53 protein-coding genes and 5 tRNA genes (2 of these 58 running past the window's edge) are annotated in these 57671 nt (G+C 42.7%); 21 read left to right on the top strand and 37 right to left on the bottom strand.

What is annotated here, in order from left to right:
* The 4 genes from AC3IRT_RS15180 to AC3IRT_RS15165 form a co-directional block, all read right to left on the bottom strand.
* Positions 1–84, bottom strand: the 5' end (the start) of a protein-coding gene (locus AC3IRT_RS15180) for a hypothetical protein (protein WP_489394051.1). The gene continues 138 nt to the left of window position 1, outside the view; 84 of the gene's 222 nt are visible here — the first part of the coding sequence; the start codon lies at positions 82–84; its stop codon lies beyond the left edge, outside the window.
* Positions 78–557, bottom strand: a complete 480-nt coding sequence (locus AC3IRT_RS15175; protein WP_489394050.1) for an acyl-CoA dehydrogenase — start codon at positions 555–557, stop codon at positions 78–80. The genes AC3IRT_RS15180 and AC3IRT_RS15175 overlap by 7 nt, the downstream gene beginning before the upstream one ends.
* Positions 558–587: 30 nt before the next feature.
* A complete protein-coding gene (locus AC3IRT_RS15170; RefSeq protein WP_489394049.1) occupies positions 588–890 on the bottom strand; it encodes a hypothetical protein in 303 nt (100 codons plus the stop codon).
* Between the two features lie 270 nt (positions 891–1160).
* Complete coding sequence (locus tag AC3IRT_RS15165) at positions 1161–2261, bottom strand: NtaA/DmoA family FMN-dependent monooxygenase (protein ID WP_489394048.1); 1101 nt, start codon at positions 2259–2261, stop codon at positions 1161–1163.
* 534 nt (positions 2262–2795) lie between these two features.
* Between AC3IRT_RS15165 and AC3IRT_RS15160 the strand changes: the two genes are divergently transcribed.
* Entirely contained in the window at positions 2796–3179 is a 384-nt protein-coding gene (locus AC3IRT_RS15160) for a hypothetical protein (protein ID WP_489394047.1), read from the top strand.
* A gap of 79 nt (positions 3180–3258) precedes the next feature.
* Here AC3IRT_RS15160 and AC3IRT_RS15155 read toward each other — a convergent pair whose 3' ends face one another.
* Entirely contained in the window at positions 3259–4416 is a 1158-nt protein-coding gene (locus AC3IRT_RS15155) for a BamA/TamA family outer membrane protein (protein ID WP_489394046.1), read from the bottom strand.
* 288 nt (positions 4417–4704) lie between these two features.
* Here AC3IRT_RS15155 and AC3IRT_RS15150 point away from each other — a divergent pair.
* The 8 genes from AC3IRT_RS15150 (at position 4705) to nusG (ending at position 7516) form a co-directional block, all read left to right on the top strand.
* Positions 4705–4777 (top strand) — tRNA-Thr (locus AC3IRT_RS15150).
* Positions 4778–4803: 26 nt separating this feature from the next.
* A tRNA-Tyr gene (locus AC3IRT_RS15145) sits at positions 4804–4887 on the top strand.
* A gap of 48 nt (positions 4888–4935) precedes the next feature.
* Positions 4936–5011: transfer RNA gene (locus AC3IRT_RS15140), tRNA-Gly, on the top strand.
* A 94-nt stretch (positions 5012–5105) separates the two neighbouring features.
* Positions 5106–5177 (top strand) — tRNA-Thr (locus AC3IRT_RS15135).
* A gap of 75 nt (positions 5178–5252) precedes the next feature.
* Entirely contained in the window at positions 5253–6440 is a 1188-nt protein-coding gene (tuf, locus tag AC3IRT_RS15130; protein ID WP_489394045.1) for an elongation factor Tu, read from the top strand.
* Positions 6441–6652: 212 nt separating this feature from the next.
* Positions 6653–6723 (top strand) — tRNA-Trp (locus AC3IRT_RS15125).
* A 32-nt stretch (positions 6724–6755) separates the two neighbouring features.
* A complete protein-coding gene (secE, locus tag AC3IRT_RS15120; RefSeq protein ID WP_489394044.1) occupies positions 6756–6950 on the top strand; it encodes a preprotein translocase subunit SecE in 195 nt (64 codons plus the stop codon).
* A gap of 20 nt (positions 6951–6970) precedes the next feature.
* Positions 6971–7516, top strand: coding sequence for a transcription termination/antitermination protein NusG (nusG, locus tag AC3IRT_RS15115; protein ID WP_489394043.1), 546 nt, complete (start codon positions 6971–6973; stop codon positions 7514–7516).
* A gap of 283 nt (positions 7517–7799) precedes the next feature.
* Here nusG and AC3IRT_RS15110 read toward each other — a convergent pair whose 3' ends face one another.
* The 5 genes from AC3IRT_RS15110 to AC3IRT_RS15090 all read right to left on the bottom strand — a co-directional run bounded on the left by AC3IRT_RS15110 (position 7800) and on the right by AC3IRT_RS15090 (position 12805).
* Positions 7800–8063 (bottom strand): hypothetical protein, encoded by a 264-nt coding sequence (locus tag AC3IRT_RS15110; RefSeq protein ID WP_489394042.1) that lies wholly within the window; start codon positions 8061–8063, stop codon positions 7800–7802.
* 400 nt (positions 8064–8463) lie between these two features.
* Positions 8464–9933, bottom strand: a complete 1470-nt coding sequence (locus tag AC3IRT_RS15105; RefSeq protein ID WP_489394041.1) for a glycine--tRNA ligase — start codon at positions 9931–9933, stop codon at positions 8464–8466.
* Positions 9934–9996: 63 nt separating this feature from the next.
* Entirely contained in the window at positions 9997–10458 is a 462-nt protein-coding gene (bcp, locus tag AC3IRT_RS15100; RefSeq protein WP_489394040.1) for a thioredoxin-dependent thiol peroxidase, read from the bottom strand.
* Positions 10459–10468: 10 nt separating this feature from the next.
* Positions 10469–12190, bottom strand: coding sequence for a M23 family metallopeptidase (locus AC3IRT_RS15095; RefSeq protein WP_489394039.1), 1722 nt, complete (start codon positions 12188–12190; stop codon positions 10469–10471).
* Between the two features lie 3 nt (positions 12191–12193).
* Entirely contained in the window at positions 12194–12805 is a 612-nt protein-coding gene (locus AC3IRT_RS15090) for a fumarylacetoacetate hydrolase family protein (RefSeq protein WP_489394038.1), read from the bottom strand.
* A 392-nt stretch (positions 12806–13197) separates the two neighbouring features.
* Here AC3IRT_RS15090 and AC3IRT_RS15085 point away from each other — a divergent pair, with 392 nt between their 5' ends.
* The 9 genes from AC3IRT_RS15085 to AC3IRT_RS15045 all read left to right on the top strand — a co-directional run bounded on the left by AC3IRT_RS15085 (position 13198) and on the right by AC3IRT_RS15045 (position 23776).
* Entirely contained in the window at positions 13198–13647 is a 450-nt protein-coding gene (locus tag AC3IRT_RS15085) for a hypothetical protein (RefSeq protein ID WP_489394037.1), read from the top strand.
* A gap of 45 nt (positions 13648–13692) precedes the next feature.
* Positions 13693–14304, top strand: coding sequence for a M57 family metalloprotease (locus AC3IRT_RS15080; protein ID WP_489394036.1), 612 nt, complete (start codon positions 13693–13695; stop codon positions 14302–14304).
* A gap of 203 nt (positions 14305–14507) precedes the next feature.
* Positions 14508–14705, top strand: coding sequence for a SusD/RagB family nutrient-binding outer membrane lipoprotein (locus AC3IRT_RS15075; RefSeq protein ID WP_489394035.1), 198 nt, complete (start codon positions 14508–14510; stop codon positions 14703–14705).
* Positions 14706–14872: 167 nt separating this feature from the next.
* Positions 14873–15352: a gluconate 2-dehydrogenase subunit 3 family protein gene (locus AC3IRT_RS15070; protein ID WP_489394034.1), complete on the top strand. Its 480-nt coding sequence runs from the start codon at positions 14873–14875 to the stop codon at positions 15350–15352.
* Positions 15353–15359: 7 nt separating this feature from the next.
* The gene (locus AC3IRT_RS15065; protein WP_489394033.1) at positions 15360–17075 is read left to right on the top strand and encodes a GMC oxidoreductase; all 1716 of its coding nucleotides are present in this window, start codon (positions 15360–15362) and stop codon (positions 17073–17075) included.
* Between the two features lie 207 nt (positions 17076–17282).
* Positions 17283–20411, top strand: a complete 3129-nt coding sequence (locus AC3IRT_RS15060) for a SusC/RagA family TonB-linked outer membrane protein (protein ID WP_489394032.1) — start codon at positions 17283–17285, stop codon at positions 20409–20411.
* 24 nt (positions 20412–20435) lie between these two features.
* Positions 20436–22010: a RagB/SusD family nutrient uptake outer membrane protein gene (locus AC3IRT_RS15055; protein WP_489394031.1), complete on the top strand. Its 1575-nt coding sequence runs from the start codon at positions 20436–20438 to the stop codon at positions 22008–22010.
* A gap of 192 nt (positions 22011–22202) precedes the next feature.
* The gene (locus AC3IRT_RS15050) at positions 22203–23378 is read left to right on the top strand and encodes a YbfB/YjiJ family MFS transporter (RefSeq protein WP_489394030.1); all 1176 of its coding nucleotides are present in this window, start codon (positions 22203–22205) and stop codon (positions 23376–23378) included.
* Positions 23375–23776, top strand: a complete 402-nt coding sequence (locus AC3IRT_RS15045; RefSeq protein WP_489394029.1) for an OsmC family protein — start codon at positions 23375–23377, stop codon at positions 23774–23776. The genes AC3IRT_RS15050 and AC3IRT_RS15045 overlap by 4 nt, the downstream gene beginning before the upstream one ends.
* A gap of 118 nt (positions 23777–23894) precedes the next feature.
* On the opposite strand, the gene nrdF is transcribed toward AC3IRT_RS15045, so the two are convergent.
* The 23 genes from nrdF to AC3IRT_RS14930 all read right to left on the bottom strand — a co-directional run bounded on the left by nrdF (position 23895) and on the right by AC3IRT_RS14930 (position 52488).
* Positions 23895–24881 (bottom strand): class 1b ribonucleoside-diphosphate reductase subunit beta, encoded by a 987-nt coding sequence (gene nrdF / locus AC3IRT_RS15040; RefSeq protein ID WP_489394028.1) that lies wholly within the window; start codon positions 24879–24881, stop codon positions 23895–23897.
* A 94-nt stretch (positions 24882–24975) separates the two neighbouring features.
* Positions 24976–27081, bottom strand: a complete 2106-nt coding sequence (nrdE, locus tag AC3IRT_RS15035; RefSeq protein ID WP_489394027.1) for a class 1b ribonucleoside-diphosphate reductase subunit alpha — start codon at positions 27079–27081, stop codon at positions 24976–24978.
* Entirely contained in the window at positions 27041–27448 is a 408-nt protein-coding gene (nrdI, locus tag AC3IRT_RS15030) for a class Ib ribonucleoside-diphosphate reductase assembly flavoprotein NrdI (protein ID WP_489394026.1), read from the bottom strand. The genes nrdE and nrdI overlap by 41 nt, the downstream gene beginning before the upstream one ends.
* Positions 27449–27478: 30 nt before the next feature.
* Complete coding sequence (locus tag AC3IRT_RS15025) at positions 27479–27712, bottom strand: glutaredoxin family protein (protein WP_066756813.1); 234 nt, start codon at positions 27710–27712, stop codon at positions 27479–27481.
* Positions 27713–28190: 478 nt separating this feature from the next.
* A complete protein-coding gene (locus AC3IRT_RS15020) occupies positions 28191–29690 on the bottom strand; it encodes a RagB/SusD family nutrient uptake outer membrane protein (RefSeq protein ID WP_489394025.1) in 1500 nt (499 codons plus the stop codon).
* Between the two features lie 11 nt (positions 29691–29701).
* Positions 29702–32710 carry a SusC/RagA family TonB-linked outer membrane protein gene (locus AC3IRT_RS15015; RefSeq protein WP_489394024.1) on the bottom strand — a complete coding sequence of 1003 codons (3009 nt, stop codon included), beginning with the start codon at positions 32708–32710 and terminating at the stop codon, positions 29702–29704.
* Between the two features lie 372 nt (positions 32711–33082).
* Positions 33083–34900, bottom strand: a complete 1818-nt coding sequence (locus AC3IRT_RS15010; RefSeq protein ID WP_489394023.1) for a serine hydrolase — start codon at positions 34898–34900, stop codon at positions 33083–33085.
* A 138-nt stretch (positions 34901–35038) separates the two neighbouring features.
* A complete protein-coding gene (ilvA, locus tag AC3IRT_RS15005) occupies positions 35039–36286 on the bottom strand; it encodes a threonine ammonia-lyase IlvA (protein ID WP_489394022.1) in 1248 nt (415 codons plus the stop codon).
* A 33-nt stretch (positions 36287–36319) separates the two neighbouring features.
* Complete coding sequence (locus tag AC3IRT_RS15000) at positions 36320–37474, bottom strand: 2-isopropylmalate synthase (protein WP_489394021.1); 1155 nt, start codon at positions 37472–37474, stop codon at positions 36320–36322.
* Between the two features lie 46 nt (positions 37475–37520).
* On the bottom strand, positions 37521–38594 hold the full coding sequence (leuB, locus tag AC3IRT_RS14995; protein ID WP_489394020.1) for a 3-isopropylmalate dehydrogenase: 1074 nt from the start codon (positions 38592–38594) through the stop codon (positions 37521–37523).
* Positions 38595–38618: 24 nt separating this feature from the next.
* Positions 38619–40085, bottom strand: a complete 1467-nt coding sequence (locus AC3IRT_RS14990) for an ATP-binding cassette domain-containing protein (protein WP_489394019.1) — start codon at positions 40083–40085, stop codon at positions 38619–38621.
* The gene (gene leuD, locus AC3IRT_RS14985) at positions 40078–40677 is read right to left on the bottom strand and encodes a 3-isopropylmalate dehydratase small subunit (protein ID WP_489394018.1); all 600 of its coding nucleotides are present in this window, start codon (positions 40675–40677) and stop codon (positions 40078–40080) included. Before leuD ends, AC3IRT_RS14990 begins: the two co-directional genes overlap by 8 nt.
* Positions 40678–40699: 22 nt before the next feature.
* The gene (leuC, locus tag AC3IRT_RS14980) at positions 40700–42115 is read right to left on the bottom strand and encodes a 3-isopropylmalate dehydratase large subunit (protein WP_489394017.1); all 1416 of its coding nucleotides are present in this window, start codon (positions 42113–42115) and stop codon (positions 40700–40702) included.
* A gap of 119 nt (positions 42116–42234) precedes the next feature.
* Entirely contained in the window at positions 42235–43716 is a 1482-nt protein-coding gene (gene ilvC, locus AC3IRT_RS14975; protein WP_489394016.1) for a ketol-acid reductoisomerase, read from the bottom strand.
* 36 nt (positions 43717–43752) lie between these two features.
* Positions 43753–44217 (bottom strand): DinB family protein, encoded by a 465-nt coding sequence (locus tag AC3IRT_RS14970; RefSeq protein ID WP_489394015.1) that lies wholly within the window; start codon positions 44215–44217, stop codon positions 43753–43755.
* A 13-nt stretch (positions 44218–44230) separates the two neighbouring features.
* A complete protein-coding gene (gene ilvN, locus AC3IRT_RS14965) occupies positions 44231–44821 on the bottom strand; it encodes an acetolactate synthase small subunit (protein ID WP_116774076.1) in 591 nt (196 codons plus the stop codon).
* Positions 44822–44863: 42 nt separating this feature from the next.
* Positions 44864–46600, bottom strand: a complete 1737-nt coding sequence (gene ilvB / locus AC3IRT_RS14960; RefSeq protein ID WP_489394014.1) for a biosynthetic-type acetolactate synthase large subunit — start codon at positions 46598–46600, stop codon at positions 44864–44866.
* A 33-nt stretch (positions 46601–46633) separates the two neighbouring features.
* Positions 46634–48334: a dihydroxy-acid dehydratase gene (gene ilvD, locus AC3IRT_RS14955; RefSeq protein ID WP_489394013.1), complete on the bottom strand. Its 1701-nt coding sequence runs from the start codon at positions 48332–48334 to the stop codon at positions 46634–46636.
* The gene (locus AC3IRT_RS14950) at positions 48318–49208 is read right to left on the bottom strand and encodes a branched-chain amino acid transaminase (RefSeq protein ID WP_489394012.1); all 891 of its coding nucleotides are present in this window, start codon (positions 49206–49208) and stop codon (positions 48318–48320) included. Before AC3IRT_RS14950 ends, ilvD begins: the two co-directional genes overlap by 17 nt.
* Before the next feature lie 373 nt (positions 49209–49581).
* Positions 49582–49824 (bottom strand): ATP synthase F1 subunit epsilon, encoded by a 243-nt coding sequence (gene atpC, locus AC3IRT_RS14945; protein ID WP_489394011.1) that lies wholly within the window; start codon positions 49822–49824, stop codon positions 49582–49584.
* Between the two features lies 1 nt (position 49825).
* Complete coding sequence (atpD, locus tag AC3IRT_RS14940) at positions 49826–51328, bottom strand: F0F1 ATP synthase subunit beta (RefSeq protein ID WP_489394010.1); 1503 nt, start codon at positions 51326–51328, stop codon at positions 49826–49828.
* A gap of 165 nt (positions 51329–51493) precedes the next feature.
* On the bottom strand, positions 51494–51865 hold the full coding sequence (gene crcB, locus AC3IRT_RS14935) for a fluoride efflux transporter CrcB (protein ID WP_489394009.1): 372 nt from the start codon (positions 51863–51865) through the stop codon (positions 51494–51496).
* 29 nt (positions 51866–51894) lie between these two features.
* Positions 51895–52488: a hypothetical protein gene (locus AC3IRT_RS14930; RefSeq protein WP_489394008.1), complete on the bottom strand. Its 594-nt coding sequence runs from the start codon at positions 52486–52488 to the stop codon at positions 51895–51897.
* A 142-nt stretch (positions 52489–52630) separates the two neighbouring features.
* Here AC3IRT_RS14930 and AC3IRT_RS14925 point away from each other — a divergent pair, with 142 nt between their 5' ends.
* Genes AC3IRT_RS14925 through AC3IRT_RS14915 form a run of 3 tightly spaced genes read left to right on the top strand, consistent with a single transcriptional unit; the run spans position 52631 to position 55173 of the window.
* Positions 52631–53347, top strand: coding sequence for a CoA transferase subunit A (locus AC3IRT_RS14925; RefSeq protein ID WP_489394007.1), 717 nt, complete (start codon positions 52631–52633; stop codon positions 53345–53347).
* 4 nt (positions 53348–53351) lie between these two features.
* A complete protein-coding gene (locus AC3IRT_RS14920) occupies positions 53352–54554 on the top strand; it encodes a thiolase family protein (protein WP_489394006.1) in 1203 nt (400 codons plus the stop codon).
* Positions 54544–55173, top strand: coding sequence for a 3-oxoacid CoA-transferase subunit B (locus tag AC3IRT_RS14915; protein ID WP_489394005.1), 630 nt, complete (start codon positions 54544–54546; stop codon positions 55171–55173). Before AC3IRT_RS14920 ends, AC3IRT_RS14915 begins: the two co-directional genes overlap by 11 nt.
* Positions 55174–55257: 84 nt before the next feature.
* On the opposite strand, the gene AC3IRT_RS14910 is transcribed toward AC3IRT_RS14915, so the two are convergent.
* From AC3IRT_RS14910 to zwf, 4 genes are all read right to left on the bottom strand, one after another.
* Positions 55258–55815, bottom strand: a complete 558-nt coding sequence (locus tag AC3IRT_RS14910) for a DUF4256 domain-containing protein (RefSeq protein ID WP_489394004.1) — start codon at positions 55813–55815, stop codon at positions 55258–55260.
* Between the two features lie 225 nt (positions 55816–56040).
* Positions 56041–56619, bottom strand: a complete 579-nt coding sequence (locus AC3IRT_RS14905) for a DUF4136 domain-containing protein (protein ID WP_489394003.1) — start codon at positions 56617–56619, stop codon at positions 56041–56043.
* 225 nt (positions 56620–56844) lie between these two features.
* Positions 56845–57582 (bottom strand): 6-phosphogluconolactonase, encoded by a 738-nt coding sequence (pgl, locus tag AC3IRT_RS14900; protein WP_489394002.1) that lies wholly within the window; start codon positions 57580–57582, stop codon positions 56845–56847.
* Positions 57575–57671: the 3' end of a glucose-6-phosphate dehydrogenase gene (gene zwf / locus AC3IRT_RS14895; protein WP_489394001.1), read on the bottom strand. 1439 nt of this gene lie beyond the right edge of the window; only the last 97 of its 1536 coding nucleotides appear in the window; its start codon lies beyond the right edge, outside the window; the stop codon is at positions 57575–57577. The genes pgl and zwf overlap by 8 nt, the downstream gene beginning before the upstream one ends.

Genomic DNA, 57671 nt, shown 5'->3' with positions numbered 1-57671 from the left:
ATTTAATTCGGATAATGTTGATCGTGTTCCAGCGAGTTCAAACAACTTATTGGAAGAAAGAAGGGCGATTTCCGTCGTCAACACCTTTGCTTCAGCAACCAATAATGTGGCTTCTGATACGGATTTCTCCGGGTGTTTTTGATAGTCACATCTATTTTGTCTCCAGCTAAATCCAATACGGCCTCGACGGCACGCAACTTGATTTTTAATTCGCCAATGTTTGAAATCGTATACGGATCATCGGTCGCTTTTTCTAGACCAGAGTCGATCCAAGGTCGAGCGTATTGGCACACATAGTCAATCGTTTCGTCGATAGCACCACGGGCAATGCCAGCATCTACCGCTGCTTGGATAAACTGCGAAATGGCACCCGCAGCGGTTGGCTTTTCAAATTCTTTGTAAATAGGTATGAGGTTTTTGGGATCTACTTTTACATGTTCTAAAAATACTGTTCCGCTGACTATTGTTCTTTGTCCGAAACTTGACCAATCATTCACGAGGCTAACACCTTCCGTATGGCGCGGCACAATAGCTCTGTAGGGTATTACCTTCCTCATCCACAACAGCAACGACAGGAATCCAATGAGCTAACAGTGCTCCGGTTGCGAAGAATTTTGCCCATTCACTTCATCTCCATTTTTGGATTTGGTGATTTTTGTCTTTAAGTCTGCTACTGTTTTACTTCCCTTTTCTGAAAAAGCATTTCCAAGTCGCTCACCTCTTAATACGTTGCCGAAGAAAAACTTCTTTTGCTCTTCAGATCCATCTAGACGAATATGTTCAAGAAATACCCAATAGTTTTGAGCAATTTGCCCCAGAGAAGGATCTACGCTTGATATTATTTTTACGACCTCTCCCAGCGTTCGGTATTTTAACCTCTGCACCGCCATAATTTTTAGGAATATTGATTCCCCATAGACCACTTTGAGAATAGAGATTGATTTCTTCTAACGGCAATCTGCGTTCGATATCTCTTTGAGAGGCTTCTTTTGCCAATTGGGCTGCTAATTGTTGGACGATTGCAATGGCTTCATCATCTGTCTGAATAATATGGGCATCTTAAACGATTTCAAAGAAATCATTTGAAATATCGCTGTTCGACACGGAGTCTTTATGATTTATTTGGCTCATATGAAATTTCTTTTGGTAAATTATAGTGTTTAGGGAGTGATCGCTGGAATTTGATCTCTTACGATATGGCGATACTGCGCTCCTCGATGGTTGCCTGAGAGCCGTGCGCCTTGGCTAAATAGCTTTTCACGTAATGTCCCTGTTTGATGTTGCGTTTGGTATACGCCACGTTTTTGCAACTCGGGCACAATGAATTGTACGATATCTTCGAAGGTTTGATGTGCTAAAATATAATCTAGATTAAAGCCGTCGACATCGGTTTCTTCGAACCAACTCTGCAACTCATCCGAGACCGTTTGTGCCGAACCGACAAGTACGGGGCCATTTCCACCTACGCTCGTCCATTTGGCAATTTCTTCAATCGTCCAAACTCGGTTAGGGTCAGCATTCACATACGAATCAAGCATGGATTGTATGGCATTCGTTTTAATATATTCTACCTGATCTTTGGCTTGATATTGAGAAAAATCCACGCCAGACCAACCGGATACTAATGTTAACCCGCCATCATAACTACCATATGATTGGTATTCTTTGAATTTTTTATGTGCTTTGGCATCTGTTTCATCGGTTACAATAGATAATAGATTGTAAATCTTGACGTAGTAGGGGTCTCTTCCTACTTCACGTAATTTTTGCCGAATACTGAATACGATTTTTTTAATGGCAATTTTGGACGGCGCTGAGATGAAGATGCATTCCGCATTTTCGCTGGCGAATTTTTGTTCTCTAGCAGAGACTCCAGCTTGATATAAAACAGGTGTACGTTGTGGTGACGGCTCAGAAAGATGAATTCCGGGCGCCGTAAAATATTTGCCTTCATGTAAGATCGGGTGAACTTTCTGATGATCTGCGAAAATTCCCTTTTCTTTATCCCTTAGAATAGCATCATCTTCCCACGAGCCTTCCCATAGTTTATAGAGGACTTCGAGGTATTCACATGCAATATCATAACGTTCATCGTGATTTAATTGCGTTTTTAGGCCAATATTTTTAGAACCACTTTCCAGATACGATGTCACGATGTTCCAACCTATACGGCCTTTAGTCAAATGATCTACTGTGCTCATGTGGCGCGCAAAAAAGGTAGGGATGTTCGAAAGATATTTAGGTAGTAATGCCGAAACCAAGATGTTTTGTGACGGCAGCCATCACAGGTACAATTTGTAAAGGGTCATTCACAGGGACCTGCACTGCGCCGTTTAATGCATGTATTATATTTTGATGATAAACATCATAAACGCCTAATACATCAGCAATGAAAATCCCATCAAAAAAGCCATTTTCTAGAATTTTAGTGAGATCAGTCCAATACTCGATGTCTTTATATTCGGTTGATCGATCCTTGGGATGTCGCCATAAGCCTTAGTCAATGTGGATAGTATAATTTATTTCAAACAACGTGTTTTACGGAGTTAAGGAATAAAATTTCTCTGATATTAATAATATTGGATTTTTGTTACGGTGGATTGTCAACCAGACAATAGGTGTTTTTTGCGTGGCTTTTTGGCTACAAGCACCGTATTATCTTGATCAAGCATTGTTCATTATCTTGTATCTTTACATCAATGATTACCGTCTTCGAACATATAAACCATTTTTTTAGGTCGAACAGCCGCCATGGCACACATTCGCCCTTCGTGTATGATTTAGCTGATCACGCTTTGTATAAATCTACTGTGCCTGGTAATCACGAAGTGCAAGGTTTAGAAGCTATACCTGAGCATTATCGACAAGTGCTGTCGCGCATACTTCACTATTGGAATAAAGAAAAGGTGTACAATTTGCATAAAGAGCGAGGCGATGTATTGCTAATTCAAGCTGAGGAATTATCTAAACATATCATTTGCCAGCATCTCCATGATCAAGCTTTGCTTGTGGTAGATGGTATTTACAAAAGCAAGCGTGCGCGGTATGCTTGGCAACGTGCCAATCAAGAAGATCACGTTACTGTAAGTATTGATCTCTTCCATTTTGGGATATTGATTACGCGCCGCGGTCAAGTCAAGGAGGATTTTGTGCTGCGCTATCCTTTTTGGATAAAGTAAGCTTTCCTATCTTATTGTAAGCGAGTCGTTGACTCGAAAAGTTGGATTTTCGAGTGCGACAAGTAACCAGTAGGCGCTATTAAAAAGCTTCGGACAAACTTAAATAGAATCCCTTTTGGCGTTGCTCGCCCGGTCGTTTTTCGCCGATGGCATAATCGAAGCGAATCGTTGTGCGATGTTCCAGATTGAAGAAATACCGAAGTCCAGCGCCATAACTAGGAATCATCCGAATGTTTTGCTGATTTGAAAAGGTGCTTCCTGAGCCGGCAAAAGCGGTAATGCCCAAGCGCGGATGAAAGCGGTAGCGCGCTTCGACTTGTGCAGCTACAAAGTTTTTGTCGCGGTATCTGCCCAGATAATAGCCGCGCATCATATTGTCGCCACCCAGTTCATTGAAGACATAAAAAGGTACATCTGATCCATAAGTGCCTCGATAGTCTAATTGAGTCGCAATAGCGAGTTTATCATTGACCGGCTGATAATACCTGAAGTCTGTCTCTAATTGATGGCCATGGAAGTTTTCATCCCCAAAAAAGTTGGGAGCATAGCCGTACTTAATACGTCCGTACCAACCTTTTGTCGTATAAGTCGTGTAATCGCGATTATCGTAAAGAATAGAAGTACCTAAGATGAGGTGTTTCCCACCAGATTTTCCGGTGAATGTACCGCCTTGGTAAATACCATCGGGATCAAAGCTTTCGAAATTGAAGTTTTCGAAATTGGCATTTAGTCCGGCGTAGAGTGCAGGGTAAATTTTGCGTTCTACGTCTACCCGTGCTCGAAATAGGCGCTGTCCAATCAATTCTTCGTTGATATGCTGTGTCGTGTTGCCGATTCCGTAAAAATTAAACGGCCAATCGCGGTAACGTATTTCTGATAAGATATGATAGTCATTATTACGTGTCCAGATGTCGGTATTGAGTTTTATATTCTTCTGTTTTTCTGTAGTAGCAGTTCCCATCAGCGTGATGGTTGAAGTACGACTATTGCGATCCGCGCGATCCATGTAAAAGTTGTACGAACTGGCGATTCCAAATTCCAGTCCAGTTTCTTGTGAATAACCTAAAGCAGGTAATACAAAAAAGCTCGAACCGCGAGTCGTATCGGTCAGTTGAGGCGCGAAGAATTTGTTGAAGGTGCGTTTGATAAGACCTACATCTTCCACCTGAGCTTGACTCAAAAAAGGGGAGATAAAAAATAGTGCTAGCCAAAAAGCTTGGCGAAGATTAGATTTCATACTTCATTAAATGTGCCCAAATATAGGGAAAGATTCAAGTAAACGATTAGGGCTAGATTTGGTGTTAAAATTATGTTGTTGCGAATCAGGCAAATGCATGTTTATGCGGGAGAAAAGACAAAATATTTTTTGATATATGGCTCGAGTCGCTATCTTTGCACCATTGAAAAACACAAGTAATTGTCGCTTCAAAAGTTCTTTAAAAAGAAAAGTGAAATAAAATTTGCAGAAGTCAATTTAAAGTAAGATTTTTGCACACGCTATCTGAAAAGTTAGCTGTCTAAATAAGCCTCCTTAGCTCAGCTGGTAGAGCAACTGACTTGTAATCAGTAGGTCATTGGTTCGATTCCGATAGGAGGCTCAAATGCGACAATACGTTGCAGGTATGGAGGGATTCCAGAGTGGTTAAATGGGACGGACTGTAAATCCGTTGCTTCGGCTTCGAAGGTTCGAATCCTTCTCCCTCCACCATAATTGGGTTTGTGTGAAGCAATTTAATAGCTTCATGCCAACTTTCAAGCGGAAGTAGCTCAGTTGGTAGAGCGATAGCCTTCCAAGCTATAGGTCGCGAGTTCGAACCTCGTCTTCCGCTCCATTTATAGAACAATGTAATGTCTCTGTCTTTGTTTAGTGTAATGATCTAAAAGGGGTAGGGGCATATATCTGTAAATAAGCTTTTGGAATTGAAAGCCGAAGTAGCTCAGGGGTAGAGCACTTCCTTGGTAAGGAAGAGGTCGTGGGTTCAAATCCCATCTTTGGCTCATTTAAATAAGTTTGTTATTTTTGTAAATACAATTTAATTAAGGAATAAATTATAATTATTAATTCGCATAAACATGGCAAAAGAAAAATTTGACCGTAGCAAACCACACTTAAACATTGGTACAATCGGTCACGTTGACCACGGTAAAACTACTACAACTGCAGCTATCACGAAAGTATTAGCTGATAAGGGGTTATCAGAAGCTCGTTCATTTGATTCAATTGACTCTGCTCCTGAAGAAAAAGAACGTGGTATTACAATTAATACAGCGCACGTTGAGTATTCAACTGCTAACCGTCACTATGCTCACGTTGACTGTCCAGGTCACGCGGATTACGTGAAAAACATGGTTACAGGTGCAGCTCAAATGGATGGAGCTATCATCGTAGTTGCTGCGACTGATGGTCCAATGCCTCAGACTCGCGAGCACATCCTTTTGGCTCGTCAGGTAGGTGTTCCTGCATTAGTAGTTTTTATGAACAAGGTTGACTTAGTTGACGACAGCGAGTTGTTAGACTTAGTTGAAATGGAAATTCGTGAATTATTATCATTCTATGAATTCCCTGGAGATGATCTTCCTGTAATCAAAGGTTCTGCATTAGGTGCATTGAACGGTGAAGAGAAATGGGTTGACTCTATCATGGAGCTTATGGATGCTGTGGATAACCACATTCCAATTCCTCCACGTTTGACAGAACTTCCTTTCTTGATGCCTGTAGAGGACGTATTCTCGATCACTGGTCGTGGTACTGTTGCTACTGGTCGTATCGAAAGAGGTGTAATTAACTCTGGAGATCCAGTTGAGATCTTAGGTATGGGTGCTGAAGATTTAAAATCTACAGTAACTGGTGTTGAGATGTTCCGTAAAATCTTAGATTACGGTGAAGCAGGTGATAACGTAGGTTTATTGTTACGTGGTATTGAGAAAACTGATATCCGTCGTGGTATGGTTATCGTGAAACCAGGTTCAGTAACTCCTCACTCTGAATTCAAAGCAGAGGTTTACGTATTGTCTAAAGCTGAAGGTGGCCGTCACACGCCTTTCTTCAACAAATACCGTCCTCAATTCTATTTCCGTACAACAGACGTAACTGGTGAGATCTCTCTAGAAGAAGGAACTGAAATGGTTATGCCTGGTGATAACGTTACTATCAATGTAAAATTGATTAGCCCTATCGCGATGGAAAAAGGTCTACGTTTCGCTATCCGTGAAGGTGGTAGAACAGTAGGTGCTGGTCAGGTAACTGAAATCGTTAAGTAATCTATTCGATTATCGTATAGTATAATAGATAAGCTAACCAGTTCTGCTGGTTAGCTTATTTTTTCAATAGTACTTGCGATATAAGCTTTAGGTCACTTATTAATGCGATAATTATCATTGCTGATATAGGCAGCTCACAAGGCAAAAAAAGTAAATAAGATTTGTTGTAATGGTTGTTAAAGCCTATATTTGCAGCATTCAAAAACAATTCTACGGGCATAGTTCAATGGTAGAATAGAGGTCTCCAAAACCTTTGATCTGGGTTCGAATCCTAGTGCCCGTGCTAAGTAACTCTTAATACAAGTAAACTAACAAATGGCAAAAGTACTTGATTTTTTTAAAGACTCTTATGTCGAGGTTACCGAAAAGGTAACTTGGCCTACATGGGCACAATTGCAAAATCATGCGGTCATTGTGCTTGTTGCTTCTGTCATTATTGCTCTGGTGATTTTCGCCATGGACAAATTGTCGAGTAACGTACTAGAGCTTTTATACGGGATTAACTCTTAATTTTACAGGAATTATAAAGTATGGCGGATCAAAGTCTGAAGTGGTACGTAGTTCGTGCTGTAAGTGGTAAAGAGAAAAAGGTGAAGCAATATGTGGAAGCGGAGATTAATAGACTCGGCATTCAACATTTGGTAACTCAGGTACTCATTCCCATGGAAAAGTATTATCAAATGCGCGACGGTAAGAAAGTAGCCAAAGAGCGTAACTACTACCCTGGATATGTATTGATCGAAGCTGCACTTGATGGAGAGATCGAGCACGCGATCAAAAATGTAAATAGTGTTATTGGTTTCTTAGGTGATAAGGCTGGTAATGCCATTCCTCTTCGCCCTGCAGAAGTTAATCGTATCTTAGGTAAGGTAGATGAAATGGCCGAGCAAGGCGAAAGCATCAATGTTCCTTATTATGTAGGTGAAACAGTGAAAGTAAATGATGGCCCATTCAACGGATTCACTGGTGAGATTGAAGAGGTACATGAGGATAAAAAGAAACTCATTGTCATGGTGAAAGTTTTCGGCCGTAAAACGCCTTTGGAACTGAATTACATGCAAGTGGAAAAAGAATAACGAATAACCACAAGACATATAAAAGCCCTTTTGCGAATAGCAGAAGGGCTTTTGTGCAGTAGAAGAATTGGAAACTATCTTTTTACCCAGATATAGATCTGCTTCCAGCAGACTAACTTGCATTAAAGTATACCCGTGCGTATCAATACTAACTTGGTACATACTATCTACTACGACCGTCCAAGTTTATTGCTGAGATATCTACAGACGGTACTTAAGGCGTAAAGAAGTTGGTAAACATCTCTTATAGCGACCGCTATAAATGTGAAAGATAAGTTAGGAATTAATCGTTGTCCCCGGCGCAAGCAAATGCGTCTTGATTTCTAACGTAGACGGTGCCCGTAATGGTGCCTCCTAGATTATTGACCGTCATTTGTGCACAACTTAGGCCTTGAATATATAACTCCATCCCATTTTCCAAGGTCACAACATATGCAGTTACATAATCATCTTGATCCGAAAGAGTCGAAGAAACAGAACTGGTCGAAGCACAAATGGAAATCATTCCTGCAGCGATTAAAGCAGGTAACATTTTTAGTTTTAACATAATAATTAATTTTAGATGAACAATAAGCCTTCCGCAAATTGAGATTACGGAATCGTTAGTAATATTCTTGATTATTACCAAATGTACAAAATATACGTCTGATAGAGGAAGTTGGGTAATATACTTTGATAAGGTAGAACGATTACATGATATTTGCTCGCGTAAAGGCTAATAGAATTTGTATATCTAGGTGGCTACTTCAAACAACGTAATAGGATGGAACAATGCAATTAATGAGTTCTCTTTGTGTTTTAGAACGAAAATATAGAAGAGTAGCCAGCATGTGGATGACACGAAAAGATGTCTTTTATGTAAAAGAAAAGCCACTCGTTAAAACGAATGGCTTTCTAATGGGGATAATTAAGATTTTTTGACTCTGAAAATTTAGAGCCGGATGATTTTACATCAACTGCTTCAATAAGTTAGTCCAACCTACATTATTCTGGATGATTTGCTGCAGCTGATCCACGCTTACACGTTCTTGCTCCATACTATCACGATGACGAATAGTTACCGTATTATCTTCCAAAGTTTGGTAATCAACGGTGATACAATACGGGGTACCGATAGCATCTTGACGGCGGTAGCGCTTTCCGATAGCATCTTTTTCGTCATACTGCGTATTGAAATCTAGTTTCAACGCAGCAAGTATTTCTTTCGCCTTATCTGGCAGCCCATCTTTCTTCGTTAATGGAAGTACGGCGGCTTTTACCGGAGCGATTGCCGGGTGGAATTTTAGTACTACGCGAGAATCTTGCTTCTCCTCCGTCGAAAGGTCTTCATGTACCAAAGAATTTGCAAAAACGGTTAGAAACAAACGATCCAAACCAATCGATGTTTCGATCACGTAAGGCACATAGTTTTGATTGACTTCTGGATCGAAGTATTGCATTTTCTTGCCAGAAAACTTCTGGTGTTGACTCAAATCGAAATCTGTGCGAGAGTGAATACCTTCTACCTCTTTAAAGCCAAAAGGGAAATCGTACTCAATATCTACTGCGGCATTAGCATAATGTGCCAATTTCGCGTGATCGTGGTAGCGGTATTTCGCCGCATCTGGCCCTAATGCTAAGTGCCATTTTAAGCGAAGCGCTTTCCATTTGTCATACCATTCCATTTCCGTACCTGGGCGTACAAAGAATTGCATCTCCATTTGCTCAAATTCGCGCATGCGGATAATGAATTGACGCGCAATAACTTCATTACGGAAGGCTTTTCCGATTTGTGCAATTCCGAAAGGAATCTTCATGCGGCCTGTCTTTTGCACATTCAGGAAGTTAACAAAGATACCCTGAGCCGTTTCCGGACGAAGGTATACTTGCTCTGCGCCATCTGCCATAGCGCCCATTTGCGTTGCAAACATTAGGTTGAACTGACGAACATCGGTCCAGTTTTTGGTGCCCGACATCGGACAAACGATATTATGTTCTTCGATCAAGGCCTTTAGCTGCGCTAAATCATCCGCATTCAAGGCAGCATCCAAAGCAGTCTGCAACTCGGCCGCTTTGTCACTTTTTCCGTCTTTTTCGTGCCGATCGATTTTGTCTTCGATCAATTGATCGGCTCTATATCTTTTTTTAGAATCTTTATTATCTATCATCGGATCGCTAAAGCCATCAACGTGGCCAGAGGCTTTCCAAGTGGTCGGGTGCATGAAGATAGCCGCGTCGATCCCGACGATATTGTCATTCAATTGCACCATAGATTTCCACCAATAGGTTTTCAAGTTGTTTTTCAACTCCGAACCTAGTTGGCCATAGTCATAGACGGCGCTTAGACCATCATAGATTTCGCTTGATGGGAATACGAAACCATACTCCTTGGCGTGCGAAATGATATTTTTAAAAAAATCGTCTATCTGTTTGCTCATAAGTGGCAAATATAATTATTTAGCGCGTGCAAAACTGCATGCATTTTGCTTTGTTAAGCAGGTTTACTTATACAACGCTCTGATTTGTTCAGAAGCATTTTTATTGTCGACTTTTTTGATGATGTGCGCGATCTTGCCCTCCTCATCGATAACGAATGTGGTGCGTGCGGTGCCCATGTACTTCTTGCCGTACATATTCTTCTCTACCCATACGCCATAATCATTCACTATCTTCTGATCTTCATCAGCTAATAAATTAAATGGCAGCTCGTGCTTCGCAATGAATTTTTGGTGCGATTGCTCGCTATCAATACTTACGCCCAATACTTCGAATCCGTCTTTCAGCAAGCTCTGGTAATTATCTCTAAAGTTGCAGGCTTCCGTCGTACAACCTGGTGTATTATCCTTCGGATAAAAATACAAGATGACGCGTTTGCCTTTAAAATCCGATAGTTGAATGGTATTTCCCTCCTGATTTTTGGCGGTGATAGCCGGAGCCTGATTGCCAATTTCTAATGTGCTCATAAAGTCTTATTTATCGTGTAAATTCTGCTTGGTATATACGTTCATTGTTCTTCCAATCTTTGACTACTAGTCGGAACTGATGTTTTCCTTTACTCAAAGTAGATTGGAACGTGTGCCAAAGATGCCTATTTTTTGGGTCGTACTCCATTAAAACCCATTCTCCATCAATGTAACCGTCAAATGATTGAATGCCTGAAAAATTGTCGGAAATCGTAAAGTCGATTTTTGATTGTTGCGCCACATTCTTTCCTTGGCTGAGATTGCGCGGCGTGATGCTAGGCGCAACGGTATCGACCGCTACATAAAACGAGCCCAAATTGCGTGTGTTCACAACTACCCAACCATCTTCATATTTACCACCTTCTGAGCCAGACTGTGTTGATGCAATCAAGGCTTTATCGCGTAATCTTTCCGGCAAGTTTGTCGGCTTGATTTTTAATTGATAAGTGCTGAAGAGCGGCGTCAGTGGATTGTGTACATGGTGGATTTCCGAAAAACCACCTGCTGGCCTCGCGCTGCTGCTATATTGGAAGTCCAAATCCGTATATAGCACACCTTTCGGAATGTCTAATTGAATGTTGTCCTTCGCAAATTGGTTGTTCTTATTGTAAGACATTAATTGTCCTTTTACGGTGTTGGCCTTCGGCTGATAATTAGCAGAATTCTGAATTTGAAAGTTCAGCTCTGAACAATTGCCTTTTACATCTTTCACCACGTATTTCACGTCGTGAACCTGATCATCCTTTAACTCCAGAACACCGTCGTTCGGAAGGTGATGGAAGATCTCAATCGGGTTTCCGGGATCTTTAAAGCTTTTTTGGTATTTCGCTTTCGAACGTTTCCATTGTGCGTAATCGATATAAGAATGAATACCGCGTGAAGTATTGAAATCCAATTCCTCAAATAGGACGGTAGACATCGGCTTGCCATCGATAAACAGTTCGATCGAATACACCCCATTTTGAAATCCACCGGCACGATGTCGATCAATGGCATTGATACCTAGCCCAAACTTTCCATTTACTTTAATAATTGCGTTATTACTCAGTCTGTAATCTGTACCGCTCACCGCACGCGCTGCTAAAGGTCGGCGGAAGGTGTGTTCGTTGAAGATGCTTTCGCCCATATCATACACCATTAATCCTTGAATTGTTGGTGCAAAACGATCGGCAAATTGCAAACCAAATAGCTGTGTGTTTAACGGATGCTGACTTTTGGTATCTCTGATCTCGAAATGCAAATGCGGGCCGCCAGAAGCACCCGTATTTCCCGAATTGGCAATGACATCACCTTTTTGGAAGCTGAGCACACCTTTGTCTACCATGACATCAACATCAAATCGTTTCTGCTTGTATTGTTCTGCACGGATAATGTTGGTGAGTGCATCATTGAAGTTATTTAAATGTAGATATACCGAGGTGTATCCATTCGGATGATCGATGTAGACCGAATTTCCTCCGCCACCGATCTGCACGCGAACGCGTGAAACTTGCCCATCCGCAACAGCATAAACGGGCAAGCCGGTACGCTGCTGCGTCCGGTAATCATCGCCAGCATGGAAATGCGTCGAGCGTAGTTCGCCAAACGTGCCTGATGCATCGGGTGTAATATTCAGCGGAGAACGGAAGTAATCGACCGGATAATCGCGGGTCGTGATAATATTGTTTTGTTGAGCCTGTACAGCCAATCCTCCAAAAAGGCAGGCTAGTAGACTGGAGAATAATTTTTGCATGCTTTATTTAATTTGGCAACTAAACATTTTTTGCTCTCCCAAATAACCTTCTAGCAGATCGCCAATCTGTACTGGCCCCACACCTTCTGGCGTGCCCGTGTAGATCAAATCGCCTTTTCTAAGCGTGATTCGGGCTGAAATGTAGGCAATCAACTGATCGAAATGAAATATCACATCCTTCGTATTACCTGATTGTACGGTTTCACCATTTTTCTGTAACGAGAAAGACAAGTTGGATAAGTCACCTAGCTCTTCTTTTGGGATCAGCGGACTGATCACAGCGGATTGATCAAAGGCTTTGGCCAGTTCCCAAGGCAAACCTTTCTCTTTATGTTTTTGCTGAATATCTCGTGCGGTGAAGTCAATCCCTAATCCGATCGCATCATAGTACTTGTGCGCAAACTTCTCAGCCACGTGTTTGCCTTCATTACAAATGCGTAATACTACTTCTACTTCGTAATGGATATCTTTCGAGAATTCAGGATAATAAAAGTCTTTGTCGTCTCGCAATACGGCCGTATCAGGCTTCAGAAATATGACCGGCTCCTCCGGCACAGGGTTGTTTAACTCTTTTGCGTGGTTGATATAATTGCGTCCTATGGCGACTATCTTCATGGATTTTTTAGTTTAATGTAATGCGTGTTTATGGGCTATTCAGCACTTCACCATCGCAGCATAACAAATATAAGCAAATCACAGGCCGAGACAAGGATGGGGAGGAGTTGGCGTACATTTTGTGTGGTAAATACTCAAATATTTTAATTATTCTTCTAGGTGAGTAAATATGTATAACTTTAGTAAACAGCTAGAACCATTTCTGTTCTAGGATTACATTTTTGAAAGTGACCCATGTTAATATTGCTTGATGGAAAAGGAGTGAGTAGAGTAACAATTGGCATCGCTGGGTTCAATAGACTTGTTTATAATGAGGTATTTACATGTTGTAAACACGGGTCACTGACGTTAATGATGATTAACTGACGAATTATTTATTTAAACTTTATAATATGAATAGCTACCGAAAAATTACACAGTTATTATTTGGAGCCGCATTGGTATTTAGTTACTCCTCTTGTCAAAAGGATACTACACTACAGAATGACATTGAAGAAATTTCTCCGCAATTGCAAAGTATTCTCAATCTTGGATTTTCTAAAGATAAAATTGAAGACTACCAAAACTACTATTTGGTAGAAGGCTGTTATGTTTTCATCAAAGAGGATTCGAAAGTGCCGAATCATGTAATTGATAGCGACAGCAGTACCGATAGCAAAAAGTCACAGATCTTTAGAAATTTTGGTACAAAGGTAACTTTAGCTAATGCTAATGTCAAAATTTTTGTTACAAATTCTATTCCAACATCGGGTGTTGATGATTGGCGTTCAGCACTTTATAGCGCAGTTGTTCACTATAATGCCATTCAAAATTTGTACTTGAATCTGGAAGTCGTGTCATAAGCAAGTTTAGCTGATATTATTGTACAAGACGATCAGATCCTAAATTTGAGAGATGACGTGTATGCAGCAGCAGATTATCCATTGGGAAATGGTAAACCGGGAAGAAATCTGTACATTAATCTTGACTGGAACAGTAATCAAACTATTAGTGAAGCTGCAAAAACACATATCTTAGTTCATGAATTGGGTCATAATTTAGGATTAGGGCATACTGATATGGCATTAGCTAGCCCTTTTCAACAGATTCCCGGAACTCCACCACCTTCGACGGGAGACCCTTATTCTGTAATGAATTCAAGTTATAATGTTCTTTTTGGCTGGTTAGGTTTTTCAAACTACGATATTATAGCTCTGCAATATGTGTATGGAAAAAAAATCAATGTCTTTATTGATGGTCCACGAAAAGCAAGTAATTCTGGTTCTTATACATGGACTGCAAGCGCTAGTGGCGGAACAGCACCCTATGCTTACGAATGGTATAGCCAGTATGGGTCAAATACTTGGCATGGTCCCATTAGTACTCAAGTTACTTTCAGTGGCTCTATGCCTATTGATCAAGATTTAGAGCTAATGCTTAAAGCAACTGATGCGACAGGTATTACTAATAGTACCACTATACGGGTATTAAATGGGCCTGACAGACCAATTCTACAATGAGTATAGAATTTCGTATAGGTGTTTTAAAAACAATAAGTTAGGTAGAAATAGGCTTTAAAAAGATAAATCATTAAATCTATAGACAGGCTACTTGGATCTGCAAATGTAAATTTTCAATAGATCGAAATATTTGGATATCACAACAGAAGAGGCAGTGACTGAGTGCCAAAAATTGCCATATCTGTCTACTTTGAAAACCTTTTTTGACGGATTGGCGACGTACTGGTTTCCCTCGTTTAAATCCGGGTTCGTCGCCGCAGAATACCAATGGCGGTCTTCCTAGAAGACAAGCCTATACCATCGAAGAGGCCGGTCGAAATACACAAAGTTACAGAGATGCTATTTCACGACAGGGAGCTGATGCATTAACCACACGAGTTTGGTGGGATGTAGAAGATTAGATAATTTTATTACAAGAATTAAATGCGGAAAGGATTACGAGAGTAATCCTTTCCGCATTTTTATCCACATTGTAACAGATATGATGTGTCAAATATTCGATTTAGCATCATCCAACATTCAATATTATTTGTAAATTGGCCGGATCAATTATCTACAAACACACAACATGAAGAGAAGAGAGGTCATCAAACAAATGTTTGTGATGGCGGGTGGTCTATTGATAGCAAGTTCCTGCGATTTCAGTGGGAAGAAAGCATCTATCGCCCTCCGAAATATCGATTTTTCAGCAGATGATGAAGAACTTTTGGGCCGTCTAGTGAATGTTATCATTCCGGAGGACGATTCACCGGGCGGTAAGAGCCTAAACTTGCATTTATTCGTTATGAAAATGCTGGACGATTGCGCATCGCCAGAACAACAAGAAGCTTTCCTAGTTGGACTCAAAAAATGCCATAAGGAAACGGATTCCGATGATGCTAAGCTATTGTCTTATCTAAATGGTTTACCAGAAGATGATCAGTTTGCTACCACCTTAAAAGCCCGTGCGTTGCAAGGCTACCTCAACTCGGAGTACGTGATGACCAATAAATTAATCTATGAATTGGTACCAGGAAGATATGATGGTGCTGTTAAGATAAACGCGTAAACTAGTTATGACAAATTTAAATATTGACTCCGTCAAAGATAGAACCTATGATGCGATTGTGATCGGATCTGGAATCAGTGGCGGATGGTCGGCAAAGGAATTGTGTGAGAAAGGGTTAAAAACGCTTGTATTAGAGCGCGGTCGCGATGTAAAGCACATTAAAGATTATCCGACGACAAATATGAACCCTTGGGAGTTTGAACATCGCAACGAAATGCCTTTTGCGGACAAGCAAGAAAATCCGATTGTAAGCCGTTGCTATGCCTTTCACGAAGATGCAGCGCATTTCTTCGTGAAAGATAAAGAACATCCTTACGTACAAGATAAACCATTTGACTGGATTCGCGGATATCAAGTGGGCGGTAAGTCATTACTTTGGGCGCGCCAAACGCAGCGTTGGTCGGACTTCGACTTTGAAGGTCCGCAGCGCGACGGCTTTGCGGTCGATTGGCCAATTCGTTATCAGGATCTCAAACCTTGGTACGATTACGTAGAGCGCTTTGCCGGCATCGCAGGTGATAAAGATGGCTTGCCCGAATTGCCCGATGGCGAATTCTTGCCGGGATATCCACTCAACGTTGTCGAAAAATACTTCAAGCAAAGCGTAGAAAAGAAATATCCAGAGAGAAAGGTTATATCAGCACGTTGTGCGCATATTTCTAAACCACAGCCTATACATATCGAGCAAGGCCGTACGCAGTGTCAAAATCGCACCTTGTGTCAGCGTGGTTGTCCTTTTGGCGGCTACTTTAGCTCCAATGCTTCTACATTACCATGGGCAGCGAAGACGGGTAATATGACCTTGCGTCCCGATGCCGTCGTGCATTCGATCTTATATGATAAAGAAAAAGGTAAAGCAGTTGGTGTACGGGTGATTGATCGGGATACCAAAGAAGAGATCGATTTCTATGCGAAGGTGATCTTTGTAAATGCTGCTGCGATCAATACCAATCTTATACTATTGAACTCTAAATCCGAACGTTTTCCAAACGGCTTGGGTAATGATAGTGGCACCTTGGGTAAATATGTTGCTTTCCATAATTATAGTGCCCGAATTTACGCGGAATACGAAGGTTTATTAGATTATGCGACCGCAGGCCGCAATCCCGCTGGCGGTGGTTACATGCCGCGATTCCGGAATTTACATAAACAGGAAACAGATTATCTTCGCGGATATGCAGCCGGATTCGGAGCCTGGCGTTCCAAAAACTCAGATCGTAGCGGTTGGGGAGAAGAGCTGAAAAACTCATTGCTCAACCCAGAGTGGGGAAATTGGGGCGTAGGTTCGCACATGATGGGCGAGACCATTCCGAAAGAAGCCAGCTATGTCGCGCTAGATAAATCGCAGCAAGATGATTGGGGCATTCCTTTGCTACACATCTCGGTAGATTATGATGATAATGATGCTAAGATGAAGAAAGATTATCTGGATACGATGGAGGAGATGTTTACTGAGGCTGGTTTTACCAACATTCGTAGAGACGAGAATTCTCAAGCTCCAGGTTTAGACATTCACGAAATGGGCGGTGCCCGAATGGGACATGATCCTAAGACTTCTGTACTCAACAAATGGAATCAAATGCACGATGTACCTAATGTATTTGTTACAGATGGTGCAGCGATGACATCTACTTCCACACAAAATCCTTCCCTTACCTATATGGCGTTTTCGGCAAGATCAGTTGATTTCGCTGTGAATGAACTCAAAAAAGGCAATCTGTAACGATTCCAATACATATACATTACATCATTGACGGAATGCCGAAAATATTTGTGAAAAATATTTCGGCATTCCGTTAAAGTTTTGTTAATTGCTGCCGAAGAACACAACAATTATAAACATCGGGGTCAATGCTTATTCTTTATTTGTAAGCGTTTTTTTATTGACCATCGATAAAACGATTTAGCACAATTTTAAATTTTATGATGTATGAAAAACATGTACAATCCTGATGGGCGTCTATGGACTGCGCTATTAGCTGTTGCTGCGCTCAGCTTCAACAGCCTGCAAGCGGTTCCCAATTCTCCCCGCACTAGTGATCGGACACAGATTACACAGCGCCAAGAAAAGGTGATGGGTCGAGTGAACGACGCTAGCACCAATGAACCAATTAGCGGTGTAACCATCACTGTGCGCGGTACCAATGTAAGTACACAGACAGACGAAAACGGACAATTCACGATTGATGCCAGTAATGGGCAAACGCTTGTTGCTTCCTTTCTAGGATACAAAAAGTCGGAAATGCGGGTGAGTTCGTCAACCGTTAATTTCTCTTTAGACACCGAAGGAGAAGATCTTGAAGAAGTTGTCGTAGTAGGTTATGGTACCATGCGGAAGTCTGATGTGACCGGATCTATCTCCATCGCTAAAGGTTCGGATATGATCAAAAACCAAAACTTTAGTGCGCTAGACAACTTACGTGGTCAGGCTGCAGGTGTGAATGTATATTCCAACTCGAGCCAGCCAGGTGCGTATGCTAACCGCGTGGTAATTCGTGGTACGGCCTCAATCAACTCTTCTTCCAGCCCGCTTTATGTAGTGGATGGAGTGGTGATGGAAAATTTCCACTTGGTAAACCCGAATGATATTGAGCGTATGGAAGTCTTGAAAGACGCTTCTTCTGCTGCGATTTATGGTGCACGTGGTGCCAACGGGGTAATCATCGTAACGACAAAAAGAGGTTCTAAAGATGGTCGCAAAACCATCAGTTACCAAGGATCGGCTAGTGTGAGCTCTCCACAACGCTTTATGGATCTCCTGAATGCGGAAGAATGGGTGCAGGCTTTTATGATCGGTTTGGAAAATGAGAACACGTATCAACCAGATAAATACAACTGGTCACTAGATCGCAAAGACTGGTTTAATGATCCGAATTATTTCGATGCCAATGGTAATCCATTATTTGATACCGATTGGCAACGCGAAGCTACTCGTACAGCGGTGTCGCAAAATCATCAGTTGAATATCCAACAAGGTGATGAAAACTCTTCTATGGGTGCTTTCATTAACTATACCGATCAGCAAGGTGTGGTGAATAACACCTACAACAAACGTGTGAACGGTAAGTTAGCATACGATTCGAAAGTCAAAGATTGGCTTTCTACGAGTATCAACTTAACAGCCAACCATACCTACGGTCGTTTCACACCGGAAGATGGTGGTGGGCAAGAAGCGCGTCGTACGATGATTGAGATGTTGCCTTGGTTGCCTGTATATCAGCCTGATGGTCAATATTCGTTCTCTGGTTCATCTACAGTCAACGGTTTGTTGGGTTTCGAAGGGATGTCTAATCCGGTATCTATTCTAGACTTGCAAGAAAGACGTCGTGCCAATACACAAATCTTTGGTAACGCGGCGTTGACTTTCCACTTGGCAGATGGTTTGGATTTGAAAACACAATATGGCGTGGATAAGCAAAGAAGACAATACAATGGTTATTCGTCTGTATTGCTACACAATATTTCTCGTCCAAATGGTTGGGCACAGATTGAAAATGAAGATATTTTCTACTGGCAACAAGAAACGTACTTAAGCTACAACAAGCAGTTCAATAATCACCGCATTAATGCAGTAGCCGGTTTATCATGGCAAGGACGCGAGCGTAACTTCAGTATGAATCGTACAGAAGGCTTTACCAACGATTTCTTTAAATGGAATAATATGGCAGCCGGTTCTTTACCTCAAGCGCCAGAATCTGCCTACGACCGTTGGGGAATGAACTCTTACTTTATGCGTGCGGCTTATACATTAAATGATAAGTATTCGGCTACGGTTACCGGACGTTATGATGGTTCTTCTCGTTTTGGAGCGAATAACAAATTCGGTTTCTTCCCGTCTATGGGCTTGGCTTGGGTAGCGTCTAATGAATCATTTTTACAAGACGTTTCTTGGATAAATAATTTAAAACTGCGTAGTAGCTTTGGTATCACGGGTAACTCCGAGATTGACCCATATCAATCTATCGGTAGAGCCATTAACAATACACAGCTATTGAATGGTACACGTGTATCCACCTCTTACTTGGGTAATTTGCGTAATGATGATTTGAAGTGGGAAAAAACAGCTACGATCGATGGAGGTTTTGAATTAGGTTTATTCCAAAATCGTTTGAACTTCGATATCTCGTACTACAATCGTAGAACAACCGATTTGCTTTTACAAGCACCGCTTCCGAATGCATCCGGATTTGAATTCGTCACCCAAAACATTGGTGCGGTTAACAACAGAGGTTTTGATATCATGATTAGTGGTTCACCTGTGCGTAATGATAACTTCCAGTGGACATCTACCATTAACATGAACTACAACAAAAATCGCGTGGTTCAATTGGCAAACAATAACGCAGATATTCTTCAGAATAGCTTCGTTTCCGGTCCTAACAGTGTGATCCGTGTTGGCGAAAACTTAAACAGCTTCTACGGATACCGTCGTGATGGCATTTTCACGGTAGAAGATTTTGAAAATGGATTAATCACTAGAGAACAGATTGGTAGACCGAATCGTTCAGCAAATCAAGAAATCTTAGGGAAAGGTATTCCAGATTGGTCCGGAAGTTTTATCAATACATTCAACTACAAGAATTTTGATATGACGGTAGATATGCAAATCGTTTACGGCGTAGAGACTTTGCAACAATTCTATCACTCTACGTATGACCGTTTTGGTATTACCAATGGTTTGAAAGAGGTTCTGACGGATGCTTACAGTCCATCGAATCCAAATACCATGCAACAGGCGATCTATTTGACTAATGGCGGTCACGCTGGACAGGATACACGTATCGATTCTTCTTGGATCGTGGATGGTTCGTTTCTGCGTTTTAACTTGATTCAAGTGGGTTATTCTTTCGACTCTTCGTGGGCTGAACGTTTGGGTATCTCTGGTTTACGTGTTTATGCTAGTGCGAACAACCCATGGGTAATCACTTCCAAAGATTTTAAAGGATATGATCCAGAAAGTACTTCAACTGGAGATGGAAATAAGTTTGGTCAGAATGTAACGTTTTTCTCTTATCCTAGAGCAAAAACCTTCACATTCGGTTTGAACCTAACCTTGTAATTAACCATTTAATACTTAAGACAGATGAATTTTAAATATATCATATTAGGACTTAGTGTGTCAACTATGTTGAGCATGAGTTCTTGTAAAGACTTTTTGGATGAAAATCCAAGAACCGATGTGGGAGAGAATGATTATTATACCACGCAGGCACAAGCGCAAGAAAACGTCAATACGCTTTATCGCTTAGGTGCACCTACTTTTTACGGAAATGCAAATGGTGCGTATCAAGGGCCGTTTGCATCAATTCCAGTCATGTTGACGGGCTATTTCGAAAATAGTTACGAGGGACAGGAGCAGATTAACCAATATTCGCGCTTGTTGACAAGACAGCAAAATACGCGTATTGTATCCAATAGAGTAAATGAGATTTGGCGTACTGCTTTTCAGGCTATTAACATTGCGAATGGTGCGATCAAGAACATTCCTAACATCACTATGCCTGATGATGTAAGAGAAAGATTGACAGGAGAAGCCAAATTCTTCCGTGCTTTCAATTATTTTTTCATGGTAAAAATGTTTGGTGGCCTGCCTTTATCTACCGACCAATACGCAAGCTTGGATCAAGATTTCTTTTTAGCACGTAGTGCTCCGGAAGAAGTGTATAAAGTAATCGAAGAAGACCTTATTGCTGCGGTGGAATCTTTGCCTGATGGAATCTTTAATAGTAGCGGCCGTCGTGTAAATAGAAATGTGGCGGCAATAGCTTTAGCTAATGTCTATTTGCAGCAAAACAAATATGCAGAAGCCGTACCTTACATTGATATCGTGCTTCAGTCTGGTCACACTTTAGCGACGAATACTGACCTTGCCGCAAATAGTGCCTATAATAAATTGCGTACTTCGGATCTCTTGGAGGAAACCATTTATGCGATGGAGTTTGATGAAGTGATTAACCCTGGAGGCTCATGGCCAACATATGGTTTCACAGCCTCAGCTAATGCTATCTTTGATAAGTATACGATCTTCGAACGTGTTTATGGTCCTACTAATCGCTTCTTGAACGTGTACGAAGACGACGATTTACGAATTAAACCTAATCAGTATTATCATTGGAGCTATACCAACCCATTAAATGATAGAACTTGGAATGGTGGCACGGTTGCGGGTGTTTGGGCATTCGTAGAAGAAGATGCTTTGTTAAATACTGGGCGCTCGATCAAAGACCGTAATATTTACCGTTATGCAGAAGCTTTGTTAATCGCGGCAGAAGTGAAAGCTAGAGCAACAGGAGTTGCTACAGCAGCAGGGCATCTAGCAGAAGTGAGAGCACGTGCGAGCACAACCGGTGAAACAGTAGCGGAGATTACCACTCAATTACAGGGCTTATCGGTAGATCAATTTGTACAAGAAGTCTGGAAAGAACGCTTACGCGAATTGCCTTTGGAATTCAAAATGTGGGATGATTGTCTTCGTACTGGTTTGTTCCCGAATATCTCCGCAACGAATAGAGGTCAGGTTACTTTCCAACCACTAGTAGGAGCAGCGAATGGTTCAGGAGCTACGTTCAAACAATCGGATTTGGTTTACCCGATTTCGATGGATGAGCTACAACGTAATCCAAACTTAGAACAAAACGCAGAGTATCAAACGAATTAATCGTTTACGAATATCTTTTTTGAAAGCTACAGCATTAATGCTGTGGCTTTTTTATTTTTTCAACATTTTATTTTCTTTTCATAAAACATGTTAACTAATAATGGGTTACATTTGAAAAGTTGAAACTTTAAAACTGTTTTTACCAAAGAATATTAGTTGTGATGACCATTCTATATACCAAGATAAAGTACGATGGGCTTTGAAAGTAAGACTCCATATTGGCTGGCTGGCTTGTTAAGCACGCTGATCGGATTAGGCATCGGAAGGTTTGCGTACACCGCATTAATTCCTTTGGTCATCCATGACGGTTGGAGCTCCGCTTTTGAAGCTGCACAGCTAGGCGCGGCGGCTCTAGTGGGGTATTTGGCAGGACCTATATTCGTCAATATTACACAAAACAGGTTTCATACTGCTACAATGATTAAGGTAGCTTTAATATTGTGTGCGCTTGGATATATATTCGTAGCGTGGCATGATTTGGGTTTTTACTGGATGTACGTATGGCGGTTTTTAGCGGGTTTTGGTGGTGCGTTGCTGATGGTGCTATCGCCGACATTGATCCTGCCATATTACAAGAAATCAAAAAACAGAGGACTTATTTCCGGCGTTGTTTTTTCCGGTATTGGTATTGGCGTCTGTGTTTCCGGTTTGTTGATTCCGTATTTATATGAACGCATTGGTTTGACCGAAGTTTTCGTTGCTCTCGGTGTGGTGTGCCTATTTTTTACATGGCTTACGTGGAATACCTGGGATCGTGTACCTGTCGTGTCAGAAAACCAGCAGGTGGGTGATCACTCTGCGGTAAAATTTGATTATCGTAACAAAAACTTTTTGTTCCTCCTTACGGCGTATTGCTGTAATGCGGTAGGTTATATACCGCATACGCTCTTTTATGTTGATTTTTTAGTACGACAGATGCATAAGAGCTTTGCTTTTGGGGCCATGGGTTGGACTGTTTTTGGTATTGGTGCACTTTTAGGTCCGGTGTTATTGGGCAAAATATCCGATCTCATCGGATTAAAAAATACAATTTTAGCAAGTTACTTTATCTATATCTTGGCTGTATTTATGCCTGTATTTATCCAAAGTGATCGTGCATTTTATATATCTTCTTTCACGGTGGGTTTTTTTACACCAGGTATGATTACGCTGATATCTTCCTACGCCCTGCGTATTTTCGGGGATTTGAAATATAAAATCGCTTGGAGCACACTGACGTTGGGTTTCTCCTTTTTTCAAGCTGCTGGTGGGTTTTCGATGGTTTTTCTGATTAAGAATGATAACTATTATCCACTATTTTATATTGGTGGAATATTTCTTATCATCTCGTTTGTATCCATATTGGTCATCAAACATCAAGAAACATGAGTATGATAAAAACGACCTACACAGGAGATCTACAAACTATCATTGAACATGTGCAGTCTGGGAGTTTGGTCACTACAGATGCAGATGCTAGAGCGGTAAAAAAATCTTTTTCTGCTAATGAGTTGTTTGTTGGTGCAGTATCTGCATGCATCATCACCGTCATGGAAGTTGCCGCACAACAGCATAATTTTACGATTGGGTGTGCAGAAGCTTTTACTAGGAGAACGATGCGTAGGCATCCTACATTGATCGACAAAATCGAGATTGATATTCATATAAGAAATACAAATTTATCGCAAGTTCAAAAAAGTATATTAATACACACCGCATATCATTGTCCAGTGGTACTAAGCCTGCATGATTCTATAGAAAAAGTCATCACACTTTATTATGTTTAGTGAGGATTAAGCGTATGCTGTATAAATTTACAGTACACGAAAACCGCCCTAATAAAGTTCTCTTCATTAGGGCGGTTTTCATTAAATATTCACTACGGAGGTGCAGAGAGCATAAATTCTAAATATCTACCGTAGCGTCCATTTCAAAATCTTCGTGCATCAAATGCACAATTTCTGTTGCTTTCTCGTAGTTAGTAGACTTCTTCGAGAAGAAATCATGTTGTGTCGTTTCAGTGCTAAGCCCGTTGAGTACAATCGGGTTTACTTGTTTCACTTCAAAGATCGGATCAAAGGCCAAGTTCATGAGCGCCTTGTTACCATTGTACCGTACATATTCTTTTACCTCTGCGGTCAATCCTACCACGGTGTACAATTCTTCTGTGTACTTCAATTCATTCTCATAAAGATCATTTAAGAGCGTCAAGAAACGCGCTTTTACCGCTTCCTTATTTGGTAATCGGTTAAATACTTCTTGTGCCATTAAACCGACGAAAACACCGTGTATCGATTCGTCTGCGATGATCTTTTTAATAATATCTGCAGATGCTACCATTTGCCCTTGGCCACATAACCACAATGGCAAGAAGAAACCCGAATAGAATAAGAATGACTCTAGTAATACCGATGCACCCAAAGCCATGAAAAGCTCCTCATCTGTCACGTTTTCTTTGTCGATCGCACGGTAATATTGATCGATAGTCGACGCTTTGTACTGCAAGAATTTGTTTTCCGATACCCAGCCAAATACATCGTTGATCTCATTGGTCGTCGATACCGTGGTAAAGATCGTAGAGTAAGATTTAGCGTGGATCGCTTCCATCATACACATGTACGATAGTACCGCTTTATTTTGCAAAGAATTGATATGATCAATGATCTTTGGCATGCCGGTGTGGCTTTGCAACGTATCTAGCAAAGTTAAACCGCCTAACGCTTTTTTGTAGCATTCCTTCATATCCCAGCTCAAACCTTTCCAGCTATCAATATCTTTAGAAGGAATGTATTCGGTATCGATCCAAAACTGCTTAATATTCTGTTCCCAGAACATTAGTGCATAATCATTATCGGGTGTATTCCAGTTTACTGCGGTATATTGTTTGCTCATGGTTTGCTTTATAACTTAAAGAAACTGAATCGATATACACAGCGGTATTCCGATTCAGTTCCGATTGGGATTGAATTATACTATAATAAAAAGGTTACGCCGAACACGAGATACATTCCTCGATGGTCGATTTACGCGTACGGGTGTAATACAATGATTTCAGCCCTAATTTGTGTGCATAAATATAATACTTCGCTAAGTCGCGCGTACTGTCTTTTGAATTGGTGTGCAAGATGGTCGATACACCTTGATCGATGTGTCGTTGAATGACCGAAATCATTTTTAATACTTTCATCTGATCCATATCGTATGCAGACTTGAAGTAAAAGTAATTGTCGTTCGTCAAGTATGGCATTGGGTAATACGTGGTACTATCTCCATACTCGCGCACTTCGATGATATCTACGATTGGCATCACCGATGCGGTCGCATTCATGATGTAAGAGGTAGATTGGTTTGGAGCAATTGCCAAGCGGTAAGCATGGTAGATGCCATGCTCTTTTACTTGCGCTTTTAGATTTGTCCAATCTTCGATCGTAGGAATGTGCATGCCTTCAAATAATTCCTGTACTTTATCTGTTTTTGGAAGATAATCGCGTTCCAAATATTTGTCGAAATAGGTGCCATCAGCGTATGAAGATTTCTCGAATCCGACGAATGTGCGGCCTCTTTCTTTGGCAATCTCCATGGAAGCTTCCAAAGAGTAATAGTTCATCGCCATGAAGAAGGTATTTGCGAAATCCAATGCCTCTGTAGATTCATACATGATGAAACTTTTGGCCAAGAAGCCGTGTAAATTCATCGCTCCAAGGCCTACCGAATGCAATTCACGGTTTGCTTTCGCAATAGTCGGTACCATTTCGATATCCGTCACATCCGTTACGACGGTAAGTGCACGCATTGCTATTTTTACTGTTTCTTTGATTCGTTTGTTCTCCATCACCGTAGCGACATTCAGCGAACCTAGGTTGCAAGAAATACCATAACGTATGGTATCTTCTTTGCCATAGATATTGATATCTGAAACTTCAGAAACCTGCATAATCTCTGTACAAAGGTTGGAGAATTTTACGTTTCCTATGCCACTAAGTGCATGTGCTCTATTCGCATTTTCCTTGTAGAAGATGTATGGGTATCCCGATTCCTTTTGAGTTTGCGCGATCTTCACCAATAGATGACGGGCATTTATTTTCTTCTTTTTGATATTAGGGTTGGTGATCAATTCGTCGTACATGGCATCCATATCCAACTCATCCAAGTACTTGCCATACTCTTGCATCACCGTGTGCGGGTAGATCAAATAGCAAGCTTCATCTTTTTCTGCCAATTCCATGAATTTGTCGGGCACGATGATACCGATAGATAACGATTTGATACGTACTTTCTCATCCGCATTGATCTTCTTACAATCCAAAAACTCTTCAATATCCGAGTGGAAAATATTTAGATACACTGCACCAGCACCTGGGCGTTGGCCTAATTGATTGGCGTAAGAAAACGTGTCTTCCATGATTTTCATGATAGGCAATACACCGCCGGCACGTCCCTCCACACCTTTGATAGCTTCGCCACGGGCGCGGATTTTCGAGATGTTGAACGACACACCACCACCAATAGAAGATAGTTTCATCGCAGAATCAATCGCGTAGCCAATCCCGTTTAAGTTGTCGCCAACCTCATCTAAGAAGCAGGAAACCAATTCACCAGATCTTTTCTTTCCAGCGTTTAGAAATGTCGGCGTAGCGGGCTGATATTCTTGGCTAATCATGATTTCTGCGTATTCAAATGCCTTTTGTACCCCATCTTGACGAGCAAGGAATAGTGAAACAGCCATCACGCGATCTTCGTATCGTTCTAGGAATTTTTCGCCAGAATCGTCACGCAACGCATAGCTTTGAAAAAACTTGAATGCCGCCATGAAAGACTGGAAGCGAAATTTCTTAGCATATACATAGTCGTATACTTGTTGAATTTCCTCAAAAGTAAACCATTGATAAAAATCAATGTAATAATTGTTTTCGATCAGGTAATCTACTTTTTCTTTGAGGTTGTAAAAGAACACGGTGTTCTTGTTTACATATTCTAAGAAATAAGCTCTTACAGCCTCTTTGTCTTTATGTAAGCTAAACTCGTCATCATGTTTGATCATGATTTCGTTGTTAAGCAATATCCAGTTTTTCGCTACGTCGTTTGCTATCATAATATTGATTTTTTATAATGTCAATAAACTCATTAATATCTACCAGTGTCCCCGAAAGTTCGAACTTTAAACCAATCGGGAGGTCGAAGTTTTCTGCGAGTTTATCTGCTGCAACGGCGAAGTTTCTTCCCCAGTTGCGATTGCCACTTGAACTAACCGAATGGATCATGTGGCTGTATTTATCGATGAAGGCTTGTGTCTTTTCGGGCACTTTGCCAAAGTTAATGGTATAGGTCACTAAATGACCCATCGTTGATGGTATGGTATCCTCTTCGATACGAGTGGCAGTCCAGCCCGTTATCTGCGTCACTTTATGCATAAAGCGATCTACATTTCCTGTCTTTGAATCGTAATAAATATGAGTCATCAGTCGTGCTTAGAGGGTTTGCAATACGGTTTACAACGCGATATGATCTAGTTCCTCCGGTTTGAATCCGATGATTCTGTGTTTGATTTCGTCTTCTTCAAGCACCAATACCGTGGGTACCGTACGTACTTTGAATTTTACAGCCAATTCTGGCTCGTCAAACGGGTTGATTGTTTCGTAAGATACGCCCTTGTTGTCCAAGTAGGAAGATACCTGTGCGCACGGTGCACAGTCATTCTTTTCAAATTTAATGATTCTTGCCATGTCTATTTAAAATCTTTTGAGGGGTAACTTTAAGCCGAGTAAAGGATTCAGCTTATGTTTGCCATAAATAAATATTCCATTGATTCGGAATCGTGATTATTCCTTTGTCTTGAACAAAGATCAACTATTTTTGACTCGCGAGTTAGTTGGACTTTTCCACATGCAGGTGCGAGATGGCGGTTAAAGTTCGCTCCTCGAATGCTTAGTTTGGTAATCTATTGGTAGACAGTGTTAAAAGTATGTGGATAACTTTGAAAAGCCTTAAATATTTTCCCGAAATATCCCTCAAATATACCGGTATTTTGACAAAAATATAGCAGGAAAATATGCGGTATTCTATTGATTTTATTGAATTAATTTTGTACAGTAAATTAAGCGGATATCCACATAACTTCACTTCCTAAAAAAGGAAATTCCTCCGGTTTTGTTTGCCGGAGGAATTTTATATTGTAATCGATTCGATTGCGTCAATCTACTCTTAATAACCAGGGTTTTGTGTGAGATTGGTATTGCCCAATTGATTCAATGGAATTGGAAATAATAAGGCGCGTGGATCAGAGGCTGGTTTTTCCTGCCAAGCATCCAAGTACTTGCCAAAGCGGATCAGATCCGTGCGGCGATGAGATTCCCAGAAGAATTCGCGACCAAGCTCATCCAGCAGATCTTCTGTCGTCACTGTGGTTAGCGCCGTGGCGTTTCGCTGCGTCCGCACTTCGTTTACTAAAGGCAATGCAGCAGCGGCCTGATTCATACGTAGCAAAGCTTCCGCTTTCATCAATAGCACATCTGCATAACGCAGGAAAACCCAATCATTCTCCGCATGACCCGCACCGATGTTGGCATAATCTGGCACATATTTTACAACACGTATGCCGGTTACTTCCAGATTATTTCCGCGTTCTATAATACTCACTTCTGGTGTGAAGCTCAATGGATTGCCACGTCGGTCTTCCCGTGCTTCACCTTGCGCATTCACCTGTGGGCCAATCAAGAAACCCATATTCATACCGGAGATATTGGTAACACCTGCATAGGTGGAGCTTCTGCGTTGATCGCCTTGTTCATATTTATCATAGAAATCAGAGAGCGTGGCAAAACCATTCCAGCCGCTCGGGTTCATATTATAATGTAAAGTAGTTCTTAGCAGGGAGTAAATATCTCCAGAATTACTTCCGCCGATGTTTGCGCCAACAAAGATGTTCTCGGACGACTCGTTATTGTTGAGTGCAAAATTGTCAAAGTAATTATTTGCCAATGTATAGCGACCGATGATCTGGTCGGCCAATGTCACGACCATTTGCATATCTGCATTGTCGAATACCGGCGTTTCTCTATTTAAGAAAGCGCCTTTATTCAGGTACACCTTCATTAGCATCATACGTGCGGCATCTTGGTTGGCCACTTGCGGATTGCCTGTTGGCAAATCGGGCATAATCTCGTTCAATTCCGAGATCAAATACTCCATTTGCTCTTCAGCGCCACGAACACGTGGCATGCCCAAAATATCCTCGCCGGGTTCGCGGTATGGTACTTGCCCCCAGCCGTCTAAGATAGAGAATTGCGCAAATGCACGGATAAAGCGTGCTTCAGCTGCTTGCCGTGGCGTCGGATTATAGCGCAACAAATCTGTTCCGGCATAACTCACGGCATTCAGGTTTCGAAACACATCGTGAATCCGGACATGGTCGGCTTGCCATTGATGCAAAAATAAGGCACGCCAAGCGCCGTTATCATCCCAGTCACCACCGCGCGTCGGCGGAATGGTTTCGTCGGAAGTCGTTTGTTGCAGTGCCCACCAGCCACCATTTCCTTGATACGGTGAGCGCATAGAAATATAAGCTCCTTGCAGCAAGGCGGTCGCATTGACTGCTCCCGGTTCGGTATCCGAGATTTGTCCGTTGAGTTTTTCATCCAGCTTCGTACATCCGCCAAAGGCGATGCAGCCTGCTAATATCATGGTATATAGATTTTTTTTCATGTTTTCGGAGATTAAAGAGAGAAGTTAACGCCTAGGTTGAAAGTTCGTGCTGGCGGATAGCCAATGTAATCGATTCCTGCAGAACCGGTGTTACCGACGCCTTTGGCGGTGTTGACTTCTGGATCAAACCCAGAATATTTGGTGAATAACAACAAGTTGGTTCCGTTGAAGAAGATGTTTAAGTTTTTCAACGAAGCGCCGATGTTACCTACACGGTAACCAATGGTTGCATTGGCCAACTTGAAGTAGCTTCCGTTTTCGATAAAACGAGAAGATGGGGCGGCCGAGTTGGTCAATGATTCCTGAATAGGAGAGTCTAGCAAACCAGCTGCAATGTTTCTAAATCCACCCAAATTGGTAATTGGTAATACCGTGTTGGCAGTATTATTATAAATGTCTTGCCCCAGCATACCGTTGAAGTTCGCGGAGAAAGTGAATTTTTTGTACGCCACATCAGTACTGAAACCAATCAAGGCACTAGGATTTGGATTGCCCATATACAGCATAGAAAAACCATCATCGGTGTAGGTCGAGAATCCTTCTGGACTTAAGCCCGTAAATTCACGTGTCATAATAGCAAACATCGGTAGCCCCGCTTGAATGACCTGCACCGTAGCTCCCGAAACACCCTGGCCACTTAATGCTCCTGTAAGGATCACATTATTCATGTTGTTTACTTCATTTTTCAATAAAGTCAGATTAGCACCGATATTCCAGGTTAGGTTTTCTTTTTGAATTACGTTGGAATGTAAGCCAAATTCTACCCCTCGGTTACGAATCTCTCCATCCAGATTGCTGTAGATAATAGGCGCATCCGGTGCATTTGGATATAATGGAATAGTCGGGTAGAGTAGGTCTGTGGTTTTCTTATCGAAAACATCAATCGAACCTGTTAATTTGGTGCCAAATAGTCCGAAGTCTAAACCGATGTTGATTTGTTCGTCGCTCTGCCAGCGTAAATTTGGGTTACCATTATTGATCGGTCTGATCGCATTGTCATTAATAAAGCCATAACGGTTAATCGCTGATCCTGCCGGAAACTCTTGGTTACCCGTACGTCCCCAACCTGCACGCAAGCGCAATTCACTTAACCATTCCACATCTTGCATAAAGCTTTCGTTGCGGATGTTCCAAGCAGCTGAGAAAGACGGGAAGTTTCCGTATTTATTATTAGCGCCGAATTTCGTAGATCCGTCACGGCGTACCGTAGCAGTCAATAAATAACGCGAGTCGTAGTTAAAAATAGCACGGAAGAAATAAGATTGCAATTCGGTCGTCGGATCATTGAATGAATTGACTGTCCGGTTACCGCTGGATCCCGCTTGTAATGCGTCTGTATAATCAATGTCGATATCACCGTAATTGATACCACGGAAATCCATACCCTTGTACATGAAATTCATGTATTCATAACCGATTACGGCATTCAAATTTAGTTTATTAGCAATCTCGCGATTGAATGTTAAGGTGTGTGTCAATTGGCTCGTCATCAGTTCGTTATTCGCGTAAGATGCCTCACCGCCCAAAGCGCCACCATCTTGATCGGCTACAATGCCGGGAATATTGATCCAACTTCTGGTGGATGCTCGACGGATACCAGAGCTATAGTTTACCGCTCCTAGAACACGATATTCTAACCAATCATTGAATTTGTAATAAGGCGAAACGCTACCAATCACCGTGGTAACGCGTGCATGATCATTATTGGCTTCCGCCATGCCTAATGGGTTGATGATCGATGTGCCGTATTTGATGTTAAGCGAACCGTCTTCATTATATAGCCTTTCTGTTGGATTCCAGTTGAGCGCTTGCCCGACTAAGCTACCTTCAAAACCGGCATCAGTCGTTACCGCAGCTAATTGTTCGTTGGTTTGCGTACCAATTAGTCCCAAATCTAGACCTAGTTTCTTGCTTTCTAGCATGCGGAAGTTCCCGTTTACTGAAGCCGCCACCTTTTTAAAACCACTTTTGATGAGAATACCTTCTTGATCTTGGTAACCGATGGAAGCGCGGAATTTCGCATCTTCCGTACCGCCACTCATCGATACCGCATAATCTTGGATGATGGCGTTGCGCGTAATCGCACCCATAGCATCCACATTGTCTCCTAGATCGCCTCCGGTAATACCATAACTATTTAAGGCACCACGGAACTGATTAGCATCTAATATATCTAAACGACGCATCAAAGAAGATACACCTGTAGATGCGTTTACATTAACCTGTAGATCGCCTGCTTTACCACGCTTGGTATTTATTAATACCACACCGTATGCCGCTCGCGCACCGTAAATCGCAGTGGCGGAAGCATCTTTTAGGATTTCCATGCTTTCAATATCCGACGTATTGAGAAAGACCAATGGATTTCCACCTGGTGTAGCCCCAACCGCGGCACTACGTGATGGACGCGGTGAGCGACCATCTAAGGCAATTCCATCGACTACATAGAGTGGTTGGCCATTTCCTGTTACAGCCGAATTACCACGAATACGAACCGTCGTTTCGCCACCCGGTTGGCCGCTGTTGTTGATCATTTGTACACCAGGTGCTTTACCTTGGATTAATTGATCTGGCGCTGTGAATGGTCCCTGATTAAAGTCTTTTTCACTCACCTTGGTTACCGCTCCGGTCAGGTCTTTCCGCTGTACGGAAGCATAACCGACAACCGTAATCTCACCAATATCCTCGCTCGAGGAAGCCTGCAAATTGATATTTAATGGCGACATCTCTGCGCTAACGCGAATGGTTTCGCGGTACGTTTCATAGCCTAAAAAGGAAACAATTAATGTATAGCTTCCTGCGGCTACGCCGCTAAAACTAAACGATCCGGTGGCATCGGTACCGGCTTTTCTATCCAATTCTACTAATGTTAAGGTAGCTCCCGAAATAGCCTGTCCGTCGCCGGTTACTTTACCATTTAGGGTAGCATTTTGCGCAAACGCAATGTTTCCATGCAGTAGGAAAAGTACCAGCGCGGACACAAGCATGCGAATACCTTGAGCAGGTAATTTTGATTTCATGTGTAGTGTGTTTTAAGTTTATCAAATAGTAGTTTTTACACCAATTAGAAGGGATAGCGTGATTAGACTACTCCATGGTGTGCATTTTTAAGTTTATATTTTTTTATAAGTGGTAATCAAATTTAATAAAAAAAGCCACTTAAGGGATATATATTTAGGAATATATTCCTTTGTAGGAAAATTTGTTTTGGAAGGATAGAATGCTGCTATGGAATCATAGGCTATGAAAAACTGCGACATAGCATCATGAACACTGTCAGTTTTGAGGTGTTCACGATGCATTTATGAGGTAATTTTATTATCTCACGATTGTGAAATAGTCGTATTGTTGTGTAGAAATATGGTGCGGATTCTACATTTTATTTGAAAAAACTAATCAACAATTCTTTTTGCAGCAAAGGTTCCATTCGGCTGAATCGTATAAAGCGTGCTTGCTATTCCAGTACTTTCATTTAGCTCAAAGCGAATCGCAAAGCCAGCAAGATCTTTGATTTTAAAATTGTGATTTCCTTGGGCTATAGTTTCATAGTTTTTCTGGCCAGGTACATCCATAAAGACAACATTATCCTTTACCGTGATCTTAATCTTCATGTTGCCAACAGCATATTGCCCCGTATAAGCTTCTAAATCTTTTGCGCTTAGTTCCTTGACGGTGGCTTTACGTGTAAATTCAAACGATTCTGGAAGTTCTAACTGGGCGCTTTTAATGTCGCCATCAAAGCCGGTGTGAAAAGTGATTTTCTGTCCTTCGCTGACTTGTTCACTCTCTTTATCTGTACCCAATTCTCGGAAAATAAAGGTATCATAATGGTAATGTTCTAACCAAAGTTCTTTTGTCGCTACATGTGTTTTTAGCGTATCATTTTCAAGGCGTATCTCAAATTGTCCATATGCTGGATGATGATATTGTCCGGCATAATCTGCTAACAGATGTGATGGTTTAGTACCTTTCACCTGTCTCATATCTTCTTCTGCCGGTTTTACCTCGGTTTCTGCGCTATCTTGTTTTACCCCGCGCGTATTCCAATTCACGTAAGATAAGTTCAACAATTGGTCAGAGATCAAGTTACGCACGATACCCGGCACTTCGGAACCATTTTGATTCGTCAACACCACAATACCCAAGGAATCGCTGGGAAAGAACGCGACGGACGCCGAGAATCCATCGATATTACCGCCGTGCTCTACTTGGTAATGGCCGCGATAGGAGCCAGTCATCCAACCTAAACCATAGTTTTTGAGATGTACATCTGGTTGTTTGGCAGAGGGTAAGGCTGCTGCGATCACCATCTGCGAACTCATGGCTTCCTGAACGTAGTTTGCTGGTAAAATTTGCTGACTATTGAATTTTCCTTCATTCAGCCACACTTTTACCCAATTAGCCATTTCTGCTACGCTGCTGTTAATACTACCTGCTGGCCCCATGCCACTGATATTATAATAGGGAAGATATTTAATGTTTTTATCGTCGTCTACCGTGTAGCCCAATGAAGCATTTTTATTGTTCGACAGATCAGCAATACGCAAATTACTTTGCGTCATGCCGAGTGGATTCAGAAAATGGGTACGAATATTATCTTCCCAAGATTTTCCGGTCATCTTCTCAGCAATCATACCTTGCGCTAGGTACATGAAATTGTTGTACAACCACGTAGCGCGCAGATCGGCAGTCGGTTTCATGTGTTGCACACGGGCCAATAAGCTGTCGCGAGAACCGGTGTTGAAGAGATACCATGAAAAGTCGTAACGAGAAATTCCGGTGCGGTGTGCCATCAGGTCACGTACGGTCACTTGATTTTCGCGTCCGTCTTGAAAACGTAAGGCGGGCAAATGTTGGGTAATTTTATCGTCCAAAGACAAACTGTCGCCAAATAATTTGCCGACTAATCCAGCAGTAAACGCTTTGGTCGAAGAGCCAATAGCGTACAAAGTTTGTGGCGCAGCGGGTAGCTTTTCTTCGTAATTACGATAACCGTAACCTTTGCTATACAGTAAGCTATCCTTGTGTACTACAGCGACGGAAAATCCAGCAACTTGATAATCCGCTCGTACTTTTTCGAGCAATGAATCGATGGTAGACCAATTTGCGGAAGTGCTAGTTTGGGCTTTTACCGAAGTGGTTGCGAATATGACGAGTAAAAGTGCAGCGAAAAAACGACTTGTATTGGGAAAGTGATTTTTTGAATACATACTAACTTATAGCAATAAATGGATATTTGGTACCCCTAAGTTAGTATTAATAATTTAAAAATAAATAATATTAATATAATTATTAATATTATTTATTTTCCTTATGAAGTATTGGTATATGTATATCTTTTAGAAGGGCTAAACCAAATATTCAAAGAGCGTCTGATCCTTATTGATCTCAATAAAGTCAAACTTATAAGCTTTCAGCCGCTCGATCAGACTGGTGTAGTCTTTGGCAGTGCCCAACTCAACACCAATCAATGCAGGTCCGCGTTCACGCTCTGTTTTTTTAATGTATTCGAACCGGGTAATATCGTCTTTGGGCCCCAATACTTCAGTTACCAAAAGTCTTAATGCACCTGGACGCTGTGGGAATCGTACGATAAAATAGTGCTTGATACCTTCGTACAAAAGCGACATCTCTTTGATCTCGCCCATACGATCAATATCATTGTTGCCACCCGATACGATACATACGACTTTCTTGCCGCGAATCTCTTCTTGGTGAAAGTCCAATGCGGCGATAGACAAAGCCCCTGCTGGTTCGGCCACGATGGCATCCTTATTATAGAGTTCTAGAATCGTGGTGCATATCTTACCTTCTGGTACTGAGCGTACGCTATCCAATAATTGGCTAGAGATAGCAAAAGGAAGCGCACCAATCTTTTTGACGGCAGCACCATCGACAAACTTGTTGATACTTTCTAACTCAATCGGCCCACCATGTGCTATCGCAGCTTGCATAGAAGGCGCGCCTTCGGGCTCTACGCCATACAATTTAGTAGCAGGCGCATGTTGCTTCATATAAAAGCTTAATCCAGAAGATAAGCCGCCGCCACCGATGGGCATAATCACCGCTTCGACATCCGGTAAATCTTCCAAAATCTCCACTGCTACGGTGCCTTGGCCTTCGATTATTTTGATATCATCGAAAGGAGGGATGAAAACCATGGCATGTTCGGCGGCGTACTCCAACGCGGCCTTTTGGCAGTCATCAAATGTGTCGCCTGTCAATACAATTTCTATATTGCCATTGCCCCACATTTCTGTTTGCGTAATCTTTTGCCGCGGTGTTGGGCCGGGCATAAAGATGATGCCTTTAATGTCTAGCTTTTTGCACGATAGGGCAACACCCTGCGCGTGATTGCCCGCACTAGCACACACGACGCCGCGCTGTAAATCATCCGCCGCTAGGCTACTAATCTTATTGAATGCGCCACGCAATTTGTACGAACGCACGACTTGCAGGTCTTCCCGTTTCAGGTAAATCTCTGCACCGTACCTTTCCGACAGGTGATGATTATATTGCAATGGCGTACGAAAAACGACATCTTTAATGCGCTCTTTGGCAGCCAGTGAGTCGATTTCCAACGTGGATAAATTCATGTATTATTTATGTGTTATGTATACAGGAAAAGTTTATTTGACTAAGGTCAAAAGATCCTCATCCACAATGTCTTTTTTGGCATCTGCTAATACGAGAAAACGCTCGTAGGTAGATGCTAATGCTTCTTTGTCCATGGTATATCCCAAACGCTCTAGATGGTGCTTCAAAGCATGACGGCCAGAGCGTGCGGTCAGGATTATGCCGGCTTCATGTAAGCCTACATCTTCCGGTCGGATGATTTCGTAATTCTCGCGGTGCTTCAAGAAACCATCTTGGTGAATACCAGAGCTGTGCGCAAAGGCATTTTTGCCCACGATAGCTTTGTTCGGTTGTACCGGCATGCGCATCATCGAGCTCACCTTTTGCGAGATAGCTGTAAAGAGTTTGCTGTTGATGTTGGAGGTAAGACCCGGGAAGTGCGCTGCATGTACTTTCAGAATCATCGCTACTTCTTCCAACGACGTGTTTCCGGCACGTTCGCCAATACCATTGATGGTACATTCGACCTGACGTGCACCATTCTGAATCGCGGCGATGGAGTTGGCTGTCGCCAATCCCAAATCATTGTGGCAATGTGCCGAAATGATAGCCTGATCGATGTTCTTCACGTTTTCTTTCAGGTATTTGATCTTCGCACCGTACTGATCGGCCAAGCAGTAGCCGTTGGTGTCTGGAATATTCACGACCGTGGCACCTGCCGCAATAACAGCTTCGATCATCTGCGCTAAGTAGGGAAGGTCGGCACGGCCTGCATCTTCTGCATAGAACTCCACATCTTCTACAAAGCTTTTCGCATGCTTCACGGCGGCTACTGCACGATCCAAAATCTCTTCGCGCGTGCTATTGAATTTGTATTTGATGTGCATGTCCGACGCACCGATACCGGTGTGAATGCGTGGGCGTTTGGCATATTTTAAGGCTTCGGCGGCGACCGTAATGTCGTTTTCATTCGCGCGAGTTAAGGCACAGATAATGACGTTGTCTACCGCTTTGGAAAGCTCGACGACAGACTGAAAATCTCCGGGACTGGATACAGGAAAACCCGCTTCAATAATATCCACGCCTAGTGTTTCCAGATCTCTGGCTATTTCGATTTTTTCCGGTGTCGTAAGCTGGCAGCCGGGTACTTGTTCACCATCTCTTAGGGTGGTGTCGAAGATATACAAATGATTCGGATCGTGTAACATAGGGTTCGAAATTTAGTACTTTACAGTATGTTTATATATCGGTTATCTACTTTAAAAACTCCATGACCTTTTGGCCCATGGCTACGGTGCCTAAAATGCGATCGGCCGGCGTGTCGTTAACGGCAATATCGGAAGTTCTCCAACCTGCTTTCAGTGTTTGATCCACAGCGTCGGTTACGGCTTTTGCCTCGTCTTGTAATCCAAATGCGATATCTAACATTAAAGCTGCCGATAGGATAGATGCTAATGGATTGGCTTTGTCTTGGCCAGCGATATCATGTGCAGATCCGTGAATTGGCTCAAAAAATCCAGTGCCGTCACCTATAGAAGCGGAGGCCAACATGCCCATCGAGCCAGCGATCTGCGAAGCTTCATCCGTGAGGATATCGCCAAATAGATTCGCGGTCAACACGACATCAAATTTCTTTGGATTTTTCACCAGTTGCATGGCCGCATTATCGATAAACATGTGCTCGGTTTCTACATCTGGGTATTCTGCAGCCAGTTCTTGTACCACTTCTCTCCACAGGCGAGAGGTTTCTAAAACATTGGCTTTATCTACCGAGCAAAGACGTTTGCCACGGGTTTGTGCCGCCTCAAAAGCTTTGCGTGCAATACGCTCTACTTCATAACGGTGGTAATTCATCAGGTCGGAAGCGAAGGTGTTATCTTCATTACGCGTTTTCTCCCCGAAATACACATCACCGGTCAGCTCACGGAAGAATAAAATATCGGTACCCTGCAGGATCTCCGGTTTCAAACTAGAAGCATCCAATAGCTCATCGAACAATAAAATAGGGCGTAAGTTAGCATACAAACCCAATTCCTTGCGGATTTTCAGCAAACCTTGCTCGGGGCGTACTTTGGCGGAAGGATCATTGTCGTATTTAGCATGACCAATCGCTCCAAACAAGATCGCGTCAGAAGCTTTGGCTTTTTCCAAGGTTTCATCAGGTAATGGATTGCCTGTAGCTTCGATCGCCGTATGCCCCATAATGGCGTTGTCAAATTCAAACTCATGTCCGAATTTGGAAGCGATTACTTCTAGTACCTTCTTACCCCATTCTGTGACCTCTTGTCCGATACCATCACCGGGGATGATTAATATATTCTTCTTCATGTTATGTCGTTACTTGTCGAGTTTTTACACTCGTTCTTCTAGTATGATTTTATGTTGTGGTCTAACTATTTTTCCCTTTTCCAATACCAAACGGTGATCGATGGATTGCGGTAATTGACTTTCGTAATGTCCGACGTAAAGCAATGTTTTGCCATACTGGCACAGCTCATCTACCACGTCGTTGAAATACTGTGTTTGCGACTGGTCCAAGCCTTGACAAGGTTCGTCCAAAACCAATAGCGTGGGGTTTTTAATGACCGTTCTAGCCAGTAATGCCAGACGCTGTTTGCCCAATGGCAAGGTGCGGAGTAGTTCGCTTTTGACGGAGTATAGATCGAAAAAATGCAGCAGCTCGTCTACCTGCTTCTTTTGCTGAAAAGATGCTTCTGAAAACAAGCCGATGCTATCGAAAAATCCAGAAGCTACGGTATGCCACACGGTAGCGCTTTGGTCAAAATACCAATGCATTTCTGGGGAGATCAATCCAATCTTCTGCTTGATGTCCCAGATGCTTTCGCCCGATCCGCGTTGGTTGCCAAATAAGCGAATATCCAGCCCGTAAGCTTGCGGATGATCCCCATTAATCAGGCTGAGCAGGGTAGATTTTCCCGATCCATTGGATCCCTGTATTACCCATTTGTCGCCTCGATTTACGGTCCAGGATATGTCTTCCAGCACGGTCTTATCGCCATAGCGCACCTTCACCTGATTCAATTGAATGATGTCCTCACTGGGAGATGCCGGCGCTGCTTTTAGAAATTCGGGTAAAGCTCGGGATTCACGTGCTCGATCCGTGATAAAATCTTCGGGACTTGCTACCGCTTTTAATGTACCGTCTTGCACTATCCCGAATGCTTGGATGCATTCCGGAAGGTTAGGATCATTAGTCAGCAGGATCACATGTGTTCCCGTCTCTGCTAACGCATCAATACAGGTGTTTAGTGCTTTCCGCGATGCTTTGTCCAAACCGGTATAAGGCTCATCGATAATCAAAAGCTGCGGTTTGCTCCACAGTGCTTTCACTAATTGCATTTTTTTGTGCTCCCCACTGGAAAGCTCAATAAGCTGGGAATCCATGTGTTCCTCAAAACCTAATGCTTGCACGTAGGGCAGTGCTTCTACTAACGATAAATTTTCCTGTTCTGCAAAATGCGCCAATTCGCCTTCAACAGTTCTGGTATCTCGTCCCTGATGGACATTGTAGCGTTGCTGATAATAAAAGTTGCGATCGCCTTCTAAGTTGGTAAACTGATACCAGTTGGGTACATAAAGTACGGCTGGAGATCGGTCACTCGGTAAATCTAACTCAATCGATCCCTGATAAGTGACTTGATTGGCCAAAGCACGGGCTAAGGTTGTTTTTCTAGAGCCGCTTTCGCCGCCAATTGCCCAATGTGTGCCACGCTCATAAGTCCACACCAAATCTTGCAAAACAGCTTTAGCACCGTATCGAACGAAAAGATCTTGTATGTGGACCAGCGGTTTAGACATAGCTATATGGGCGCGTTTTTTCAAATTCTTCGACCTCTGATCGGTTACTCAATATATAATCAATATCGTCATAGCCATTGATTAGGCAAGACTTTTTGTAGGCATTGATCTCGAAATTGAATGCTTCGTTGGTGTCTTGAATGGTCACGGTCTGTGCTTCCAAATCTACCAAAAGTGAGGAAGCGGGATTTTTGAAGGTGGAAGCAAAGATTTTTTCTAGAAACTCCTCCGTAACCTGAATCGGTAGCACGCCATTATTGAGTGCGTTACCTTTAAAAATATCTGCAAAAAAGGAACTGATCACGACATCAAATCCAAAATCCTGAATGGCCCATGCCGCGTGCTCCCGTGAAGAACCACATCCAAAGTTTTTGCCAGCAACCAATATTTTACCAGAATAGGTTGTATCATTCATCACGAAATCTGCTTTAGGCTGATTGTCGCCATCAAAGCGCCAGTCGCGGAACAGGTTGTCGCCAAAGCCTTCGCGCGTCGTTGCTTTTAAAAAACGAGCCGGAATGATCTGGTCGGTATCAATATTTTCAATCGGCAATGGTACAACCGAAGAATGTAATGTTTCAAATTTTTTCATTTCATCTAATAGCTTAGTGAATCTATACGACAGCTTCTGCTCCCAAAAATTCGCGAATATCCGTAATCTTTCCTGTAATCGCTGCCGCAGCGGCCGTCAACGGGCTCGCTAACAAGGTGCGTGCATTAGGGCCTTGTCTTCCTTCGAAATTTCTATTCGAAGTGGATATACAATACTTTCCAGCAGGAATCTTATCTTCATTCATTCCCAGACAAGCCGAACAACCTGGCTCACGCAAGGTAAAACCCGCTGCTTCCAACACCTTGTCAATGCCTTCGGCTTTGGCTTGCGCTTCTACTTGCTTCGAACCCGGAACGATCCACACTTCTACCTGCTCTGCCTTTTGCTTGCCACGTACGAAGTTGGCGACTTCACGCAAATCTTCGATACGGGAGTTGGTACAACTACCGATAAACACATAGTCAATCGCACGGCCTAAAAGCGGCTGATCGTCTTCAAAACCCATGTAGTTCAGCGCTTTTTTGTACGACGGACGCTCGGATTCTGGTTGTGCTTCTGTAGCTGGAATGTGCTCGGTGACACCCATTCCCATTCCGGGATTGGTACCATAGGTCACCATCGGTTCGATATCTTCTGCGGCAAACTCCAATACGGAATCAAACGTAGCATTCTCGTCAGAATACAAGGTTTTCCAGTATGCTAAAGATTCGTCCCATTTCTGATCTTTTGGCGCAAATTCGCGTCCTTTTATGTAATCAAAAGTGATATCATCTGGAGCGATCAATCCACCACGCGCACCCATTTCGATACTCATGTTACAGATTGTCATCCGTGCTTCCATGCTCAATGCACGAATAGCCGAGCCGGCATATTCAATGAAATAGCCCGTACCGCCTGCGGCGGAAATCTTTGCAATGATGTATAAAATGATGTCTTTAGCACCGACGCCTGCACCCAATGTTCCGTTCACCTCGATTTTCATCGTTTTTGGTGCTTGTTGCAACAAACACTGTGTCGCAAAAACCTGTTCTACTTGCGAGGTTCCGATACCGAATGCGATCGCGCCAAAAGCGCCATGTGTAGAGGTATGGCTATCACCACACACCATGGTTTTACCCGGCAAAGTAATGCCTAATTCTGGGCCAATAACGTGTACAATTCCTTGATAAGGATGACCCAAGCCGTAAAGCTCCACACCAAACTCGCTGGTGTTTTTACTCAACATATCGACCTGATATCTGGATAATTCTTCTTTGATCGGCAAATGCTGATCAATTGTTGGTACATTATGATCGGCCGTAGCCACCGTCTGATTCGGTCTGAACACCGGTAAATTGCGCTTGCGTAATCCGTCGAAGGCCTGCGGCGAAGTCACCTCATGGATGAGGTGCGTATCGATATACAGGATGTCTGGAAAACCTTCTTGCCGTTTCACAACATGCGCATCCCAAATTTTTTCTACTAATGTTTTTCCCATTATGCTCTCTCTCAAATTGTGGTATTATGGATACGGGTCAAATTGACATATCGTCAATTTGACCCGTGATATGTCTATCAAAATTACGAAAATTTTAATGGATTATCCTGTTTTTGCTATTACGCCGTCTTAATCGTTTTCATGGCCTTCATGGCTTTACGTAGTTCACGTCCAACGACTTCCACTGGATGATTGCGCAATTTTTCGTTGATCGTGACCAACTTCGAATTGTCTACTGCGCCATCTTTTCCATCGTTGAAGTTCTTTCCAACGATGTCTGTATCTACCGTTCTCATGAAGTCTGCCAACAATGGTTTACATGCTTGATCAAACAAGTAACAGCCATACTCAGCCGTGTCAGAAATAACGCGGTTCATCTCGAACAATTTCTTGCGGGCGATGGTGTTCGCGATCAATGGTGTTTCGTGCAATGATTCGTAGTACGCGCTTTCTGGTTTGATACCCGCTTCTACCATTACTTCAAATGCCAACTCTACCCCAGCACGTACAAACGCCACCATCAAAGTGTAGTTGTCAAAGTATGCTTGCTCATTGATTTGTACATCACCAGCAGGCGTTTTTTCGAAAGCTGTTTCGCCCGTTTCTGCACGCCATTTCAATAGGTTGACATCGTCGTTTGCCCAGTCTTCCATCATCGTTTTGCTGAATTCGCCCGACATGATATCGTCTTGGTGTTTTTGAAATAGCGGACGCATGATATCTTTTAGCTCTTCTGATAGTTCGAAAGCTTTTACTTTCGCTGGGTTGCTCAAGCGATCTAACATACCGCTTACGCCACCGTGTTTCAAGGCTTCGGTGATAACTTCTACACCGTATTGTACCAATTTAGAAGCATATCCGGCATCGATTCCTTTTTCGACCATTTTGTCGAAAGATAGGATAGAACCCGTTTGTAGCAATCCACACAAGATGGTTTGCTCACCCATCAAATCTGATTTTACTTCGGCTACGAAAGAAGATTTCAATACACCTGCTTTGTGTCCACCAGTTCCTACGCAGTATGCTTTGGCTTCTGCCCATCCTTTTCCTTGAGGATCGTTTTCTGGGTGAACCGCAATCAGTGTAGGTACACCAAAACCGCGTAAGAACTCGGCACGTACTTCAGATCCTGGTGATTTAGGAGCTACCATGATAACGGTTAAGTCTTTACGTACTTGCAATCCTTCTTCTACGATGTTAAAACCGTGAGAATAAGATAACGTAGCACCTTGTTTCATCAAAGGCTGTACGGCATTGACTACATTTGTATGTTGCTTATCTGGAGTTAGGTTGATCACAAGATCTGCCGAAGGAATTAATTCCTCGTAAGTGCCGACGGTAAAGTTGTTGTCCGTCGCGTTTTTCCAAGAATCTCTTTTTTGTTCGATGGCTTCCTTACGCAGGGCATAAGAAACATCTAAACCACTATCGCGAAGATTCAAACCTTGATTCAAACCTTGTGCACCAGCACCCACAATGACGATTTTTTTGCCTTTTAACGCCTCGATGCCATCCGTGAAAGCGCTAGCATCTAAAAATTTTGCTTGTCCTAATTGTGTTAACTGCTCTCTGAGCGATAGGGTATTAAAGTAATTTGCCATTGTTATTTATTTATATTTTTTTGATATCGATTGAGGTTATTTAATTAATCTTTTTTGTGCGGTGGCGTAGCCAAAATGTAGGTTGTCATGCCCTGCCGTGGTCATGATGACTTCTTCGATCTTATGAAGCGTAGATTTGTAGGTGCTGGTCTCAAAGGGTTGAAAACCGGCAAAAATATCGGTTTCGTAATCTAAATGGATCGCATTTATCGTATCTACGGCTAATTTCTTCAAGGCATCTACTTCGGCCTGCTCTACAAAATAAGTCGGTTTAGTTCCTTTAGCGTAAGCAGATAAATATTGGATCTGACTCGTGTCTGGGCGAACGCCTGAACGGCTATAGCACAAACCTTGCGTGGAAACCACGATATGGCCAAAATTCCAGATGATATTGTTGTTAAATCCTGCCGGAATTTCATTGAGTTGCTCCAGCGTTAGCGTATCTAACAGTTCGATAAATGCCCGTCGTGTATCACGGATAAAGTGGAATACTTCCTTCATGTCTGCGGTATGATTACATCGTGAAAACCTCGTCCTGCTGATCTAGGAATTCATTTTCCACGACATCAGGTGATGGTTCTTGTTGTTCAAACTCTTTCAACTTCTGGTGGAAACCAGCACTTTCTTTGATAATCGCAATGCGAGCGCCACGCACAAACTCGATCAAATTGTATTTGGTGAGTTCGGCTGTCAAGCGGTCGATCTCTTCACGATGACCAGCCGTCTCGAACACGATATAGTCATTGCGAATCACGACGGCACTCGCGCCGTATTGGCGTAATAATCGTTCGACGTACGCTTTTTCGGCGATCACATCGGCAGGCACTTTGTAGAGAGCTTGCTCTTGCCACACCAACTCATCATTGGTGTTGTAATAAGCTTTTAATACTTCGACTTGCTTCTCGATCTGCCGACACAATTTGCGTACTACCTCTTCGCTTTCGCTAATCACGATGGTAAAACGGTGTATGCCTTCCACTTCAGATGGTGAGGTGTTCAGGCTTTCGATATTGATCTTGCGTCGAGAAAAGATCGTGGATATACGCCCGATCATCCCAATAGAATTTTCGGTGTATAAAGTGATGGTATATTCTTGCTTTTCCATTTTAATTCATTAAAAAATGAGAAATTACTTCTAACTTCTTATTTACTTCAACCGTATTTCTGAAACTGAAGTTCCTTGAGCAACCATGGGAAACACATTGTTTTCCTTGCCCACCATGACCTCCAACAAATAAGCGCCATCGTGATCCAACATCGTTTTCAAAGCAGATTTCAGGTCTTTGCGTTCCGAAATCTTGTTTCCGTCGATGTAGTATCCTTTGGCGACTGCTACGAAATCTGGACTGGTGATGTCCACAAAAGAATAGCGGCGTTGATGGAATAGCTGTTGCCATTGGCGTACCATGCCCAGAAACTCATTGTTCAAGATCAAGATCTTGACTTTAGCACCGAATTGCATAATTGTACCTAATTCTTGTATCGTCATCTGAATACCGCCATCGCCGATAATCGCCACCACATCGCGATGCGGCGCTCCGTACCAAGCGCCAATAGCGGCTGGTAAACCAAAGCCCATGGTGCCTAATCCGCCTGAAGTAACATTGGATCGGCTAGCATTAAACTTGGCGTAACGACAGGAAACCATCTGATGCTGCCCTACGTCGGTCACAATGATCGCATCGCCATTGGTCAGTTCATTTAAGTTTCTAAGTACTTCGCCCATCGTCAAGATATCTGTCGAGGGGTTTAGTTCTTCTTGGATTACTTCTTTGATTTCTTCCTTCTCCAATTCGCGGAATTCAGCCAGCCAAGCACTATGATCCTTTTCTTCCAACAAGGAGGTAAGTAGTGGAAGGGTTTCCTTACAATCACCCCATACAGGAACTGCAGATTTTACATTTTTATCAATTTCCGCTGGGTCAATGTCCAAATGCACAATCTTTGCCTGCTTGGCGTACTTATCCAAACGGCCCGTCACGCGATCGTCGAAACGCATCCCGATGGCAATCAGCACATCGCACTCATTCGTCATCACGTTGGGCGCATAGTTACCATGCATGCCCAGCATTCCCACGTTGAGCGGATGATCTGTTTCTAGTGCACTCAATCCCATCACAGTCCAAGCGGCAGGGAAACCACTTTTTTCGATAAACGCTTTGAATTCGGCTTCCGCCTTACCCAAGATGATACCTTGTCCGAAGAGGACAAATGGTTTTTTTGCTTGGTTAATGACCTCGGCAGCCTGCGTGATATATTCGTTGCGAACCACTGGTTTCGGACGGTAGCTCCGAATGTGATGACATTTTTTGTATCCTAAAAAGTCAAAGAGCTGCAGCTGCGCATTCTTCGTAATATCTACCAATACGGGACCCGGACGACCCGTGCTGGCAATATAAAACGCTTTCGCCATGACTTCCGGAATTTCGGTTGCATCGGTCACCTGATAGTTCCACTTGGTTACCGGTGTGGTGATGTTAATAACATCCGTTTCTTGAAAAGCATCGGTGCCCAATAGTGCCGCAAAAACTTGTCCGGTCACGCAAACAATCGGATTGCTATCGATCATGGCATCCGCTAATCCCGTCACGAGATTCGTAGCGCCTGGTCCGCTGGTCGCGAATGCCACACCCACTTTTCCAGAGGTGCGTGCATAACCTTGCGCCGCATGTATACCACCTTGCTCATGACGCACGAGAATGTGTTTCAATTTTTCGTTATAATCATACAAGGCGTCGTAGATCGGCATAATAGCGCCGCCTGGATAACCAAAAATGGTCTCTACGCCCTCTTGAAGCAAAGCTTCTAAGACGGCCTGCGCTCCACTAAGCTGGGTTGTCGTAGCTGTTTCTTTTTCTAACTGCGTTTTTTCTAATGTGCTCATGATATATTCCGCGTAAAGGGTGATTCGACGTGCTTAAAGATCTGTTACACAGCCTTCGGAAGCGTCGGCCACCGTCTTTGCATATTTATATAATACTCCTTTGGATACTTTTAATGCTGGTTGTTGCCATTTGGCACGGCGTGCCGCGATTTCCTCGTCCGACAGAATGACATTGATGGTGTTATTGACGGCGTCTAAGACGATATGGTCATTATCTTCGATCAAACCGATCAATCCACCTGCATAAGATTCTGGCGTGATGTGGCCCACCACAAAGCCGTGTGTACCACCCGAGAAACGACCATCGGTAATCAAGGCCACCGATTTACCTAAGCCTGCACCAATAATGGCAGAAGTCGGTTTTAGCATTTCGGGCATGCCCGGTGCTCCTTTTGGTCCTGCATTGGTGATCACCACGACATCGCCTGATTTCACGCGGCCAGAAGAGATACCTTGAATCAGGTTTTGCTCGCCATCGAAAACGCGGGCAGGCCCTTCAAAACGTTCACCTTCTTTACCCGATATTTTGGCTACTGAACCTTTTTCGGCAATATTTCCGTACAAGATTTGTAAGTGTCCTGTGGCTTTGATTGGGTTATCCAAAGTACGGATGATCGGTTGGTTGTAATCGATGATCGATTTTACATCAGCCAAGTTCTCCGCGACTGTTTTTCCGGTTACGGTCATACAATCACCGTGGATCAATCCCTGATCCAATAAGTAGCGCATGACGGCTGGCGTACCGCCATATTGATGCAAATCCTGCATCAAGTATTTGCCGCTAGGTTTAAAATCGGCCAATACCGGTGTCTCATCGCTCATGCGCTGAAAATCATCTTGCGTGATATCTACGCCAATCGCTTTGCCTATGGCAATAAAATGTAGCACGGCATTGGTACTACCACCCAATATCACGATACTGCGAATGGCATTTTCGAATGCCTTACGCGTCATGATATCCGAAGGCTTAATGTCTTTTTCTAGTAAAATGCGGATGTATTTTCCAGCCTCAAGGCATTCTTGTTTTTTCTCATCGCTTACCGCAGGATTAGAAGATGAGTAGGGTAGACTCATGCCCAGCGCTTCGATCGCAGAAGCCATCGTGTTCGCGGTGTACATACCTCCACAAGCGCCAGCGCCCGGACAGGTGTTTTTGATCACGCCTTCATAATCTTCATCCGAAATATTGCCGCAAATTTTCTGACCTAACGCCTCAAATGCGGATACGATGTTGAGCTCTTCCCCTTTGTAATGTCCAGGGGCAATGGTGCCACCATAAACCATCAAAGAAGGGCGATCTAATCGAGCCATAGCCATGATCGCGCCAGGCATATTTTTATCACAACCTGGGATCGCGATGACGCCATCGTAATATTGACCACCACAGATGGTTTCGATACTATCTGCGATGACATCACGGCTTACTAAAGAGTAGCGCATGCCATCCGTTCCGTTACTCATGCCATCACTCACGCCGATGGTATTGAATATTAATCCTACTAAATCTTGTGACCAAACGCCTTTCTTGACGTCTTTTGCCAGATCGTTCAAATGCATATTACAGGTGTTGCCATCATATCCCATGCTGGCAATACCTACTTGTGCCTTCGCCATATCCTGATCTGTCAGTCCAATCCCGTAAAGCATGGCTTTAGCAGCTGGTTGTGTGGCGTCTTGTGTAAAGATGCGGCTATATCTGTTTAACGTGTTCTCGTTGTCAGATGATGACTTCATAATTCTCTTGCTCTAATACTAATTTTTTGTACGTACGTTGTATGGATGAACCTATCGTGTTTTCCCAATCTTCTGGATAGGTTGTTTCGTTAATTTGTTTGATTCCAATAATGCCTGCTGCGGTACCACATAAGAACGCGCTATCTGCCGTGTAGACGTCTTCAACGGTCAATCGTTTTTCGATTACCTCGAAGTTTAGGTCCTTGCAGATATCTATCACGGTCTGCCGCGTAATTCCCGGAAATACATGCTCTACCTGAGGAGTATATAATTTGAAATCTTTTTCTATAAATAGGTTTTCGCTCGATGCCTGCGCCACAAAACCATCTTGATCGAGCATCAAGGCTTCATCAAAACCTTTGCGAATAGCATCGCTCGTCGCACGAATAGCATTGATGTATTGACCCGAAATCTTCGCATCGATCTGGAAAGATTTGGGATGTGGTCTCCGGATGTCCGAAAGGCATACATTCAACAAATTCTGACCTAGAAACGGCCCCCATTCCCAAGCGGCAATAACAATGCTTGAATTGGCGGCAGTCGTCAAGTGCATATTTGACCCTGAAAAAACCAAAGGACGAATATACGCGGCGCGCATGTTGTTTTTGGCGAGTAACTCGTAGGTCTGTTCAATCAGTTCTCGTGTAGACCAAGGAAAAGGCAAATTGATGGATTCGCAAGAAGAGCGCAGACGATCAAAGTGAGCTTCAGCTTTAAACATACGGACACCGTTGTGTGTGCTGTACGCACGCAACCCTTCGAAAGCACCATAACCATAGTGCAAGGCTTGTCCGAAGAAGTCTGTACCCGCTTCGTTGGCCTTTACAAATTCGCCATCTAAAAAAATGTACGTGTCTTGATTATAATACTGCATAGCTTTCCCGGTTTTGTTATCCTCTGTCTGGTATCATCACAACAGAGACAGGTCTTCTCTTTTTGTTTCTGTAAGATAAAGCGAATCCATTTTTAAAGCAATAGCGACCGTTTAAATTTTTAAAAAGTTTTTTATTCTGTATTTATGATTTTAAAGATTTTTTATTCTGCTATATAGGCTTTATTATAGATTATAATTTGGATTAAGGTAGACTAATATTAAAATGAGTCTACCCTTGCGGAATTCAGATATTTTGCTAGACTGCCAATTTTCTGCCTAAAATGAGCGACTTGGGGTTCGAGGTTATAAAAAAAGCCTCTTAAAACAGTATGTTTTAAGAGGCTTATCTCTTTGGTGATTTTGTAAGAGTATACTAGTGTATGCCTTCGGCCAATACCGTTATAATATTGTCTTTGGCTTCTACAACGCCACCCTTGATTTGGAATACTTCTTCTGCAGTACCCGTATTAATGATTACTTTACCATCTTCCAATGTAGATACGATGGCAGCATGATCTTTCAAAATCTGGAAAGAACCAGCACTACCAGGTACGGTCACTGCTGTAACATTGCCTTCGTATGCTAACTTATCGGGAGTTATGATTGTTAATTTCATATTAAACAGCTTCAGCTATTAGTTTTTTACCTTTTTCAATAGCCTCTTCAATGGTACCTACCAAGTTGAAAGATGCTTCTGGATACTCATCTACTTCACCATCAATGATCATGTTGAAACCTTTGATCGTGTCTTTGATATCTACCAATACACCTTTAAGACCAGTAAATTGTTCTGCTACGTGGAAAGGTTGCGATAAGAAACGTTGTACACGACGAGCACGGGTTACCGTCAATTTATCCTCGTCAGACAACTCATCCATACCTAAGATGGCGATGATATCTTGTAGCTCTTTGTAACGTTGCAAAATTTCTTTTACGCGTTGTGCGGTATTGTAGTGTTCATCACCTAATACTGCTGGAGACAGGATTCTTGAAGTAGAATCCAATGGGTCTACCGCAGGATAGATACCCAACTCTGCAATTTTACGAGACAATACGGTAGTCGCATCCAAGTGGGCAAAAGTCGTAGCTGGTGCCGGGTCAGTTAAGTCATCGGCAGGTACGTAAACCGCCTGTACCGAAGTAATAGATCCGTTTTTAGTCGAAGTAATACGTTCCTGCATCAAGCCCATTTCAGTTGCCAAAGTTGGTTGGTAACCTACTGCTGAAGGCATACGTCCCAAAAGGGCAGATATTTCAGAACCAGCTTGTGTAAAACGGAAGATATTGTCGATAAAGAAAAGGACATCACGACCTTGGCCATCGCCTTCACCGTCACGGAAATATTCTGCAATAGTAAGACCGGAAAGGGCTACACGTGCACGCGCACCTGGAGGCTCGTTCATTTGTCCGAAAACGAACGTACATTTCGATTCTTTCATCAATTCATGATCGACTTGATCCAAAGGCCATTCGCCTTTTTCCATGCCTTCCATGAATTGATCGCCGTATTTGATAATGCCAGACTCTAACATCTCACGCAACAAATCGTTTCCTTCACGTGTACGCTCACCTACACCTGCAAATACAGATAGACCACCGTGACCTTTTGCGATATTGTTGATAAGTTCTTGGATTAGTACAGTTTTACCTACACCGGCACCACCGAACAATCCAATTTTACCACCTTTTGCGTAAGGCTCCAATAAATCGATTACTTTAATACCTGTAAACAGCACTTCCGTTTCTGTCGATAAATCTTCAAAACGTGGAGGTACATTATGGATACTGCGACCGTTTTCTTTGTCTACGTTCTGGATACCATCGATAGCATCTCCAACGACATTGAATACACGGCCTTTAATACTTTCTCCAATAGGCATTTTGATTGGCGCTCCTGTATCAATTACTTGCATACCACGAATCAAACCTTCCGTAGCATCCATCGCAATTGTACGAACACGTTCTTCACCTAAGTGCTTTTGAACTTCCAAAACTACACGCTGGCCATTTTCTTTCTCAATGTACAGAGCGTCAAGAATTTTCGGAAGATTTTCATTGTCGGCAAAGTTGACGTCAACAACGGGGCCGATAATCTGCGCTATTTTACCAATATTGGGCATATTAATAGGACTAAATATAATTATTTATTCATATACAGCCACTTCTATCGTGCTGTATTTTGGTTTGCAAAAATAGCTTTTATCCGTTGAAAACCAAAACTTAAAAAAAGAAAATAGTGCTTTTGGGCTGATGCGTGAAAAACGACTAATACAGGGGCTGTTACGTTAAGTTGTGCCAGTAAAACCAATCCATATTGCCAGAAGACTCACGATTACGCTGCTCAGCACGTACGCGATGGCGGTGAGTATCTGTCCTGATTGAAGCAATACCAGGTTTTCCGCTGTGAATGCGGAGAAAGTGGTGAAGCCACCGCAAAAACCAGTCATTAGGAACATGCGCCAGTCGTTGTTATGGGCATTCTGAGCATTTAACGTACCTAATATAAGCCCAGCTAAAAAAGATCCGATAATGTTGACGGCGAAAGTGCCCCAAGGGAAAGAGGAAGTAAAATATCGGTTTACACCAAGGGAAATAAGAAAGCGGAGGATGCTACCTGCACCTCCGCCAATACCGATAAGAATTAGGGTTCGCCACATGAAGTTAGGCTAATCTGCTTACTAGCAGATTAAGAGTTTCTTTTAAGTTGCTCATCGAGTAATTGTCTTTTAAGCAGCTGCTCCTTCTCCATAGATTTCTTTTTGAAAGACTGCAGTTCGTTTTGCAATTCATTAACGGTCTTCTGATGCTCCACCGTATCTATTCTAGATTTTTTGAAGGCAAAGAAGCTAGCAATAAATGCAATAGCAAATACCAAAATCATAGCCCAAACCATGGTATGATACGTGCTCTTTTGAAAATCTATTCCGAGAAAAGCGATGCTATCCGTGCGATCACGTTCTATGCGCAAGTCGCCTTCTAACGTACTAACTGAATCACGCAGGCTTTGCGTCGTGGCTATAGAAGAAGAACTGGCTTCCGTTATTTTTGTTATTTCTGCTTTTAAGTTGTTAATCGTGTCGGAGGTGTTTTTACGAAGAATCTCCAGATTCGTTTTTCGAATTAATTTGGTATCGGCATCCTGATTGCGCGATAGCGTGTTGATAAAATAAAATTGAGAATCAATAGCACCTTTTAATGCATAAGGTAACATAGGTCTGTTCTGTCCAAATGAAAAGGAAATGCAAAAAAGAAGGGCTGTAGTAAGAAATGCTTTAGACATAATTCGATAAAACTTTTTGATGTTTCTGTGTATGTTACGTCAATTTTAGTCATAATATTGAACATAAGCAAGATTTCTGTTCATAAAGAGATCCTGTTTTATTACCTTTGTTAAGGTTTTTAACCCAAAAATTATAAACTTTATGACAGATAAAACGGTGTCGAGTGCGCTGGAAGCTATCCACGGCGTACAGTCGGGTATGACCATAGCCGTGGGAGGTTTTGGTCTTTGCGGAATTCCAGAAAATTTAATTCAAGCATTAATCGAAAATAAAGTGACCGACTTGACGTGCATTAGTAACAATGCGGGAGTTGATGACTTTGGCCTTGGCCTGCTGCTGCAAAGTAGACAGATCAAAAAGATGATTGCTTCTTACGTGGGCGAAAACGCAGAGTTCGAACGTCAGATGTTGAGTGGTGAGCTGGAAGTAGAGCTAGTGCCGCAAGGTACATTGGCTACTCGACTCATGGCAGCTGGATATGGTATGCCCGTCATTTATACGCCTACTGGAGTTGGTACCGAGGTGGCAGAAGGCAAGGAAGTGCGGCGGTTTACTTTTCAGGGTGTTGAAAAAGATTACCTGATGGAATATGCCTTTGAACCAGACTTCGCTTTAGTGAAGGCTTGGAAAGGCGATCGCATGGGTAACCTTGTTTTTAGAGGAACTGCAAATAATTTCAATCATGTAATGGCGATGTGTGGTAAGATCACTATTGCTGAGGTGGAGGAATTAGTGGAACCTGGAGAATTAGATCCTAACTATATTCATACACCGGGTATCTACATTAGTCGAATTTTTCAAGGGGAACGTTATGAAAAGCGAATAGAACAACGCACATACAGCACAAAACAAAACTAACAGCATGCAAAACGCAACAAAAAAAGTATTTATCGTGGCTGCAAAGCGTACGCCCATCGGCAGCTTTGGCGGTGCGCTCTCATCTCTTACAGCGCCCACATTAGGTGCAAAAGCTATCGATGCCGCAGTAAAGCAAAGTGGCATAGCTGCCAACCAAGTAGATGAGGTTCTGATGGGCAATGTATTGTCCGCAAATGTTGGTCAGGCACCAGCAAGACAGGCATCGCGAAGGGCCGGACTTCCAGACGGTATACCTGCTACGACTATTAATAAAGTATGTGCGAGTGGTATGAAAGCCATTTCTATCGGTGTACAGCAAATATTACTGGGAGATGCGGATGTGGTGGTCGCTGGTGGAATGGAAAGTATGAGTCAGGTGCCTTATTATGATACTTCAGCGCGCTGGGGTGCAAAATACGGGCATAAGAGTCTGATAGACGGTCTGCAAAATGATGGTTTAACTGATGCCTATTCCGAGCAGGCGATGGGAAATAGTGCAGAAAGTTGTGCCTCGAAGTACTCATTTAGTCGGGAGGAACAAGATCAATATGCCATTTCTTCTTACGAACGCAGCAAACAGGCTTGGGAAGGTGGGAAGTTTTCATCCGAAGTGGTGGAGGTGACGGTTTCTGGTCGAAAGGGAGAGACTGTGGTTTCTGAAGATGAAGAGTTTAGACAAGTGAACATCGATAAAATTCCCCAACTCCGACCCGCATTTCAAAAAGATGGAACAGTGACAGCCGCAAATGCTTCTACATTGAACGATGGTGCTGCAGCACTGGTGTTGGCTAGTGAAGAAAAAGTAAAGCAACTTGGACTTCAGCCCATCGCCGAGGTAATTGCCTATGCTGATGCAGAACAAGATCCAGAGTGGTTTACAACAACACCAAGTATTGCGACCGAGAAAGTGCTCAAAAAAGCAGGTTTGGCTAAAGATGATATTGATTATTTTGAGTTTAATGAAGCTTTTTCCGTTGTCGCATTAGCTAACGCGAAAATATTAGGATTATCGACCGAAAAGATTAATGTGTACGGCGGCGCTGTCGCGCTAGGCCATCCACTGGGTTGTAGTGGTGCGCGTATACTCGTTACGCTAAGCAGTGTACTACAGCAAGAAGGTGGCACCTACGGCTTGGCTGCCATCTGTAATGGAGGAGGGGGTGCTAGTGCTATGATCATCAAAAAATGCGAAAACTATGCTGGATAAATATGGAATTGCAAAACGTATCGCCAAAGAGGTCAAAGATGGTTATTACGTAAACTTGGGGATAGGAATACCCACGTTGGTCGCAAATTATATACCCGATAATATTGACGTGGTACTACAAAGTGAAAATGGATTGCTAGGCATGGGGCCTTTCCCTTTCGAAGGAGAGGAGGATGCGGATTATATCAATGCAGGTAAGCAAACCATCACGACATTACCAGGTTCTGCTTTCTTTGACTCTGCCATGAGCTTTGGCATGATCCGCTCCCGCAAGGTCGATTTGACTATTTTGGGTGCGATGGAGGTATCTGAACATGGTGATATTGCCAATTGGAAAATTCCTGGAAAAATGGTGAAAGGAATGGGAGGTGCGATGGATTTGGTGGCTAGTGCGCAAAACATTGTAGTGGCTATGCAACATGTGAATCGTCAGGGAGAATCCAAACTGCTTCCATCTTGCACGCTTCCATTAACGGGATTGCGCTGCGTCAAAAAGATTGTGACGGAGCTTGGTGTATTTGATGTGGTACCCGAAGGTGGTTTCAAGATTGTCGAACTGCACGAAGGAGTGACGCTCGAGCAGGTGCGCAACAGTACCAAAGGAAAGTTGATTGAATAATTAGAAGCATGTTGAACAGAATAGCGAACTGTCCAACAAGCTTATTATATAACAAAGGAGAAAAGCTCTCGCTTTTCTCCTTTGTTATATATGCAATAATCCCCGAAATCCGCGTGCGGCATAATAAGACTCTGCACCATTTTGATAGATAAATACGCGACCAAATCGGTAATCACCAAAGAGCGCTCCACCCAACTGTCGGAAATCCGCAGGTGTGCGCAACCAACTCGACGTTTTCGTGTCAAATCTACCCACCTTTTGAAGTCTTTGATAAGCCTCCTCATCCAATAATTCTATCCCCATGCTACGCGCCACTTCTAAAGCACTGTCTGCTGGTTTGTTGAGTTTGCGCGAATCTAAGGCTTGCTGATCATAGCATAAGCTGCGTCGTCCTGTCGGACTTTCTGGGGCACAATCACAGAATATCAATTTACCAGTTGCCTCATCCGTACCGATCACATCTGGCTCGCCTTGGCTATCTTCCATAGTATGTAGTGCATATAAGGCAGCATCAGTAGCGTTCTCCAACCGCGTTAGTACATCACCCCATGTCAGATTACGGTGTCTTCCTTCATTTTCACTAAACCGTTTTTCTAATTTTTCAAATAGTTCTTCCTTTTGGTCTTTTGTCAATGTCTTCATGATCGGATCTGGGATTCGTTCGTTTTTATATCTATACTATTTAGGTTTCATTCTGTGCTATGTACTAACAAGTAATTAGTCATATCATCATAAACGAAAATACGTATATTTTACGAGAATTTTTTCCATAATAAAAGGGGTAAGTGTGAAACACTTACCCCTTTTATTATGGATGCAAAAGATCAAACTGATACATCATTAGCAAGACAAAAATGTCTGTGTAGCTTATTTGCGCACTGGATACTGTTTGAAGATTCCCTGGATTATTCCTGGTAATTTATTGATAGCGCGTTCTGGATTACGAACTTCTCTAGATCCACGAGCTTGCCACACGACAGCGTCTTCATTACGATCTACCGCTTCAACGATGATATGAGCATAACGGTAGCCTTCGCGACCAACTGGTTGAGACCAACCGCCTCCCCAGCCCATGCCCCAGCCGCCACCCCAGCCCCAAGGACCCATTCCCCAGCCGCCGCCCCAGCCACCATTAGACCAGATTAAGCGACTTTTGTTGTTGACGATGGCGATATAGCGGAATAAAATATCCGGATTTTCTTTTGAATAGGTAAGACCCAATTTTTCAACCTCGGTGTTTGCGGCGATCATAATATTTTCACGAGCGATGTCGTTTGAAAAATAATCTTTTGACAAGGAATCAATCGGTGCCAACCAGCCATAGGTACGATATTGGGTGAAATCTTTATTCATCACCTTAGTGGTGTTGAACTTATTGGTGCGACACGCCGAAAACAAAAGCGTGACAGCCAATAAAAGGCTAAAGTGTAGTATGTATTTTTTCATGACTTTATATATGCTAACAAGTGTCTATCTGAGCTATTTGACAAATTACAGTACAAAAGGTTTAATAATGATGCCTTAAATAATTGGTAGTGAACGAGGATGCTTCACATCGTTTAATCCCCATCTCAGAGAGGTGGGGATGCTTTCCTAATACATGATCATCTAAAAAGCCTAACAGTAAATAGTTTGTTAGGCTTTTTAGATGATCAATGCTTAAGAAAAGAGCTAGCCAGTTATTTTCGAATTAGATAGCTGTGAGGCTGCTGTCTGATCAACTAAAAATAGCAAATCTCCCGTAGTCGGATTTAGCAATTGAGAAGGATATTCTTCTGAGTTGCGTGCGCCTTCCAATACTTCATATAAGGCATGTGCTTTCTTCTCCCCAAAAGTGATAACCACGATTTGTTTTGCCTTGTTTATCAATGGAGCAGTCAGCGTAATGCGATGCATCTGCTGCGGTGCGAGATAATAGGCATCAACCCATTTTGTCTTTTCGTGCAATACTTCGGTATGCGGAAATAGGGAAGCCGTATGTCCGTCATCTCCCATGCCAAGCAGAATCAAATCGAATTGTCCTTCCGCGCCCAATACCTGCTTTAGCTGTTGTTCGTACACGACCGCAAATTCCTCTGGCGAACGATCTACATCGTACATCGGAAAAATCTGGTCTTCTGGTAAGGGAACTTGTTTTAATAATGTTTCGAATGCCATCTTGGCATTGCTCAACGAATCCGATAATGGTACCCAGCGCTCATCGCCCCAGAAAACAAATACTTTTGTCCAGTCAAGTTGATCGACGTAAGCGGGTGTTGTTAGTAGCTTGTACAGTTCCACGGGCGAAGATCCGCCAGTCAATGCCACGCTAAAGCTTCCTTTTTCTGCGATGGCCTGTTTGGCCGCCGCCACAAAAAGATCGGCAGCAGCAGGATGAATCTCGGATGGTTGTGCGTATATTTTAATCACAGTTTTCTTCTTTAGATTTTGTTTTATGCAAAGCATTTACGGCCCATACATGTCCTTGTTGAGCGACAAGTACTTCTGCCGTTTCTGGT

It is taken from the genome of Sphingobacterium sp. KH_072, from assembly GCF_057837975.1.
This window is presented reverse-complemented; position numbering and strand designations above follow the sequence as displayed.

Excerpts from the sequence above, each read along its gene's own strand:
- AC3IRT_RS15055 (WP_489394031.1), top strand. The coding sequence starts at position 20,436 with ATGAATTTTAAATATATCATATTAGGACTTAGTGTGTCAACTATGTTG.
- ilvC (WP_489394016.1), bottom strand. The coding sequence starts at position 43,716 with ATGGCAAATTACTTTAATACCCTATCGCTCAGAGAGCAGTTAACACAA.
- AC3IRT_RS14925 (WP_489394007.1), top strand. The coding sequence starts at position 52,631 with ATGACAGATAAAACGGTGTCGAGTGCGCTGGAAGCTATCCACGGCGTA.
- leuB (WP_489394020.1), bottom strand. The coding sequence starts at position 38,594 with ATGAAGAAGAATATATTAATCATCCCCGGTGATGGTATCGGACAAGAG.
- AC3IRT_RS14910 (WP_489394004.1), bottom strand. The coding sequence starts at position 55,815 with ATGAAGACATTGACAAAAGACCAAAAGGAAGAACTATTTGAAAAATTA.
- AC3IRT_RS14920 (WP_489394006.1), top strand. The coding sequence starts at position 53,352 with ATGCAAAACGCAACAAAAAAAGTATTTATCGTGGCTGCAAAGCGTACG.
- AC3IRT_RS14930 (WP_489394008.1), bottom strand. The coding sequence starts at position 52,488 with ATGTCTAAAGCATTTCTTACTACAGCCCTTCTTTTTTGCATTTCCTTT.
- AC3IRT_RS15175 (WP_489394050.1), bottom strand. The coding sequence starts at position 557 with ATGAGGAAGGTAATACCCTACAGAGCTATTGTGCCGCGCCATACGGAA.
- AC3IRT_RS14915 (WP_489394005.1), top strand. The coding sequence starts at position 54,544 with ATGCTGGATAAATATGGAATTGCAAAACGTATCGCCAAAGAGGTCAAA.
- AC3IRT_RS15025 (WP_066756813.1), bottom strand. The coding sequence starts at position 27,712 with ATGGCAAGAATCATTAAATTTGAAAAGAATGACTGTGCACCGTGCGCA.
- AC3IRT_RS15155 (WP_489394046.1), bottom strand. The coding sequence starts at position 4,416 with ATGAAATCTAATCTTCGCCAAGCTTTTTGGCTAGCACTATTTTTTATC.
- AC3IRT_RS15085 (WP_489394037.1), top strand. The coding sequence starts at position 13,198 with ATGAATAGCTACCGAAAAATTACACAGTTATTATTTGGAGCCGCATTG.
- nrdF (WP_489394028.1), bottom strand. The coding sequence starts at position 24,881 with ATGAGCAAACAATATACCGCAGTAAACTGGAATACACCCGATAATGAT.
- AC3IRT_RS15000 (WP_489394021.1), bottom strand. The coding sequence starts at position 37,474 with ATGTTACACGATCCGAATCATTTGTATATCTTCGACACCACCCTAAGA.
- AC3IRT_RS15015 (WP_489394024.1), bottom strand. The coding sequence starts at position 32,710 with ATGAAATCAAAATTACCTGCTCAAGGTATTCGCATGCTTGTGTCCGCG.
- AC3IRT_RS15050 (WP_489394030.1), top strand. The coding sequence starts at position 22,203 with ATGGGCTTTGAAAGTAAGACTCCATATTGGCTGGCTGGCTTGTTAAGC.
- AC3IRT_RS14950 (WP_489394012.1), bottom strand. The coding sequence starts at position 49,208 with ATGCAGTATTATAATCAAGACACGTACATTTTTTTAGATGGCGAATTT.
- nrdE (WP_489394027.1), bottom strand. The coding sequence starts at position 27,081 with ATGATAGCAAACGACGTAGCGAAAAACTGGATATTGCTTAACAACGAA.
- atpC (WP_489394011.1), bottom strand. The coding sequence starts at position 49,824 with ATGAAATTAACAATCATAACTCCCGATAAGTTAGCATACGAAGGCAAT.
- leuD (WP_489394018.1), bottom strand. The coding sequence starts at position 40,677 with ATGAAAAAATTTGAAACATTACATTCTTCGGTTGTACCATTGCCGATT.
- AC3IRT_RS14905 (WP_489394003.1), bottom strand. The coding sequence starts at position 56,619 with ATGAAAAAATACATACTACACTTTAGCCTTTTATTGGCTGTCACGCTT.
- AC3IRT_RS15065 (WP_489394033.1), top strand. The coding sequence starts at position 15,360 with ATGACAAATTTAAATATTGACTCCGTCAAAGATAGAACCTATGATGCG.
- ilvN (WP_116774076.1), bottom strand. The coding sequence starts at position 44,821 with ATGGAAAAGCAAGAATATACCATCACTTTATACACCGAAAATTCTATT.
- AC3IRT_RS14990 (WP_489394019.1), bottom strand. The coding sequence starts at position 40,085 with ATGTCTAAACCGCTGGTCCACATACAAGATCTTTTCGTTCGATACGGT.
- crcB (WP_489394009.1), bottom strand. The coding sequence starts at position 51,865 with ATGTGGCGAACCCTAATTCTTATCGGTATTGGCGGAGGTGCAGGTAGC.
- AC3IRT_RS15070 (WP_489394034.1), top strand. The coding sequence starts at position 14,873 with ATGAAGAGAAGAGAGGTCATCAAACAAATGTTTGTGATGGCGGGTGGT.
- nrdI (WP_489394026.1), bottom strand. The coding sequence starts at position 27,448 with ATGACTCATATTTATTACGATTCAAAGACAGGAAATGTAGATCGCTTT.
- leuC (WP_489394017.1), bottom strand. The coding sequence starts at position 42,115 with ATGGGAAAAACATTAGTAGAAAAAATTTGGGATGCGCATGTTGTGAAA.
- AC3IRT_RS15010 (WP_489394023.1), bottom strand. The coding sequence starts at position 34,900 with ATGTATTCAAAAAATCACTTTCCCAATACAAGTCGTTTTTTCGCTGCA.
- ilvA (WP_489394022.1), bottom strand. The coding sequence starts at position 36,286 with ATGAATTTATCCACGTTGGAAATCGACTCACTGGCTGCCAAAGAGCGC.
- AC3IRT_RS15090 (WP_489394038.1), bottom strand. The coding sequence starts at position 12,805 with ATGAAGATAGTCGCCATAGGACGCAATTATATCAACCACGCAAAAGAG.
- AC3IRT_RS15045 (WP_489394029.1), top strand. The coding sequence starts at position 23,375 with ATGAGTATGATAAAAACGACCTACACAGGAGATCTACAAACTATCATT.
- AC3IRT_RS15095 (WP_489394039.1), bottom strand. The coding sequence starts at position 12,190 with ATGCAAAAATTATTCTCCAGTCTACTAGCCTGCCTTTTTGGAGGATTG.
- AC3IRT_RS15170 (WP_489394049.1), bottom strand. The coding sequence starts at position 890 with ATGGCGGTGCAGAGGTTAAAATACCGAACGCTGGGAGAGGTCGTAAAA.
- tuf (WP_489394045.1), top strand. The coding sequence starts at position 5,253 with ATGGCAAAAGAAAAATTTGACCGTAGCAAACCACACTTAAACATTGGT.
- ilvD (WP_489394013.1), bottom strand. The coding sequence starts at position 48,334 with ATGAAGTCATCATCTGACAACGAGAACACGTTAAACAGATATAGCCGC.
- AC3IRT_RS14970 (WP_489394015.1), bottom strand. The coding sequence starts at position 44,217 with ATGAAGGAAGTATTCCACTTTATCCGTGATACACGACGGGCATTTATC.
- nusG (WP_489394043.1), top strand. The coding sequence starts at position 6,971 with ATGGCGGATCAAAGTCTGAAGTGGTACGTAGTTCGTGCTGTAAGTGGT.
- bcp (WP_489394040.1), bottom strand. The coding sequence starts at position 10,458 with ATGAGCACATTAGAAATTGGCAATCAGGCTCCGGCTATCACCGCCAAA.
- AC3IRT_RS15020 (WP_489394025.1), bottom strand. The coding sequence starts at position 29,690 with ATGAAAAAAAATCTATATACCATGATATTAGCAGGCTGCATCGCCTTT.
- ilvB (WP_489394014.1), bottom strand. The coding sequence starts at position 46,600 with ATGAGCACATTAGAAAAAACGCAGTTAGAAAAAGAAACAGCTACGACA.
- AC3IRT_RS15105 (WP_489394041.1), bottom strand. The coding sequence starts at position 9,933 with ATGAGCAAACAGATAGACGATTTTTTTAAAAATATCATTTCGCACGCC.
- atpD (WP_489394010.1), bottom strand. The coding sequence starts at position 51,328 with ATGCCCAATATTGGTAAAATAGCGCAGATTATCGGCCCCGTTGTTGAC.
- secE (WP_489394044.1), top strand. The coding sequence starts at position 6,756 with ATGGCAAAAGTACTTGATTTTTTTAAAGACTCTTATGTCGAGGTTACC.
- AC3IRT_RS15110 (WP_489394042.1), bottom strand. The coding sequence starts at position 8,063 with ATGTTAAAACTAAAAATGTTACCTGCTTTAATCGCTGCAGGAATGATT.
- AC3IRT_RS15060 (WP_489394032.1), top strand. The coding sequence starts at position 17,283 with ATGAAAAACATGTACAATCCTGATGGGCGTCTATGGACTGCGCTATTA.